General features: G+C 41.5%; 59 protein-coding genes, 2 tRNA genes and 3 rRNA genes (2 of these 64 running past the window's edge). 61 read left to right on the forward strand and 3 right to left on the reverse strand.

All coding sequences use genetic code 11. The features are described from left to right. From ACJ9PY_RS00155 to rsmI, 13 genes are all read left to right on the forward strand, one after another. A 23S ribosomal RNA gene (locus tag ACJ9PY_RS00155) occupies positions 1-335 on the forward strand; it begins 2598 nt to the left of the window's first position. 64 nt (positions 336-399) lie between these two features. Then, a 5S ribosomal RNA gene (gene rrf, locus ACJ9PY_RS00160) occupies positions 400-515 on the forward strand. A 211-nt stretch (positions 516-726) separates the two neighbouring features. Further along, on the forward strand, positions 727-945 hold the full coding sequence (locus ACJ9PY_RS00165) for a sigma factor G inhibitor Gin (RefSeq protein WP_082609258.1): 219 nt from the start codon (positions 727-729) through the stop codon (positions 943-945). Positions 946-1184: 239 nt separating this feature from the next. Further along, positions 1185-2639, forward strand: a complete 1455-nt coding sequence (locus ACJ9PY_RS00170) for an aminotransferase class I/II-fold pyridoxal phosphate-dependent enzyme (protein WP_411739330.1) — start codon at positions 1185-1187, stop codon at positions 2637-2639. Positions 2640-2678: 39 nt separating this feature from the next. After that, positions 2679-3320, forward strand: a complete 642-nt coding sequence (gene tmk, locus ACJ9PY_RS00175) for a dTMP kinase (RefSeq protein WP_034316371.1) — start codon at positions 2679-2681, stop codon at positions 3318-3320. 85 nt (positions 3321-3405) lie between these two features. Next, positions 3406-3735 carry a cyclic-di-AMP receptor gene (locus tag ACJ9PY_RS00180; RefSeq protein WP_034316369.1) on the forward strand — a complete coding sequence of 110 codons (330 nt, stop codon included), beginning with the start codon at positions 3406-3408 and terminating at the stop codon, positions 3733-3735. Between the two features lie 24 nt (positions 3736-3759). Then, positions 3760-4200, forward strand: a complete 441-nt coding sequence (locus ACJ9PY_RS00185; RefSeq protein ID WP_057276486.1) for a YaaR family protein — start codon at positions 3760-3762, stop codon at positions 4198-4200. Positions 4201-4208: 8 nt separating this feature from the next. Next, on the forward strand, positions 4209-5213 hold the full coding sequence (holB, locus tag ACJ9PY_RS00190; protein ID WP_141236117.1) for a DNA polymerase III subunit delta': 1005 nt from the start codon (positions 4209-4211) through the stop codon (positions 5211-5213). 1 nt (position 5214) lies between these two features. Then, the gene (locus ACJ9PY_RS00195) at positions 5215-6045 is read left to right on the forward strand and encodes a stage 0 sporulation family protein (RefSeq protein ID WP_048689969.1); all 831 of its coding nucleotides are present in this window, start codon (positions 5215-5217) and stop codon (positions 6043-6045) included. Positions 6046-6059: 14 nt separating this feature from the next. After that, entirely contained in the window at positions 6060-6434 is a 375-nt protein-coding gene (gene yabA, locus ACJ9PY_RS00200; RefSeq protein WP_034316364.1) for a DNA replication initiation control protein YabA, read from the forward strand. A gap of 176 nt (positions 6435-6610) precedes the next feature. Then, positions 6611-7354 (forward strand): tRNA1(Val) (adenine(37)-N6)-methyltransferase, encoded by a 744-nt coding sequence (locus ACJ9PY_RS00205; protein ID WP_034316362.1) that lies wholly within the window; start codon positions 6611-6613, stop codon positions 7352-7354. Beyond that, positions 7341-7601, forward strand: a complete 261-nt coding sequence (locus tag ACJ9PY_RS00210; RefSeq protein WP_411739331.1) for a GIY-YIG nuclease family protein — start codon at positions 7341-7343, stop codon at positions 7599-7601. The genes ACJ9PY_RS00205 and ACJ9PY_RS00210 overlap by 14 nt, the downstream gene beginning before the upstream one ends. Position 7602: 1 nt before the next feature. After that, positions 7603-8484, forward strand: a complete 882-nt coding sequence (gene rsmI, locus ACJ9PY_RS00215) for a 16S rRNA (cytidine(1402)-2'-O)-methyltransferase (RefSeq protein ID WP_057276488.1) — start codon at positions 7603-7605, stop codon at positions 8482-8484. A gap of 46 nt (positions 8485-8530) precedes the next feature. On the opposite strand, the gene ACJ9PY_RS00220 is transcribed toward rsmI, so the two are convergent. After that, positions 8531-8815: an AbrB/MazE/SpoVT family DNA-binding domain-containing protein gene (locus ACJ9PY_RS00220; RefSeq protein ID WP_034316356.1), complete on the reverse strand. Its 285-nt coding sequence runs from the start codon at positions 8813-8815 to the stop codon at positions 8531-8533. A gap of 618 nt (positions 8816-9433) precedes the next feature. Here ACJ9PY_RS00220 and metG point away from each other — a divergent pair. The 31 genes from metG (at position 9434) to ACJ9PY_RS00375 (ending at position 39208) form a co-directional block, all read left to right on the forward strand. After that, positions 9434-11395 (forward strand): methionine--tRNA ligase, encoded by a 1962-nt coding sequence (gene metG / locus ACJ9PY_RS00225; protein WP_095679967.1) that lies wholly within the window; start codon positions 9434-9436, stop codon positions 11393-11395. A 209-nt stretch (positions 11396-11604) separates the two neighbouring features. Next, positions 11605-12372 (forward strand): TatD family hydrolase, encoded by a 768-nt coding sequence (locus tag ACJ9PY_RS00230; RefSeq protein ID WP_034316352.1) that lies wholly within the window; start codon positions 11605-11607, stop codon positions 12370-12372. Between the two features lie 278 nt (positions 12373-12650). Beyond that, positions 12651-13805 carry a G5 and 3D domain-containing protein gene (locus ACJ9PY_RS00235; protein ID WP_241637883.1) on the forward strand — a complete coding sequence of 385 codons (1155 nt, stop codon included), beginning with the start codon at positions 12651-12653 and terminating at the stop codon, positions 13803-13805. A gap of 245 nt (positions 13806-14050) precedes the next feature. After that, positions 14051-14614: a ribonuclease M5 gene (gene rnmV, locus ACJ9PY_RS00240; protein WP_034316348.1), complete on the forward strand. Its 564-nt coding sequence runs from the start codon at positions 14051-14053 to the stop codon at positions 14612-14614. Then, positions 14607-15485: a 16S rRNA (adenine(1518)-N(6)/adenine(1519)-N(6))-dimethyltransferase RsmA gene (gene rsmA / locus ACJ9PY_RS00245; protein WP_403095393.1), complete on the forward strand. Its 879-nt coding sequence runs from the start codon at positions 14607-14609 to the stop codon at positions 15483-15485. Before rnmV ends, rsmA begins: the two co-directional genes overlap by 8 nt. A 201-nt stretch (positions 15486-15686) precedes the next feature. Then, positions 15687-16565: a sporulation peptidase YabG gene (gene yabG / locus ACJ9PY_RS00250; RefSeq protein ID WP_048689999.1), complete on the forward strand. Its 879-nt coding sequence runs from the start codon at positions 15687-15689 to the stop codon at positions 16563-16565. A 314-nt stretch (positions 16566-16879) separates the two neighbouring features. Next, a complete protein-coding gene (gene veg, locus ACJ9PY_RS00255; protein WP_034316343.1) occupies positions 16880-17131 on the forward strand; it encodes a biofilm formation stimulator Veg in 252 nt (83 codons plus the stop codon). 151 nt (positions 17132-17282) lie between these two features. Next, complete coding sequence (locus ACJ9PY_RS00260) at positions 17283-17459, forward strand: small, acid-soluble spore protein, alpha/beta type (RefSeq protein WP_034316340.1); 177 nt, start codon at positions 17283-17285, stop codon at positions 17457-17459. Positions 17460-17782: 323 nt separating this feature from the next. After that, the gene (gene ispE, locus ACJ9PY_RS00265) at positions 17783-18652 is read left to right on the forward strand and encodes a 4-(cytidine 5'-diphospho)-2-C-methyl-D-erythritol kinase (RefSeq protein WP_034316338.1); all 870 of its coding nucleotides are present in this window, start codon (positions 17783-17785) and stop codon (positions 18650-18652) included. Between the two features lie 61 nt (positions 18653-18713). Further along, entirely contained in the window at positions 18714-19538 is an 825-nt protein-coding gene (gene purR, locus ACJ9PY_RS00270; protein WP_057276492.1) for a pur operon repressor, read from the forward strand. A gap of 13 nt (positions 19539-19551) precedes the next feature. Next, entirely contained in the window at positions 19552-19926 is a 375-nt protein-coding gene (locus tag ACJ9PY_RS00275) for a RidA family protein (protein WP_034316334.1), read from the forward strand. 191 nt (positions 19927-20117) lie between these two features. Continuing rightward, the gene (spoVG, locus tag ACJ9PY_RS00280) at positions 20118-20414 is read left to right on the forward strand and encodes a septation regulator SpoVG (RefSeq protein ID WP_034316332.1); all 297 of its coding nucleotides are present in this window, start codon (positions 20118-20120) and stop codon (positions 20412-20414) included. 576 nt (positions 20415-20990) lie between these two features. After that, positions 20991-22364: a bifunctional UDP-N-acetylglucosamine diphosphorylase/glucosamine-1-phosphate N-acetyltransferase GlmU gene (gene glmU, locus ACJ9PY_RS00285; protein ID WP_098186206.1), complete on the forward strand. Its 1374-nt coding sequence runs from the start codon at positions 20991-20993 to the stop codon at positions 22362-22364. 15 nt (positions 22365-22379) lie between these two features. After that, the gene (locus ACJ9PY_RS00290; protein ID WP_034316329.1) at positions 22380-23333 is read left to right on the forward strand and encodes a ribose-phosphate diphosphokinase; all 954 of its coding nucleotides are present in this window, start codon (positions 22380-22382) and stop codon (positions 23331-23333) included. Between the two features lie 315 nt (positions 23334-23648). Beyond that, positions 23649-24629, forward strand: coding sequence for a sulfonate ABC transporter substrate-binding protein (locus tag ACJ9PY_RS00295; RefSeq protein WP_411739332.1), 981 nt, complete (start codon positions 23649-23651; stop codon positions 24627-24629). A gap of 12 nt (positions 24630-24641) precedes the next feature. Continuing rightward, positions 24642-25808: an FMNH2-dependent alkanesulfonate monooxygenase gene (gene ssuD, locus ACJ9PY_RS00300; RefSeq protein WP_063574555.1), complete on the forward strand. Its 1167-nt coding sequence runs from the start codon at positions 24642-24644 to the stop codon at positions 25806-25808. Further along, entirely contained in the window at positions 25783-26556 is a 774-nt protein-coding gene (gene ssuC, locus ACJ9PY_RS00305; protein WP_411740219.1) for an aliphatic sulfonate ABC transporter permease SsuC, read from the forward strand. The genes ssuD and ssuC overlap by 26 nt, the downstream gene beginning before the upstream one ends. A gap of 13 nt (positions 26557-26569) precedes the next feature. Then, positions 26570-27322, forward strand: a complete 753-nt coding sequence (locus ACJ9PY_RS00310) for an ATP-binding cassette domain-containing protein (RefSeq protein WP_063574554.1) — start codon at positions 26570-26572, stop codon at positions 27320-27322. A gap of 170 nt (positions 27323-27492) precedes the next feature. Further along, positions 27493-28131 (forward strand): 50S ribosomal protein L25/general stress protein Ctc, encoded by a 639-nt coding sequence (locus tag ACJ9PY_RS00315; protein WP_057276499.1) that lies wholly within the window; start codon positions 27493-27495, stop codon positions 28129-28131. A 262-nt stretch (positions 28132-28393) separates the two neighbouring features. Beyond that, positions 28394-28954, forward strand: a complete 561-nt coding sequence (gene pth, locus ACJ9PY_RS00320; RefSeq protein WP_034316321.1) for an aminoacyl-tRNA hydrolase — start codon at positions 28394-28396, stop codon at positions 28952-28954. Between the two features lie 105 nt (positions 28955-29059). Next, a complete protein-coding gene (locus ACJ9PY_RS00325) occupies positions 29060-29290 on the forward strand; it encodes an anti-sigma-F factor Fin family protein (protein ID WP_063574553.1) in 231 nt (76 codons plus the stop codon). Positions 29291-29302: 12 nt separating this feature from the next. Next, complete coding sequence (locus ACJ9PY_RS00330; RefSeq protein ID WP_063574552.1) at positions 29303-29482, forward strand: hypothetical protein; 180 nt, start codon at positions 29303-29305, stop codon at positions 29480-29482. Then, entirely contained in the window at positions 29445-32981 is a 3537-nt protein-coding gene (gene mfd / locus ACJ9PY_RS00335) for a transcription-repair coupling factor (RefSeq protein ID WP_096340991.1), read from the forward strand. Before ACJ9PY_RS00330 ends, mfd begins: the two co-directional genes overlap by 38 nt. 187 nt (positions 32982-33168) lie before the next feature. Beyond that, positions 33169-33705: a stage V sporulation protein T gene (gene spoVT / locus ACJ9PY_RS00340; RefSeq protein ID WP_063574550.1), complete on the forward strand. Its 537-nt coding sequence runs from the start codon at positions 33169-33171 to the stop codon at positions 33703-33705. A gap of 177 nt (positions 33706-33882) precedes the next feature. Beyond that, positions 33883-35505 carry an oligosaccharide flippase family protein gene (locus ACJ9PY_RS00345; protein ID WP_411739333.1) on the forward strand — a complete coding sequence of 541 codons (1623 nt, stop codon included), beginning with the start codon at positions 33883-33885 and terminating at the stop codon, positions 35503-35505. Then, positions 35498-36970 carry a nucleoside triphosphate pyrophosphohydrolase gene (mazG, locus tag ACJ9PY_RS00350; protein ID WP_411739334.1) on the forward strand — a complete coding sequence of 491 codons (1473 nt, stop codon included), beginning with the start codon at positions 35498-35500 and terminating at the stop codon, positions 36968-36970. Before ACJ9PY_RS00345 ends, mazG begins: the two co-directional genes overlap by 8 nt. A gap of 23 nt (positions 36971-36993) precedes the next feature. Next, on the forward strand, positions 36994-37257 hold the full coding sequence (locus tag ACJ9PY_RS00355; protein WP_034316386.1) for an RNA-binding S4 domain-containing protein: 264 nt from the start codon (positions 36994-36996) through the stop codon (positions 37255-37257). Between the two features lie 76 nt (positions 37258-37333). Further along, a complete protein-coding gene (yabP, locus tag ACJ9PY_RS00360) occupies positions 37334-37642 on the forward strand; it encodes a sporulation protein YabP (RefSeq protein ID WP_034316308.1) in 309 nt (102 codons plus the stop codon). Further along, positions 37639-38271 carry a spore cortex biosynthesis protein YabQ gene (gene yabQ / locus ACJ9PY_RS00365; RefSeq protein WP_063574547.1) on the forward strand — a complete coding sequence of 211 codons (633 nt, stop codon included), beginning with the start codon at positions 37639-37641 and terminating at the stop codon, positions 38269-38271. The genes yabP and yabQ overlap by 4 nt, the downstream gene beginning before the upstream one ends. Before the next feature lie 13 nt (positions 38272-38284). Continuing rightward, positions 38285-38671 (forward strand): FtsB family cell division protein, encoded by a 387-nt coding sequence (locus ACJ9PY_RS00370; protein WP_411739335.1) that lies wholly within the window; start codon positions 38285-38287, stop codon positions 38669-38671. Positions 38672-38752: 81 nt separating this feature from the next. Next, positions 38753-39208: a S1 domain-containing RNA-binding protein gene (locus ACJ9PY_RS00375; protein WP_034316303.1), complete on the forward strand. Its 456-nt coding sequence runs from the start codon at positions 38753-38755 to the stop codon at positions 39206-39208. A 166-nt stretch (positions 39209-39374) separates the two neighbouring features. Here the strand turns inward: ACJ9PY_RS00375 and ACJ9PY_RS00380 are convergent. Both ACJ9PY_RS00380 and ACJ9PY_RS00385 read right to left on the reverse strand, forming a co-directional pair. Then, positions 39375-39446: transfer RNA gene (locus ACJ9PY_RS00380), tRNA-Glu, on the reverse strand. Positions 39447-39466: 20 nt separating this feature from the next. Further along, positions 39467-39540, reverse strand: a tRNA-Met gene (locus ACJ9PY_RS00385). A 327-nt stretch (positions 39541-39867) separates the two neighbouring features. On the opposite strand from ACJ9PY_RS00385, the gene spoIIE reads away from it, so the two are divergent. The 17 genes from spoIIE to ACJ9PY_RS00470 form a co-directional block, all read left to right on the forward strand. Then, positions 39868-42342 (forward strand): stage II sporulation protein E, encoded by a 2475-nt coding sequence (gene spoIIE, locus ACJ9PY_RS00390; RefSeq protein ID WP_034316302.1) that lies wholly within the window; start codon positions 39868-39870, stop codon positions 42340-42342. Positions 42343-42533: 191 nt separating this feature from the next. Further along, on the forward strand, positions 42534-43271 hold the full coding sequence (locus ACJ9PY_RS00395; RefSeq protein WP_034316300.1) for a VWA domain-containing protein: 738 nt from the start codon (positions 42534-42536) through the stop codon (positions 43269-43271). Then, positions 43237-44235, forward strand: a complete 999-nt coding sequence (locus ACJ9PY_RS00400) for a protein kinase domain-containing protein (protein WP_371748477.1) — start codon at positions 43237-43239, stop codon at positions 44233-44235. Before ACJ9PY_RS00395 ends, ACJ9PY_RS00400 begins: the two co-directional genes overlap by 35 nt. Before the next feature lie 93 nt (positions 44236-44328). Then, positions 44329-45723 (forward strand): tRNA lysidine(34) synthetase TilS, encoded by a 1395-nt coding sequence (tilS, locus tag ACJ9PY_RS00405; protein WP_411739336.1) that lies wholly within the window; start codon positions 44329-44331, stop codon positions 45721-45723. A gap of 32 nt (positions 45724-45755) precedes the next feature. Continuing rightward, entirely contained in the window at positions 45756-46295 is a 540-nt protein-coding gene (gene hpt / locus ACJ9PY_RS00410; RefSeq protein ID WP_063577541.1) for a hypoxanthine phosphoribosyltransferase, read from the forward strand. 117 nt (positions 46296-46412) lie between these two features. Next, positions 46413-48473, forward strand: coding sequence for an ATP-dependent zinc metalloprotease FtsH (gene ftsH, locus ACJ9PY_RS00415; protein ID WP_082854481.1), 2061 nt, complete (start codon positions 46413-46415; stop codon positions 48471-48473). Between the two features lie 166 nt (positions 48474-48639). Further along, positions 48640-49419, forward strand: coding sequence for a type III pantothenate kinase (locus tag ACJ9PY_RS00420; RefSeq protein ID WP_034316297.1), 780 nt, complete (start codon positions 48640-48642; stop codon positions 49417-49419). Positions 49420-49445: 26 nt separating this feature from the next. Next, on the forward strand, positions 49446-50327 hold the full coding sequence (hslO, locus tag ACJ9PY_RS00425; protein ID WP_057276509.1) for an Hsp33 family molecular chaperone HslO: 882 nt from the start codon (positions 49446-49448) through the stop codon (positions 50325-50327). A gap of 18 nt (positions 50328-50345) precedes the next feature. Further along, complete coding sequence (locus ACJ9PY_RS00430; protein WP_095679959.1) at positions 50346-51242, forward strand: peptidyl-prolyl cis-trans isomerase; 897 nt, start codon at positions 50346-50348, stop codon at positions 51240-51242. Between the two features lie 130 nt (positions 51243-51372). Beyond that, the gene (gene cysK, locus ACJ9PY_RS00435) at positions 51373-52299 is read left to right on the forward strand and encodes a cysteine synthase A (RefSeq protein WP_063574543.1); all 927 of its coding nucleotides are present in this window, start codon (positions 51373-51375) and stop codon (positions 52297-52299) included. A 163-nt stretch (positions 52300-52462) separates the two neighbouring features. Then, the gene (gene folP / locus ACJ9PY_RS00440; protein ID WP_095679958.1) at positions 52463-53299 is read left to right on the forward strand and encodes a dihydropteroate synthase; all 837 of its coding nucleotides are present in this window, start codon (positions 52463-52465) and stop codon (positions 53297-53299) included. A 1-nt stretch (position 53300) separates the two neighbouring features. Beyond that, positions 53301-53660 carry a dihydroneopterin aldolase gene (gene folB / locus ACJ9PY_RS00445; protein WP_098864284.1) on the forward strand — a complete coding sequence of 120 codons (360 nt, stop codon included), beginning with the start codon at positions 53301-53303 and terminating at the stop codon, positions 53658-53660. Positions 53661-53662: 2 nt separating this feature from the next. Beyond that, positions 53663-54190, forward strand: coding sequence for a 2-amino-4-hydroxy-6-hydroxymethyldihydropteridine diphosphokinase (gene folK, locus ACJ9PY_RS00450; protein WP_034316285.1), 528 nt, complete (start codon positions 53663-53665; stop codon positions 54188-54190). After that, positions 54142-54354, forward strand: coding sequence for a helix-turn-helix domain-containing protein (locus ACJ9PY_RS00455; RefSeq protein ID WP_034316283.1), 213 nt, complete (start codon positions 54142-54144; stop codon positions 54352-54354). The genes folK and ACJ9PY_RS00455 overlap by 49 nt, the downstream gene beginning before the upstream one ends. A 24-nt stretch (positions 54355-54378) precedes the next feature. Continuing rightward, positions 54379-55377, forward strand: coding sequence for a tRNA dihydrouridine synthase DusB (dusB, locus tag ACJ9PY_RS00460; RefSeq protein WP_411739337.1), 999 nt, complete (start codon positions 54379-54381; stop codon positions 55375-55377). 188 nt (positions 55378-55565) lie between these two features. Then, positions 55566-57065 carry a lysine--tRNA ligase gene (gene lysS / locus ACJ9PY_RS00465; RefSeq protein WP_411740220.1) on the forward strand — a complete coding sequence of 500 codons (1500 nt, stop codon included), beginning with the start codon at positions 55566-55568 and terminating at the stop codon, positions 57063-57065. Positions 57066-57487: 422 nt separating this feature from the next. Then, positions 57488-57671: ribosomal RNA gene (locus tag ACJ9PY_RS00470) — 16S ribosomal RNA — on the forward strand; it runs 1367 nt beyond the window's last position.

Below are 57671 nucleotides of genomic sequence, written 5' to 3' on the forward strand. Positions count from 1 at the left end.
AAGCGGTACGCGAGCTGGGTTCAGAACGTCGTGAGACAGTTCGGTCCCTATCCGTCGCGGGCGCAGGAAATTTGAGAGGAGCTGTCCTTAGTACGAGAGGACCGGGATGGACGCACCGCTGGTGTACCAGTTGTCTTGCCAAAGGCATAGCTGGGTAGCTACGTGCGGACGGGATAAGTGCTGAAAGCATCTAAGCATGAAGCCCCCCTCAAGATGAGATTTCCCATGGCGCAAGCTAGTAAGATCCCTGAAAGATGATCAGGTTGATAGGTCAGAGGTGGAAGCATGGTGACATGTGGAGCTGACTGATACTAATAGATCGAGGACTTAACCAACGCTTTTTAAAAAATGAAATACCTTCTTATTATCTAGTTTTGAAGGAACAACGTTCCTTTTATGTTTGGTGGCGATAGCGAAGAGGTCACACCCGTTCCCATTCCGAACACGGCAGTTAAGCTCTTCAGCGCCGATGGTAGTTGGGGGTTTCCCCCTGTGAGAGTAGGACGCCGCCAAGCCATTTAAAAAGATCAGCCATCCGGCTGGTCTTTTTTTTGCTTAATGCAAAGAAAAATCATTGGATATAAAGGGATTATCAATTATGGAAACTTTTATGAAGACATACACGTATTGAAATTCTTCATCATACATTGTTAAAAGCATCCCCGGGTTCTCTTAAACTATTTAAATCAATGTATGCGAACAATGGTTTTTGGGGAGAATGCAGGTATGGAGGTGGAGATGTTGGGGACAACAACAACCAAAACAACGGCAGGGGAAACGTGCGCGGTTTGTGAACAAGTAAAAGGGATGGGTATACATCTATATACGACTTTTATTTGTGAGGAATGCGAAAGGGATATGATAGGGACGGATACGAACGATCCCAAGTACCAATATTACTTAAAGAAATTAAGAAAAGTCACTAACCCTGAAATATTATCATGAAAAAATAGTTTGTGGAAAGTTAAAGAATCAGAGATAAAAGAAATGTGTGTTTCTTGAGTCTCTGATTCTTTTTTTGGTACTTTAGAAGAATGCTTGGCAACATGCTCCCATGTTTCTGTAAGTTCCCTCCAAACAGACTGTTCAGAGATGCATAATTGCCTTTCTGTCGACGCAATATGAGATAAAATTATACTTATTTGATAAAATGAAAAAATACTATGATATGAGGGAAGAGAAAAATGAATCAATCACAGACACCATTGTTCGATGCAATGAGTGCTTTTCATAAAAAAAGCTCCATATCCCTGCATGTCCCAGGGCATAAAAATGGACGGGTGTTTAATAAAAAGGGCCAGGCCTTATACAACCCCCTGCTTGGTATTGATGCCACGGAAATAAGCGGCTTAGATGACCTGCATGCTCCAGAGGGGGCCATTCTAAAGTCCGAGCAACTACTCGCTGATCTATATGGGGTAAAGCGGAGTTATTTTCTCGTTAATGGGTCCACAGTAGGCAACATTGCCATGATTCTTGCTGCCTGCCGGGAAGGTGATAAAGTCCTTGTCCAAAGAAACTGCCATAAATCAATTTTACATGGATTGATGTTAGCGAATGTACAACCCATTTTTTTGCAACCGGAATATTATGAGAAATGGGGCATTGCCGGCGGTGTGGGATCAAATTTAATTGAAGAAGCCTTGAGTGTACATCCAGATGCAAAAGCCATCATTGTTACCTATCCTAATTATTATGGAATTAGTGAAGACTTGACGGAAATGGTAAGACTTGCACATCAAAGGGGGATCCCAGTGCTGGTGGACGAGGCACATGGCGCTCATTTTCAGTTAGGAAGTCCGTTTCCCAAGTCGGCCATTTTGGCAGGGGCAGACGCCGTTGTCCATTCAGCGCATAAAACACTGCCGGCCATGACGATGGGGTCATTTCTTCATGTGAATTCATCCTTAATTGATGTTGACCAAGCATCATTCTATTTACAAATGCTTCAGTCCAGCAGTCCATCTTACCCAATTATGGGCTCGCTCGACTTGGCCAGGGCCTATTTAGCCGCTTATACATCAGAAGATAAAAAATTCCTTATTGAAAAGATATCGGACTTCAGAGGAAAACTGGGTGCCCTGCAGACAGTAAGGGTGTTGGAGGCGCCGCCAGGCACCTTGGCAGACCCGCTAAAAGTAGTCATTCAATCAACAAATGGTTTAAGTGGATTTGAGTTACAGCAGCTATGTGAAGCCAAAGGCATTTTTACGGAGTTGGCTGATCCTGATAATTTATTAATGATTTTACCCTTATTAAAAAGGGGTACCGATTTTCCTTTTCATGAAATCATACAAACTATAAAAAGTGCCACTCAAGACAGAACTGGAAACAAGGAAGCAGATCTTCGGGTCCTCTGGCCTGATGGAAGGTCAATGGCAGGGCTTGAAATGCCCTACTCCGTCATGAAGCATAGCAAAGCAAGACCTGTCGCATTACGGAAAGCAGTCGGAGAGGTATCCGCCGAGATGGTCATTCCTTATCCGCCGGGCATCCCTTTAATTATGTCCGGGGAAATGATTACTCCTGAACATATATCCAATTTGCGGAGACTGCTGGAAATGGGATCAAGGTTTCATGGTGGTTCCTCCCTTTCAAATGGAGAATTAATCGTTTATGAAAGCGGGCAGACGGGTTAAAATGATATACTACATACAAAGAACCTTGGAGGTACATCGATGAAACGTGGTATTTTTATAACAATGGAAGGGCCAGAGGGTGCCGGGAAAACAACCATTACCCAAATGCTTGGCAAGGCTCTGCAACAAGAAGGCTATCAAGTTCTATTAACCCGTGAGCCAGGGGGAGTTCCCATTTCGGAGCAAATTAGGGAAGTGATCCTTAATAAAGATAATACAGCCATGGACTCGAGGACAGAGGCTTTATTATACGCAGCAGCAAGGCGTCAGCATTTAGTGGAAGTGGTCATGCCTGAGCTGGAACGAGGGGGAATTGTCCTCTGTGACCGGTTTATAGATAGCTCGTTAGCCTATCAGGGTCATGCAAGAGGTTTGGATATAGAAGAAGTTTACAATATCAATAAATTTGCAATTGGAGATATGATGCCAGATGCCACGCTCTTTTTTGATATCGACCCAGAAGAGGGATTGAGACGCATCCAGTCCAATGGGGAACGGGAAGTGAACCGGCTGGATCTTGAAGCCCTCGACTTTCATAAAAAAGTTTGTGAAGGGTATCAGTTCATTATAAATAGATGGAAAGAACGTTTCATTATCGTGGATGCTGGCCGGTCAATAGATGAAGTCTTTGAGGAAACGAAAGCCGGCCTATTGGATTTTTTAGCGAAGGCGGGAAACTGATTATATAGGTTTCCATATTATTCAACCAATACTATTTGATATAATGTAGTTAGTAAAAATTCAGAGTAACCGGAGGATGATGAGAATGAAAATGATCATTGCTGTCGTTCAAGACAAGGATAGTCATCGCCTGCTGAATCAATTAGTGGAAAATAATTTCGGAACGACCAAGCTAGCCAGCACTGGCGGGTTTTTAAAATCAGGTAATACGACTTTTATGATTGGAACAGAGGATGAACGTGTTGACCAAGCCATCCAGATCATCAAACAGAATTGTCAGTCACGATCCCAATTAGTTTCACCGGTTTCACCGATGGGCGGGAATGCCGAGTCATATGTACCTTACCCAGTGGAGATTCAAGTGGGCGGTGCGACCATTTTTGTTCTGCCGGTTGAAAACTTTTTACAATTTTAACGGTTAGTTTCAGGGAGGTTCATTATGAAAATCAACCATGATATCCCTATTAAGCCGGATAAATCGCGTCAGGATGCCAAACAATTTCAAACCGGAAATGGAAGGTTTCAACAAATGGTCCAGACACAGGATCAAAAGATGCAAATCCAAACATTAAACCGTTTGATAGGCGATATTGAAGGGGCGGGTCAGCGTTTAGTAAGGTCACGTACTTTTAGGGAATTGGCAAAATATAAAGCATTGGTGAAACGATTTGTTAAAGAAGCGGTTGAATATGGACTGGAACTGAAGCAATCAACGAGCTGGAATGAATATGGACAGAGCCGGCCATTGAAAACCGTGGAAACGATAGATGCAAAATTAGTTGAGTTAAGCGAGGAAATTCTTAATAAAGAGAAAAGTTCGCTTGAAATATTGGAAATGATTGGTGAGATTAAAGGTCTTCTGATTAATTTATATACCTAAGTGAGTTGATGGTTTTGGATAAAACATGGCAGGACATGAGTGAAATTCAGCCGCAGGTAATGACGATGCTGCAAAATAGCATAACGAAGAACAGGGTGGCTCATGCGTATTTATTTGAAGGAGAAAAAGGGACAGGCAAGCAAGAGATAAGCTATGCCTTTGCCAAAAGCTTACTATGTGAAGCCCCGACAGCAGGTTATGAGCCATGCGAACTTTGTCGGAATTGCAAACGGATTTCAAGTGGGAATCATCCAGATGTCCATTTGATAGAAAAAGACGGTCTCTCAATAAAGAAAGAGCAAATCAAGGGGCTTCAGGAAGAATTTTCGAAAAAGAGCGTAGAGGCAGATCGGAAGGTTTATATGATTGCCGATGCTGACAAAATGTCGGTGGGGGCAGCCAACAGTCTATTGAAATTTTTAGAAGAACCTTCGGCTGATACTGTAGCAATATTGATGACCGAACAGCTTCAGAGGATTCTGCCGACTATATTATCAAGGTGCCAAGTGATTTCGTTCAAGCCATTATCTCCGGAGAATGTGAAACGGAAGTTGATAGAACAGGAGTTAGAACCACAGCTGGCCTCAGTTATTGCCCACATCACACAGAATGTGGAAGCTGGAATCGAGCTTAGCCATGATGAATGGTTTGTACAAGCTCAAAAAATAGTGGTAAAATTATATGAAGTGTTAAAACTTAATTCCTTGAAGGCAATGCTGTACCTTCAGACGGATTGGTTCACACACTTTAAAGAAAGAGAACAGGTTGACAGAGGTCTTGATTTGTTACTTCTTATATATAAGGATTTATTATACATTCAGTTGGACAAAAAGGACTTCGTTGTGTTCCAAAATAAACTGAAGGAATTTGAAACTCACGCTCTTCATCTTTCCCCAAGACGCCTTGCTGAACATATGGGTTGCATTTTGGAAGCAAAAAGGAAGCTGATGTCCAACACGAATCCACAGCTGTTGATGGAACAGCTTGTGCTGAATTTGCAGGAGGGATCATGATTTGTATGATGTTGTAGGTGTCCGTTTTAAAAAGGCGGGCAAAATATACTACTTCGATCCGGGTGAATTCGCAATTCCTAAGGACGATTTTGTAATAGTGGAGACTGTCCGCGGTGTTGAATTCGGTAAAGTCGTTACAGCCCGTAAACAAGTAGATGAAAACGATGTTGTCCTGCCATTGAAAAAAGTACTTCGGGTCGCTGATGCAAAAGATAAGCTGATTGTAGACGAGAATAAGGCGGCTGCAGAAGAGGCTTACACTATATGTTGTCAAAAGGTTGTGGAACATAAGCTGGATATGAAGCTGGTTGATGTGTCATATACTTTCGACAGAAATAAAGTCGTGTTTTATTTTACAGCGGATGGTCGCGTGGATTTCCGTGATTTAGTCAAAGATTTAGCTGCCATATTCAGAACTCGCATAGAACTGCGCCAAATCGGGGTAAGGGATGAGGCAAAGATGCTTGGTGGCATCGGACCTTGTGGCAGAATGCTTTGTTGCTCCACATTTCTTGGAGATTTTGAACCGGTTTCCATCAAAATGGCGAAGGATCAGAATTTATCATTAAACCCTACAAAAATCTCAGGTTTATGCGGTCGATTGATGTGCTGTCTGAAATATGAAAATGATGAGTATGAAAGTGCGAAGGAAATGCTTCCTGATTTAGGTGAAATGATTAATACGCCTGGTGGCAAAGGCAAGGTAGTGGGGCTTAATATTCTAGAACGCGTACTTCAGATTGAACTAATCGGGCAAGAAAGAGTATTAGAGTATACTCTAGATGAGATTCTAAAAGAGGGAGCCGTTTCTATTCAAGCCACAGATTATTAAGGTGGTGGGAGAGCGTGGATAAGAAAAATATTTTTGATTCGGTGACCAATATGGAAACCCAGATAGGCCAATTATATAAGCAGCTTGGAGAATTGAAGCAGAACTTAGCTGAAATCCTTGAGGAAAATCAGTCGGTCAAGCTGGAAAACGAGCATTTGCGCCATCGGTTGGGCCTTGTGGAAGTCGAAAGTGCGCCTGCTGCAGTTAAGGTCAAACAAAAAGTGAAAAACCGTACTCCAAGTGCGGAAAAGGTTATGGATATCGGGGAAGGCTATGATAACTTAGCCCGTATCTATCAAGAAGGCTTTCATATTTGCAATCTGCATTTTGGCAGTTTACGAAAAGAAGGGGATTGCCTGTTCTGTTTATCTTTTTTAAACAAGAAGTGATAATGGATAATATAAAAGATGTTCCATCTCTTTTACGTGATAGATAGACCGTTTACAATATATAGTGATTCGGGGTCTGACGCATACTATGAGTCAGGCCCCTTTTTGTACGACAGTAACTTAGAAGCATGGTCCCTAAACATGCTTTTTCATACATGATTAGGAGGGTAACAGCAATGGTAGAACTTAATGGAGATGAGCGCCTGGATTATCTTTTGGCGGAGAATTTAAGGATCATCCAGAGCCCATCGGTGTTCTCTTTTTCATTAGATGCCGTTTTATTATCAAGGTTCGTGAATGTACCGATTCAAAAAGGGAAAATCGTCGATCTTTGCTCAGGCAATGGGGTCATACCTTTGCTGCTGAGTACAAGAACAAAAGGGACAATTACCGGTGTTGAAATTCAAGAGCGGTTATATGACATGGCCCAGAGGAGCATGGACTATAATGGCGTGACCTCCCAAATCGAGATGATTCATGGAGATATAAAAGAAATTCCAAAGCAGATAGGGTATAGCAAATATGATGTCGTTACTTGCAATCCACCCTATTTCCCGACGCCATCCATCGAGGAAATTAACAAAAATGAGCACTTTGCAATTGCCCGACATGAAATCATGTGTAATCTTGAGGACGTCATGCGGGTTTCAAGCCAATTGCTGCGTCAAGGTGGGAAAGCTGCATTCGTTCATAGACCGGGCCGTCTTATGGATATCCTGCATTTCATGAGGATGTACAGAATTGAACCGAAGCGACTGCAATTCGTTTATCCTAAGAGTTCAAAAGAAGCGAATACGATTCTTATTGAAGGGATAAAGGACGGCAACCCTGATTTAAAGATTCTTCCCCCGCTTGTTGTATATAATGATCAAAATGAGTATAATCCCGAAATTAGAAGGATTCTATATGGAGAGGAATAAGCACTATTTTTATGTTTTAAAGTGCAGGGACAGCAGTTATTATGCTGGGTATACCAATGATTTGCACCGCAGGATTGATGTTCATAATCAAGGCAGGGGCGCTAAGTATACACGTGGCCGGACACCGGTTGAACTGATTTATCATGAAATATTCGAAACACGGACATTGGCCATGCAGGCTGAATATAAATTTAAGCAATTAACAAGAAAACAAAAGGAAAAGTGGATGGCAAAGGAGGATACATGATATGTGGCAGCAAAAGAGTTTTGAAAAAGAAGGATTGGAGCCGGCTCTATATCTGGTTCCTACACCGATAGGAAACCTTGAGGATATGAGTTTCCGGGCTTTAAGAATCTTAAAGGAAGCGGATGTCATTGCTGCTGAGGACACGCGAAATACGAAGAAATTATGTAACTACTTTGAAATTTCGACACCTATCGTCAGCTATCATGAACATAATAAGGAATATAGCGGGAAGCAAATGCTTGAGAGGCTTCGATCTGGAGAGGTCATCGCATTAGTAAGTGATGCTGGCTTGCCGACGATATCCGACCCGGGATATGAACTGGTCAAAGATGCCATTGCCGAACAGTTTAAAGTCATTCCGTTGCCGGGGGCAAATGCTGCATTAACTGCATTGATCGCATCTGGACTGGTTCCCCAGCCTTTTTACTTCTATGGTTTTTTACAAAGGGGAGCAAAAGAAAAAAAGCAGGAACTGGAAAAGTTAAAAAAAATGGAATCAACTTGGATCGTTTATGAATCGCCACATCGATTGAAAGAAACATTGAAACATATGCATGAAATTTTAGGTGACCGTCGTATAGTATTATGCCGGGAGTTAACCAAGAAATTTGAAGAGTTCATTCGAGGGACTGTGAGTGAGGCCTTGACATGGGCGGTGGAGTCCGAAATTCGCGGTGAGTTCTGTTTAATAATTGAAGGCGGGCAATGGTCGGAGGATGAATCGGAAGAAGCTTGGTGGATGGCCCTAGATATCGTCGGTCATGTTAATCATTATATAGAAACCAAGGAGTTCACTTCAAAGGACGCAATCAAGCAGGTCGCAAAAGATCGCAATATGCAAAAACGCGATGTATATCAAGCTTTTCACATTGATATACAATAATAATAAGCATAAAAAAACTTCCGAAGAACGGAAGTTTTTTTATCATTTATTTAGAAGCAGTGAAGCTTTGTTGAATTTCTTGAATAAGTAATTCTGCACCTTCACGACTAAGAATCAATTTACCATTAGCAAGTGTAAGGTTGTTATCGGAAACTTCACCTGTAACTTGGCAAGTCATGTTTGGTTTGTATTTTTTCAAGATGATGCGCTCATCATCCACATAGATTTCAAGAGCGTCCTTCTCAGCGATACCCAATGTACGACGAAGTTCGATTGGAATAACCACCCGGCCTAACTCATCAACTTTACGAACAATACCTGTAGATTTCATTTAAAAAATTCTCCTCTCAGTTACAATCTAGTACCCTATTTCTATTTTTTTCGCCATTATTCGACAAATTTTTTTATAAATTTATAATACCAGCCATTCCCAAATTCGTCAATGATTTATTTTCATTTTTTTGTAAGAAATAGCAGGGCCCATTTCGTGTGACAAAATGGCTTTTAAAGAGAAAAAATCGGTTATGCCTTTAAAAGTAAAGAAATGCAGGATACAAAGAACTGCTCCCTTCACCACATTTCGACAAAGTATGCATAAGAAAACATACTTCCCTATTATATGATTAAATATATTTTAGTTTCAAAACAAAAGTTCTGAATTAAGGATAATTTTCTGAAAAAGTTTACGAATATGTGAGTTGTTGCACAAAAAAAGAAATTTAGGTATATTTTGTTAAGGTAAGAGGTAATGCTGACAGAAGGGAAGTACCCTTATTTTTAAGTTGAGTCTATTTATTATTTTTTTATTCTATTAACATGATGATTAGATTAGTGATTATTGTCGCACAGAATTGTATATAGCGTTAAAATAGAGATAATAGCTTAAATATATTCTTATGGCTTGGGCCAGTCCCATAGCCGGTTTTTCAAATGATGAGGAGGGAACGAAGTGCAAGATAAATTAAAAACATTCTATATCACGACACCCATATATTATCCGAGTGGCAATTTACATATAGGGCACGCGTATACGACAGTGGCAGGGGATGCCATGGCTCGTTATAAAAGGATGCGTGGCTTCGATGTCATGTATTTAACAGGAACTGATGAACATGGTCAAAAAATCCAGCGTAAAGCGGCTGAGGAAGGAATCACTCCACAGCAATATGTAGATAATATCGTATCAGGGATTAAAGAACTCTGGGAAAAGCTTGATATTTCATATGATGATTTCATCAGGACGACGGAAGATCGCCATAAAGAGGTCGTAGCCAAGATTTTCAAAAGGTTATTGGACCAGGGTGATATATATTTAGACCAATATGAAGGATTATATTGTACACCTTGCGAATCTTTCTTCACGGAACGTCAAGTCGAAGAGAGCAATGGAAACTGTCCTGATTGCGGCAGGCCTGTTGAAAAGGTGAAAGAGGAATCTTATTTCTTTAAGATGAGTAAATATGCGGATCGGTTACTTAAGTTTTATGAGGAAAACCCGGATTTCATTCAGCCGGAATCCCGCAAAAACGAAATGATCAATAACTTCATCAAGCCTGGATTGGAAGATCTGGCCGTTTCACGTACTACTTTCGATTGGGGCATCAAGGTGCCGGGAGATCCAAAGCATGTCATTTATGTATGGATAGATGCTTTGACCAATTATATAACGGCATTAGGGTATGGAACGGACAATGATTCTAAATACTTGAATTATTGGCCGGCAGATGTACATCTGGTCGGAAAGGAAATCGTTCGTTTCCATACAATTTATTGGCCGATCATGTTAATGGCTCTTGACGTGCCGCTTCCAAAGAAAGTCTTCGCCCACGGATGGCTTCTCATGAAAGATGGTAAAATGTCCAAATCAAAAGGAAATGTAGTGGATCCCGTTACATTGATCGATCGTTACGGTTTGGATTCTTTACGCTACTATTTATTGCGTGAAGTACCATTTGGTTCCGATGGGGTATTTACACCGGAAGGGTTTGTGGAACGGATCAATTTTGACCTGGCCAATGATTTAGGGAATTTATTAAATCGAACAGTTGCAATGGTCAATAAATATTTTGATGGTGTGATTCCAAATTACGAAGGATCCAATGGCGAATTCGAAAAAGCTTTGCTTGAAATGAACCAAGAAACGGTTGGCAAGTATGAGGAAGCAATGGAAAACATGGAATTTTCAGTTGCACTGACATCCATTTGGCAACTCGTGAGCAGAACAAATAAATTCATTGATGAGACCCAGCCATGGACTCTTGCTAAAGATGAATCAAAGAAACAAGACCTTGCCAGTGTCATGGTTCATTTGGCGGAATCATTACGCAGGACGGCAATCCTTTTGAAACCATTCTTGACGCAAACACCGGAAAAGATCTTTGCTCAGCTTAGCATCAAAGATGATGTGTTGAAATCCTGGGACAGTTTAGCAGAGTTCGGTCAAATTCCTGCTGAAACAAAAGTCTTGAAGGGAGACCCGATCTTCCCTCGTTTGGATATGGAAGAGGAAGTTTTATATATTAAAGAACAAATGCAGGGAGATGCCCCTAAGGCCGAGGAAAAAGTGGAAGAGACGATTCCCGAGGTTGATGAAATCACTATTGATGACTTTACAAAAGTGGAGCTGCGTGTTGCTGAGGTAATGGCAGTTGAGCCTGTAAAGAAGGCGGATAAGCTTCTTAAACTTCAGCTTGATTTGGGTTATGAGAAACGGCAAGTCGTATCAGGCATTGCACAGCACTATAAACCAGAAGATTTAGTAGGCAAAAAAGTGATATGTGTCACGAATTTGAAACCTGTTAAACTTCGTGGCGAGCTCTCTCAAGGAATGATTTTGGCGGGAAGCCAGGATGATGTGCTCTCAGTCGCTACAATAGATTCATCGATTCCAAATGGTTCAAAGGTGAAATAAACGGATGAAAACATAAAGGTGTTTCATATGAAACATTTTTATGTTTTTTTCTTTATGCTTTTGGAAAAAGTAACGTAATATAGGTTTAGTTTTTGGTTCTACATTTATTAATTGGGCATACTGCCTCTTTTGTAATCTGTTTGTTACCTAAATGTGAAACATAAAACTTTCATTTTTTTATAAAATAGTGCTAGAAAGGAAGAAAAATAATGTTATTTGACACACATGTACATGTTAATGCGGAACAATTCAACGAGGATCTCGAAGACGTAATAGAAAGAGCTAAGGAAGCAGGGGTCGATAATATGGTAGTCGTTGGTTTTGACCGGCCTACCATTATAAGGGCAATGGAATTGATAGAAACTTATGATTTCATGTATGCCGCAGTCGGATGGCATCCTGTGGATGCTATAGATATGACAGAAGACGACTTACAATGGATCGAGGAATTATCCAATCATCCAAAGGTTGTGGCCATTGGAGAGATGGGCCTGGATTATCATTGGGATAAATCTCCGAAAGATGTTCAAATGGAGGTGTTCAGGAAGCAGATTCGATTGGCCAAAAAGGTGGGGCTGCCCATTATCATCCATAATCGGGAAGCGACCGCGGATATCGTGAACATACTGAAGGAAGAAGAGGCATCAAGGGTTGGGGGCATCATGCATTGCTTTAGCGGAAGTGCAGAAACGGCTTTGGAGTGCATCAATATGAATTTTTATATTTCATTGGGAGGCCCAGTGACCTTCAAGAATGCAAAAAAACCTAAGGAAGTGGCAGCAGCAGTACCTTTAGACCGTTTACTGATTGAGACCGATTGTCCATACTTGGCTCCACATCCATATAGAGGGAAGCGTAATGAACCATCATATGTGAAACTTGTCGCTGAACAAATTGCAGAAATCAAACAACTTACAATAGAGGAAGTTTCCCAGGCAACAACGGAAAATGCCAAGAAATTATTCGGCATTAACTGACATTTTTTTTTACAATATCTCCCGGGGTTTGCTAGCTAAAATCGATTTTTTTAAGGTTTCAACAAATTTCACTCCAACTATAGGCTTATTATGTCGAGAAGTCGCCCTTTCCTTTTCAATATGGAATATGCATAATAGGTAGTAATTTCCTGAATGAGAAGTGAATGGGTTGACAGCTTGATAACTAAGTCTATATAATCACCGGGAGGAAGGAGGAGTTTTTCATTCTATTAAAAACTATGAAAAACCTTATTCCCAAACCTTTTGGGAAGAAGAGAATGGCAATGGCCATTTGCAGTGCTATTCTTGTTTCTACAGCATTGGGAATACTTATATATCAAGGAACAAAGGATACAGTAACAATCATGCTAGATGGAAAAAAAGAGGTAGTGCGTACACACGCGGCTACTGTAAATGATATGTTGGAAGATTTAGAGATTAAGGTTCAAGCCGCAGATTATGTCCACCCATCAAGAGCCACAAAGGTTGATGATGATTTGGAGGTGGTTTGGAAGCCTGCACAAAAAATCGTCATGGTACAGGATGGTAAGAAGAAGGAAGTCTGGTCCACCGCAGATACGGTAGATGAACTTTTAAAAGACCAAAATCTAAGTGTGAAGGAACAGGATAAGATCACCCCTTCAAAAAGTACGAAGCTGAAAGCGAATATGGAAGTTGCCATAGACAAAGCCTTTTCACTGAAATTAGTGGTGGGTGGAGACGAAAAGCAGGTATGGTCAACTTCGACTACTGTCGCTGACTTTTTAAAGCAACAAGGAGTAAAACTCAATGATTTGGATCGAGTTGAGCCAGAATTAACCGAAAAAGTTAAAGCTGAGAATACGGTAAACGTAGTTCGAATTGAAAAAGTCACCGATGTAGTGGAAGAACCAGTTGACTTTGCTGTCATAACTAAAAAAGATGACTCTTTATCAAAAGGGAAAGAGAAAATTGTCAAAGAAGGAAAAGATGGACTCGTTTCCAAGAAATATGAAGTTGTTAAAGAAAATGGCAAAGAGGTCAAAAGAGAATTACTTTCAGAAAAAGTAGTTAATAAAAAGCAGGATAAAGTTGTAACGGTCGGAACTCGAACGACGGTTGCGCAGGCATCACGGGGAGTAACTAACGTTAGTTCTTCAAGTGGAAAAGAAATATACGTATCTTCAACAGCTTATACTGCCAGTTGTAAGGGCTGTTCCGGAGTCACGTCCACAGGAGTAGATCTAAAGAGTAATCCGGGTGCGAAAATCATTGCTGTCGATCCAAGCGTAATTCCCATGGGGTCGAAAGTATATGTAGAGGGATATGGCTATGCTGTAGCAGCTGATAAAGGCGGAGCAATAAAGGGAAATAGGATTGACGTCTTCTTTTCTTCAAAAAATGATGCCTATCGCTGGGGTGTTAAGAGAGTAAAGATTCGCGTATTGGACTAATAAGGTTTCTCTCGCAGGAGATGAATTCGTCTCCTGTTTTTTGCGTTTTATTTTCCATTTGTTGAAAAACCCCATGTAAAACTGTTTTAATAAGATAGACGTCTCACCATTCCATAAGATTTCAATATATGCGTGTAAACTTTCATAAATGATCTTCTCTACCCAAAAAAGTTTTTTACGGGGGACCGGTTACGTTTATCCAAGAGCTAATCAAAGCGCTTGCGCTTTTCTGTATGGAGGAAACCATGAAAAAGATTAAAGAAATTATTATTGTAGAAGGAAAAGACGATACGGTGGCGATAAAAAGGGCTGTTAATGCTGATACAATAGAAACCAACGGATCAGCGGTTAATGAGTCCTGTATTGAACAGGTGAGGCTTGCACAAAAGACACGTGGAGCCATCATTTTCACTGACCCTGATTTTCCTGGTCAAAAAATCAGGAATATCATTTCAGAACAAGTAAAAGGGTGTAAACACGCCTTTTTAACGAAGAAGGAAGCCCTTCCTAAGTCAGGTAGAGGAATTGGTGTGGAACATGCTTCTCCTGAGGCAATTCGTAATGCTTTAAAGGATGCCCAAATAATGGATGAAGAGGCTTCAGAAGAGATTTCACAGCAGGATTTAATAGATGCAGGTTTAATCGGGGGATCCGGTGCCAAGGAACGAAGGGAAAAACTTGGATCTATATTAAAAATCGGGTTTACCAATGGTAAACAGTTATATAAGAGACTAAAAATGTTCCAAATATCAACTGAGGCTTTTGAAAAAGCGATGGTACAGATAATTCAGGAGGAAAAAAATGAATAAGGATATTGCAACCCCTGTCAGAACGAAAGAAATATTAAAGAAGTACGGATTCTCCTTTAAAAAAAGCTTAGGCCAAAACTTTTTAATCGATACGAATATCTTGAAACGTATTGTCGAACATGCCAATTTGACAGAGGAAAGCGGCGCCATCGAAATTGGGCCGGGAATCGGGGCATTGACGGAACAACTGGCGAAAAGCAGCAAAAAGGTTGCGGCCTTTGAGATTGATCAGCGTCTACTGCCCATTTTATCGGATACACTGTCTCCCTATAACAATGTAAACATCATTCACGGGGATGTTCTTAAGGCTGATGTCAAGAAGGTCATCGAGGATGAATTTGCTGGATTCTCGGACTTGATGGTTGTTGCAAACCTGCCATACTATGTCACGACACCGATCATTTTAAAGCTATTGTCCGAGGACTTGCCCATTAGAGGCATCGTGTGCATGCTGCAAAAAGAAGTGGCTGACCGAATTGCCGCAAAACCTGGGACAAAGGAATATGGTTCTTTATCCATTGCCATTCAATATTATACAGAAGCCGAAACAGTGATGATCGTACCAAAAACGGTATTCATGCCTCAGCCTAATGTTGATTCAGCTGTAATCCGCCTTACTAGGCGTGTGAAGCCAATCGTCGAGGTCCTGGATGAGGATTTCTTATTCACTGTGACCCGGGCGTGCTTTGCACAGCGTCGGAAAACGATTTTAAATAACTTAACCAGTCAGATGCCAGATGGTAAATCAAAAAAGGAACACATACTTGCCGCTCTCGAAACCGCGGAAGTGGATCCTTCCAGACGGGGCGAAACATTGAGCATCAAAGAATTTGGCCGCTTAAGTGATGCGTTATTGCCGAACTTCAAATAAAGAAAATGTGAAAGATTCAAGTCGGAATGGGGTCACTCCCAGCTTCCGGCTTTTTTTGTTTTGAAATTGCTCTATCATCATGGAACATACCCGAAAATGTAGCCAATCTCCACCTTTCACCATTCAAGATTGATTCGCATAACTTAAGAATGAAAATAAACTAGGGCGGGCTGAAAATAAGTCTTCTCATGGGGTGGGGCCATGAATATTCAAATAAACGATATTGTTGGTCGGGTTTCTTATAAATGCGACGTGTTGTTCCGGGTAATTGATATCCGCGATATTGACGGAAGGCGTGAAGCTATTCTTTATGGGGAAGATATCCGACTGATTGCAGATGCACCTTTTCAAGATTTAATGATTATTAATGATAATGAAAGAAATGATCGACAAAGGTCGAATGAGGTACTACAAGAACAATCTGACCGCTTATTAACGCAAGATCTAGAGCTGCAACAACAAAAAAACGGCTATCAATCCAGTAATGGCTATCGGTATAGCGGTGAATATTTCCAAATACCAGGGAGGGTGCTCCATGTTGATGGGGATGCATCTTACTTAAGGAAATGCATGGATCTATATCAGAAATTCGGTATTCCGGTCAATGGCATCTATTGCAATGAAAAGGAAATGCCCCAAAGGATCGGGGGGTTGCTGGATCATTATCGGCCGGACATTCTTGTTGTCACCGGTCATGATGCCTATTCAAAATCAAAAGGACCGATGTCCGATATTAATGCCTACCGTCACTCAAAGGATTTTGTACAGACAGTTAGAGAAGCGAGAAGGAGGGTTTCTCATTTAGACCAACTGATTATATTTGCCGGGGCTTGTCAGTCGCATTTTGAATCGCTGATTCAAGCGGGTGCAAATTTCGCAAGTTCTCCTTCCCGAGTTAATATACATGCTCTTGATCCGGTATATATCGTCGGAAAGATAAGCTTTACGCCTTTTTCCGATCATATTCATGTATGGGATGTCCTTCGGAATACATTAACGGGAGAGAAGGGGCTGGGGGGAATTGAGACAAAAGGGGTGTTACGGACCGGGTTGCCTTTCAAGCCATTTCAGGAAGAATGAACGAGCTGCATTTTGAAAGAATGCAGCTTGCTTTTGGCAGGGGGAGAATTCGGGTATCCTCACAAAAAAATGGGTTATTTGTGGAGCGATGTTCGTAGGCAATGATTTAATTACGAAAATTCGGCTTAATAAATAATGGAATAGTTCGTTTACATAATTTTTCATTTCCCAGGATATAATAAAATTGTTCGCGATTTTGCCGAATTTCAGATAAAAATATATTGACTACATTTTTAAGTGCTGATATAATTTATTATTTTGTTTGCGTATATTTCTAAATTGTGATATACTTAACTTAGTGAGGTGGACCGAAAATGCCAAAAACTCTAGCTGATATTAAAACTGCACTTGATTCAAACCTGGGTAAAAGATTGCTCTTAAAAGCAAACGGTGGAAGAAGAAAGACTGTAGAACGATTTGGAACTTTGGCGGAAACTTATCCGGCTGTTTTTGTAATTGAGCTCGACCAAGATGAAAATGCGTTTGAAAGAGTATCTTACAGCTATGCGGATGTTTTAACGGAAACCGTAGAACTAACATTTTTAAACAAACAACAAGAGATGTAACTTAGACGAAGCAGCTAACAATTTTGTTTGCTGCTTTTTGTTTTGTATAAAATATCCTGTGAGTCCCAATAAAGGCTTAAAAAGGATGTAATGAAATAGAGTATGTTGCAAACACTAGGCATGTGACGGCATGTGAAAGGGGTTGCTTCGCTTGAGCAGGAAAAAAGGGATTATGTCAAATGATCTTAAAGAGGAATTGGCTAAGGAACTTGGATTTTACGATGTTGTCCAGAAAGAAGGCTGGGGAGGAATCCGGGCCAGGGATGCAGGAAACATGGTAAAACTTGCGATCGAAAAAGCACAACGTCAATTGGTGAACAAAGAGTAATATAAAACACTTAATTGTATCATGCCGTCATGTTGATGGAGGCCGGACTCTTTATACAATGTATAGCTCTATTCATTTTTGCTTACATTGTAGTTAAGGAGTCTGGTTTTTTTATGTATCGGTGAATGCTATATGGATATGTAGCAAGTCTTTTGGGATGCAGGAAGTGGCTGCTCCCCAATGTGCCTACATGTGTCTATTCTCCTCTAAGGGACAATCTTAGTTTCATTACATTGAAATTACAATGAAAAAACCTTTAGAATATAAACAAATATGATAGAATAGGACAAGAACTTTTAAGAACGTTAAAGTAGGTGGACATATTGAAGCTTATGGAAAAAGCCCCGGCTAAAATTAATTTGGCTTTGGATGTGCTTTTCAAACGGCCTGATGGGTATCATGAGGTGGAAATGATCATGACGACAGTCGACCTTGCCGATAGAATTGAACTAAAGGAAATAACGGGAAATCATATTCAAATTCTATCCCATAATCGATTTGTTCCGGATGATCATCGGAATTTGGCTTATCAAGCTGCATTTATTCTAAAGGAACGTTTTGGGATCAATAAAGGTGTTTCCATAACTATAGAGAAAAATATACCTGTAGCCGCAGGACTTGCTGGTGGCAGCAGTGATGCCGCAGCAACCTTAAGAGGCTTAAATAGACTGTGGAAGCTTGGTCTTTCCATGGATGAACTTGCGGAAATCGGAGCTGAAATTGGCTCTGATGTTTCATTTTGTGTATATGGAGGTACGGCATTGGCCAGAGGGCGCGGGGAAAAAATCACGCATCTTCCTGCACCGCCAAAGTGCTGGGTCATCTTGGCAAAACCGACGATCGGCGTTTCGACTGCCGATATATACAAAAGGCTCCAAACTTCAAAAATGGAGCATCCGGATGTACCTGGAATGATTTCGGCTATTATGGAAAACAATTATCACGATGTATGTGAAGGGTTGGGGAATGTTCTTGAACAAGTGACATTGCAGTTATACCCGGAGGTTGCGAACATTAAAGATCAAATGAAGACATTTGGAGCAGATTCGGTCTTGATGAGCGGAAGCGGTCCGACCGTTTTTGGTTTGGTGGAACATGATTCGCGAATGCAGAGGATTTACAATGGTCTTCGTGGATTTTGTGATCAAGTCTATGCGGTCCGTTTGTTAGGTGATCGAAACAATCTTGAATAGAAACGTACATTAATGGTATAGTTGCTATATAATATTCGGAATTCACAAAGGGGGTGTCTCAATGAAATTTCGTCGCAGCGAGAGGCTAGTCGATATGACCAATTATTTATTAGAACATCCAGGGGAACTTGTTTCGCTGACTTATTTTGCGGAAAGATATAGTTCGGCAAAGTCCTCGATCAGTGAAGATTTGACAATCATCAAAGATACCTTTGAACAACGCGGGATAGGTTCTTTGACAACCGTTCCAGGTGCGGCCGGTGGAGTGAAATATATTGTCTCCATCAAGGAAGAAGAAGTCAATGCCTTCATTGACGGATTATGCGATACGATCGCTAGCCCCGAAAGGCTACTTCCTGGCGGTTATCTATATATGACAGACATCTTAGGACATCCGCAAACCGTGAATAAGGTTGGAAGGATAATCGCCTCAATGTATGCCAAGAAAAATGTCTCAGTCATCATGACAATGGCAACCAAAGGGATATCATTGGCATACGCCGTGGCAAATTATTTGAATGTTCCAGTTGTCATTGTAAGCAGGAATAATAAAGTAACGGAAGGTTCTACAGTGAGCATCAATTATGTTTCAGGCTCTTCAAAGAGGATCCAGACTATGGTACTCTCTAAGAGAAGCTTGGTTGAGGGTTCGAATGTATTGATTGTAGACGATTTCATGAAGGCTGGGGGTACCATTAACGGTATGGTCAGTCTATTGGATGAATTCAAGGCAACAGTTGCCGGAATTGCGGTGCTGGTCGAATCCGAACATACGGAGGAGTGCCTTGTCGAGGACTATGTTTCTTTAATCAAGTTGACACAGGTGGTCGAAAGAGACAAGGAAATCAAGGTCAGCCGTGGGAATTATTTTACGAAAAAGGAATAGGGGGAATCATTTCATGAAAACGATACATACGGATGAAGCACCGGCAGCGATCGGACCATATTCACAAGGCGTGATCGTGGATACGTTATTTTTCAGTTCGGGACAGATCCCGCTTACTGCTTCTGGTGAGATGGTGACAGGGGATGTCAAGGAACAAACACACCAGGTCTTTAAGAATCTCCAAGCTGTATTGAAAGAAGCCGGGGCTTCATTGGAAACTGTCATTAAGGCTACAGTATTCATTAAAAGTATGGACGATTTCGGTTCGATTAATGAAATATACGGAGAATACTTTTCTGCTCACAAACCTGCCCGCTCTTGTGTCGAGGTTGCTCGCCTTCCTAAAGATGCACTAGTGGAAATAGAAGTGGTAGCGCTCGTTAAATAAACGGGCGTTTTTTTTATGTTTCAGGGCATTCGTAATGGGTAATTTTCCTGCAATATATGGGTAATTTTTAATATTTTTAAAAACTAGGCTGAATTTTCTAAAAAAATTACAGATAATAGAAGGAGTTCACGTTTTTTTGTTGAATATGTACTTTAAGTTTTAACAACAACAAAAAGGGATGGTGAGCTTAAATGGAAGTAACTGACGTAAGATTACGCCGTGTGAATACGGATGGTCGTATGAGAGCTATCGCATCAATTACACTGGATAATGAATTTGTGGTTCATGATATTCGTGTGATCGACGGAAACAATGGTTTATTTGTAGCAATGCCAAGTAAACGAACTCCAGATGGAGAATTCCGGGATATCGCTCATCCAATCAATTCCTCGACACGCGGGAAAATTCAAGAAGCTGTCTTGACAGAATATCATCGATTGGGAGAACTTGAAACTGAATTAGAGGAAGCTGGAGCAGGTGCTTCTTAAAATAACCTTACTTTTAAACTTTAAATTTATAAGTCATGCATCTAGAGCCTACTTCATAAGTAGTGCTCTTTTTTATTTATTCAAAAACAGGTAAGTTTAGAACTTATCCGCTCATTATACAGACATTTGCTTAAATGAATTGTAAAACTTACGTGTTATCTAAAGTTTAAGTACCCATCCTTTTTATTTTTAAAACCTTTTTGCTCAACGGAAATTGAAATTTCTGTAAGGGGATCTCTCTAATGACCTGAATCGGTAACCTGATCTCGGAATGGGAGTAAACAACGGGTGCAGTGCTGCCAGATGGCTTGTACATAGGCATGGCACGGTCGTGGCGGTATTTTGGGATAAAGGGGAGGAAACATGTTTCTGTACATTGACCGGGCATATATCATTCATTTCATGATGCCAAATAATGCTCCAAGGTCCAATGCTGGCATTTGTAAGCTGTCGGATAACGGAAATTTTTCACCCGATTGGTTGACAATTATATGTACTTTTAATTGTTACCTTGAAAAGAATCACTATTTGAGATAATATTTTTAGTGGATAAAAAGGTGAAAATGGAGGCCTGTTATGAGTAATCGCTATGCAATAATATTGGCCGCTGGGCAAGGTACTAGGATGAAATCTAAGCTTTATAAGGTTTTGCACCCTGTTTGCGGGAAACCAATGGTACAACATGTTATCGATCAAGTCAATCAACTTCAAATAGAAGATATTGTAACAGTCATCGGCCATGGTGCTGAAAAGGTTCAAGAGCAACTTGGTGATTCATGCAAGTATGCCTTACAAGAACAGCAATTAGGTACGGCACATGCTGTAATGCAAGCGGAAAGCGTTTTATCCGCAAGAAGTGGCACGACCCTTGTTATTTGCGGTGATACGCCTCTGATTAAAGCGGAAACAATGAAAGAGCTAATAGCCTTGCATGAGCAAAGTCAGGCGAAAGCAACAATCTTAACAGCATATGCAGATAACCCTGCTGGCTATGGAAGGGTCCTTCGCGGTGAAGGCGGACTTGTAGAAAAGATCGTCGAGCATAAGGATGCTTCGGAAGAAGAAAGATATGTTAAGGAAATAAATACCGGTACATATTGCTTCGACAACCAAGCATTATTCAGCGCGCTGAAAAAGGTTTCGAATGAAAATGTCCAGGGAGAATATTACTTACCGGATGTTATTGAAATCTTAAAAGAAGAAGGCGAAGTGGTTACGGCTTTCCAATCCAGTGAATTCGAGGAGACATTGGGTGTGAATGACCGCGTGGCTTTATCGCAGGCTGAGCAAATTTTACGGAAACGCATCAATGAAAAGCATATGAGGAACGGTGTGACGATCATCGACCCGCTTACAACTTTCATTGAAGCGGATGTGCAAATCGGACAGGATACAGTCATTAACCCTGGGTCATTCATTAAAGGAAAAAGTATCATCGGGCAGGACTGCTTGATTGGCCCGAATACGGAAATCAGTAATTGTGAAATTGGTGATGGAACGGAAGTCCTCCAATCGGTTGTGCACGAAAGCAGTATTGGAAGTTTTGTTAAAATCGGTCCATTCGCACATGTTAGACCTCAATCAGATATTAAGGATTCCGTTAAGATCGGTAATTTTGTCGAAATCAAAAAAACCGTTTTTGGCAAAGGAAGCAAGGCCTCACATTTGAGTTATATTGGTGATGCAGAGGTTGGGGAGAATGTTAATATAGGCTGTGGATCTATTACCGTGAATTACGACGGGAAAAATAAATATTTGACGAAGATTGAAGACAATGTCTTCATAGGCTGCAATTCTAATCTGGTTGCACCTGTGACAGTAGGAGAAGGGGCATATGTAGCTGCTGGTTCAACCATCACGCAAGATGTACCGCAGCAAGCCCTATCCGTTGCCCGGGCTCGTCAAGTTAACAAAGAAGATTATGTCAAGAATTTGAAATTTAATAAATAACCGACGGAGGTCATCATGTCAAATCAGTATTTAGATCCTAATTTAAAAGTATTCTCTTTAAATTCAAACTTCGATTTAGCTCAGGAAATTGCTGCAGCAATCGGTGTTGAACTTGGAAAATGTAGTGTAACAAGTTTCAGTGACGGTGAAGTTCAAATTAATATTGAAGAAAGTATCCGTGGCTGTGATGTATTCGTAATCCAATCAACAAGCCAACCAGTCAATGAAAATTTAATGGAACTTTTAATTATGATCGATGCTCTTAAACGTGCTTCAGCTAAAACGATCAATATTGTAATGCCATATTACGGTTATGCCCGCCAAGATCGTAAAGCGCGTGCGCGTGAACCAATTACAGCTAAACTTGTCGCAAATCTTTTAGAAACGGCTGGTGCCCACCGTGTAATCACATTAGATCTTCACGCACCTCAAATTCAAGGTTTCTTCGATATTCTGATCGATCACCTTGTTGCCGTTCCGATTTTAGCTGATTTCTTCAAGGAAAAAGATTTAAGTGATATCGTCATCGTTTCCCCGGATCATGGTGGTGTAACGCGTGCCCGTAAAATGGCCGATCGCCTAAAAGCACCGATTGCCATTATCGATAAGCGCCGCCCAAGACCGAACGTGGCTGAAGTCATGAACATCATTGGTAATATTGAAGGGAAGACAGCAATACTGATTGATGACATCATCGATACTGCAGGAACGATTACATTAGCGGCCAATGCCCTTGTGGAGAATGGTGCTAAAGCAGTGTACGCTTGTTGTACACACCCAGTCCTTTCAGGTCCTGCCATCGAAAGGATTCAAAATTCAACGATCAAGGAATTGGTCGTGACTAACTCGATTGCCCTATCCGAAGATAAGAAAATCGATAAAATTGTCGGTCTTTCTGTAGCACCTTTGATTGCAGAGGCAATCATTCGTGTGCATGAGGAACAATCAGTCAGTACATTATTCGATTGATAACCAAATAAAAAAACGAAACACGGCGGGCCTTTCGGGCTCGCCGTGTTTTCGTTTAAAAGTTTCAGAAAATATTTAATTCTTAGTTGACAGATGAGAATAGTAATAATAAAATAACCATACAAAATACAATTCATCTTCATGGAATGAAAAACTGTACTATGCAAGTGCATAGTGGTTAATGCCGATCGGACTACCGAAGGCTCCTTTTCACTTACCATTGAACATTAGGCATCATTTTGCCCTATTGTCCAATTGGTGAAGGAAAGGAGCCTTTTATTTTTATATAAAAAGTTTAAGAAGGGTGTGCAAAATATGAAGAAAAAACGAAAGATATGGCTGCTGTCCATTTTCAGCATCTTCATGCTGATAGTGAGTGCATGTGGGCAGGAAAAGAACAGCTCCACAAGTGCTGATGCAAAAGAATCGGATAAGACCATCCAAATCGGTTATCAAAAATTCGGGACATTAAATATTTTAAAATCAAAAGGGGATCTGGAAACACGTTTAAAAGAAGTGGGATATACCGTCGATTGGACTGAATTCCCTGCAGGACCTCAGCTGCTTGAAGCCTTGAATGTCGGCAGCATTGATTTTGGGCATACAGGGGAGGCACCGCCGATATTTGCACAAGCAGCCAAGGCACCACTTGTCTATATTGCAAATCAACCGGCAAACCCATCAGGAGAGGCTATAGTCGTACAAAAGGATTCACCCATTAAAAATGTGAAAGAGTTAAAGGGAAAGAAGGTTGGCTTGAATAAAGGTTCAAATGTTCATTACCTATTGGTCAAAGCGTTAGAGGAAGCAGGTCTTACTCTTGATGACATTCAGCCCGTCTACTTGCCACCGGCTGATGCGAGGGCTGCTTTTGAAGGAAACCAAATCGATGCCTGGGTAATATGGGATCCATTTTTATCAGCGGCGGAATTGGAGCTTGAAACGAAAACGATCCGGGATGGAGAAGGACTGGTTGCGAATCGGGAATTCTTCTTGGCAACTGATTCATTTGCCGGGAATGAAGAGGCGTTGAAGATCATCAAAGAAGAACTGATAAAAGTTGATAAATGGATTGAAGAAAACCCAAGCGATGTCGCTGAGTTTTTATCTCCGGAAATTGGAATGAGTGTGGAGGCATTGGAAAAAACATTAAATAGAAAAGAATACGGACTTGAGGAGATTTCCAGTACGGTTTTGGATGATCAACAAAATATTGCCGATACATTTTACAATCTTAAATTAATTCCAAGCAAAATTAATGTTCTAGATGCATCTGCAGATGTTAATAAAAATTAAGGGGGAAATAAAATGAAAGTATTTTGGTTTTTGCCATCACATGGGGAAAGTCGCTATTTAGGATCGACAAAGGGAGGGAGAGCGATTACACTTCCTTATTTAAAACAAATTGCACAGGCGGTTGATCATTTGGGATTTGAAGGGGCTTTGCTTCCAACGGGACGATCCTGTGAGGATGCTTGGGTAGTTGGTTCTTCATTGATTTCTGCAACGGAAAGAATGAAATTTTTAGTTGCTATCCGTCCAGGTTTAATGTCGCCAACCTTGGCTGCGCGTATGGCTTCAAGCTTCGACAGGTTGTCGAATGGCCGTCTTTTGATCAATGTTGTAACTGGGGGGGACCCGGTCGAATTGGCAGGTGATGGCGTATTTCTGAATCATAAGGAACGGTATGGGCAAACAGATGAATTCCTTGATATCTGGAGAAAGGAAATGTCCGGGGATAAAGTGGACTTTGAAGGGAAGCACCTAAAGGTTGAGGGCGGGAATATCCTGTTGCCGCCTGTACAAAAACCGTATCCACCACTCTATTTCGGAGGTTCTTCCGACCCGGCCATCGATATATCAGGAAAGCATATAGATGTGTACTTGACTTGGGGTGAGCCCGTGGTGCAAGTGGCTGAGAAAATTGAAAAGGTGCGTAAAAAGGCAGCAGAATATGGACGTGAGGTCAGATTTGGCATACGAATGCATGTCATTGTAAGAGAAACGGAAGAAGAAGCTTGGCAGGCAGCGGACGAACTCATTAAATATGTGGATGATGAAATGATTGAAAATTCACAAAAGATTTTTGAACGATTTGATTCAGTGGGTCAGAAGAGGATGTCGCAACTTCATAAAGGAAGCAGGGATTCACTCGAAATCAGTCCAAACTTATGGGCGGGTGTTGGTCTAGTGCGCGGGGGCGCCGGTACGGCACTAGTAGGGAGTGCAGAAAATGTTGCTGCCAGAATGAAGGAATATGAAGAAATCGGTATAGAATCCTTTGTTTTATCTGGATACCCTCATCTTGAAGAAGCGTATAGAGTTGCGGAATTATTATTCCCCTTACTCCCTGTTGAAAGGCTGCAAGGACCCGTTTCAAAAGCTACGAGCCCATTCGGGGAAATATTGGCTAATGACCACTACCCTACAAAAGGAAGTGAAATTGAAGATGAAGTTAAACAAAAAGTTCAATAGTTTGTACCTCATATCATGGATTGTGCCCATTCTCCTTTTGGTAACTTGGCAGCTGCTGTCCTTGTGGGGAATTTTATCGGATCGGATATTGCCTGCCCCGACTGAAGTGTTTCAAGCAGGTGTTGCTTTATTGGGGACGGGTGAACTTATTGATTATATCGGTATCAGTGCTCAGCGAGCCTTCATCGGCTTTTTAATAGGCGGAATCATTGGTTTTGTACTAGGTTTATTAAATGGATTATCATCCATTGCTGAAACCTTATTCGATACCTCGCTTCAGATGTTGCGTAATATTCCGCATTTAGCTTTAATACCGCTCGTGATTCTATGGTTTGGTATAGAAGAAGAAGCGAAAATCTTCCTTGTCGCTTTAGGGGTTCTATTTCCTATCTATTTAAATACATTTCATGGTGTGAAATCGGTGGATAAGGGATTAATCGAAACGGCGAGGGTTTATGGGTTAAGTGGTTTTTCTTTATTCTGGAATGTGATTCTCCCTGCGGCCTTTCCATCCATTTTGGTGGGTATCCGCTTCTCCCTTGGAATCATGTGGGTCACATTAATCGTCGCAGAAACAATATCCGCTAATTCCGGAATTGGATATATGGCTATGAATGCCCGTGAATTCATGAGGATGGATATTGTTGTTCTTAGTATTCTCTTATATGCCTTATTAGGCAAAATATCGGACGTTGCGGCCAAATTAATTGAAAAAAGATGCTTAAAATGGCATCCGTCATACCAATGAGGAGGTCATTAACATGAAAAATGGAAATTCGTTGGAGTTGCAGGGTGTAAGAAAGGATTTTGGGGAGTTTGAAGTATTAAAGGGGCTGGACCTGACATTTAAAAAGGGAGAATTCATAGCCATTGTCGGTAAGAGTGGATGTGGAAAGAGCACCTTGCTTCGTCTTGTGGCAGGACTGGAAAGGCCGACGGGCGGGCAGATACTGGTGAATGGAAAACCATTGAATGGGCTAAATAAATCATCACGTACGATGTTTCAGGATGGCAGGCTTTTTCCTTGGAAAAAAATCCTTCAAAATATTGGCGTAGGCTTGAAAGGGGATTGGAAATCAAACGCTATGGAATTACTCGAGCAAGTGGGCCTTGCAGATCGAGCAAATGATTGGCCGTCCGTTTTATCTGGGGGGCAAAAACAAAGGGTTGCATTAGCGAGGGCATTGGTGAACCAACCTGACATTCTCCTCTTGGATGAGCCGCTAGGGGCATTGGATGCTTTAACGAGGATTGGCATGCAAAGGCTGATTGAAGAACTATGGAGAAAAAGGGACTTTACTGCCTTACTCGTTACACATGATGTTGAAGAAGCTGTAATGCTTGCCGACCGTGTCATATTAATCGAAGAAGGTAAAGTCGTCATGAATAAGGAAATCAATCTGCCGAGACCACGGAAAAAGGATAGTATTCAATACTCATCACTAGCAGCCCAAATCCTTGACCGAGTGATGCAAGTTGAGGGGGAAATGGAAAAAAAAGCGATTCACGCTTGAATTAGAGAAAAAGAATGAAAAAAGATTTTGCAGGGAATTCCTAAGTTTACCATATGTTTATCGCCTTCTTGCTCCCGTCGGATTTTACCTTTCATGTTTAATGATTCACCATTTAGGGAAATGTTAAATATAGAGAAACTTGTAATTCATATTAGGAAGGCGGAGGATGTATGAGTAATATATTAGCTGCAAAAGAACGTACGGATTCAAAACACTCTAATTTAAGGAATTTGAGGGAAAGCGGCGAAATCCCAGCGATAGTATATGGCAATAAAAATGACAGTACGGCCATTTCCGTCAATAATATCGAGCTTCAAAAGACAATCAAGGAAATAGGCCGTAATGGGATCATTTCTCTGGACTTGGAAGGTAAGAGTTATGAAGTCATGCTCTCCGATTATCAAAAGGATCCACTAAAAAACTCCATTTATCATGCAGACTTTTTAATTGTGGATATGTCCGCTCAATTACAGGCACAAGTTCGCATCAATCTTGTCGGTGTGTGTAAAGGCGTGAAAGACGGTGGGGTCCTCCAGCAGTCTCTTCATGAAGTGACGGTCACGGCTAAACCTAATGACATTCCTGACTCCATCGATGTTGACGTTACCGAACTTCAGGTAGGGGATACAATCTACATATCGGATATCCAAACGAATAAGCAAGTTACAATCGGCCACGATGGTGAAGAAGTTGTTGCATCTGTTTTGGCTCCTCGCCAGGAAGAGGAAATAAGTACAGGTGAACAGCAGGATGGCGGTATCCCTGAAAATGAAGAAGGCAGGGAAACCAAGGCATCACCAGAGTCATGATGCCGGGATTAAACAAGTGAATCGTGTTATAATAGGCGTAGCTCTTAACGAGTTACGTCTTTTCAATCTCTGGATGCATCCATTTAAATCGGACAGATTTTTTCGTAATGGAATCCTTTAATTTGGATTTTACCTAATTAGTTCTCCGGTCGCTTGCAGTCCAGCTTGAAATTAGGGTACTATTTTTCTAAGGTCGATGGATCTTGGAAAAACTTCGTCCCAGTGTAACTCCCTAAATAACCGTAATGACGGAGTGTGAATCATGAAAATTATTGTAGGGTTAGGGAACCCCGGTAAACAATATGAAAAAACCCGGCATAACGTCGGTTTTGAAGTAATAGATGAGTTATCCAGGAGATGGTCGATCCCTCTTGATCAAGCAAAACATAAGGGGATATATGGTTCAGGAATGGTAAAGGGAGAAAAAGTTTTATTGCTTAAACCTTTAACCTATATGAATTTGTCAGGAGAATCCATTTCGGCTGTCATGCATTTCTTTAAGGTGGATATCGCGGATGTGGTCATAATATATGATGACCTTGATTTGCCTCCAGGAAAGCTTCGCCTTCGTCAAAAAGGAAGTGCAGGCGGTCATAACGGGATAAAATCTTCAATTGCCCATTTGGGTACACAGGAATTCAATCGAATCAGAATAGGCATTGGCCGCCCGATTGGCCGCATTCCGGTATCTGACTATGTATTAGGGCGTTTTTCGCCTGAAGAATGGGATCATGTCGGAGCAACGATCGAAAAAAGCGCAGCATCATGTGAAGCCTGGTTGGAAAAACCATTTATACAGGTCATGAACGAATATAACCAATAAGCAGAGAGTAGATATAAGTAAAGAATAATATCTTCCTGTTTCGCTGAATAAAAACCCTCTACTTTTGTACATACTAACACTATTACAAAAATAGGGGGTTACCAAATGGCTCTCCATTATCGATGCCGACATTGCGGAACTAAGCTGGGCTCAATCGAGGCACACTCACTGAGTACGGAGCAGTTAGGTTTTAATCAACTTACCGATGAAGAGCGACAAGAGATGATCGTTTATGATTCTGAAGGGGATATGCATGTAAGGGCGATATGTGAAGATTGCCATGAAACGCTGCAAAGAAACCCTGATTTATATGAAAACGATTATATTATTCATTAGCGGGAGAGGGCTTTGGACAAAATCCAAAGCATTTTTCCGTTTGTCTGGAATACCAGGGCAATAAAAGTTGCCGTTAATAAAGAGGATCTTGGTGATGGCCAAGTTCAAATACAGCAAATGGTTTTTCGCACGTTAAAGAGAGGGGGGAAAGAAAATGAATGGATTGCAGAACTTGTTCTCCAAACAAGATGATGTTCATTCGTTAATAGCCGGCATCGATGAAGGGCTTAAGGAGCAAATCGTCTCTGGTCTCACAGGTTCCTCGAGATCGCTATTGCTTGCTTCCGTATATGAAAAGACGAATAGGCCTATTTTATTGGTTACCCATAATTTATTGCAAGCACAAAAATTCCATGAGGACTTATCAAGTTTCATTCCTGAGGAAGAATTATATATATATCCAGCCAATGAATTGATTGCGGCTGATTTGAGTGTTGCAAGCCCGGAATTAAGGGCCCAACGTGTTGAGGCATTGAATTTTTGGGCAGAGGGAAAGAAAGGGATTGTCATTGCCCCGATTCCTGGGGTGCGTCGTGTGCTTCCTCCAAAGGATATTTGGAAGAGGCATCAGCTAGCGTTTAATCTAGGGGAAGACATCGAGCTTGAACCAACGCTTAATAAATTCATTGCCATGGGTTATAACCGGTCTGAAATGGTTGCTTCTCCAGGTGAATTCAGTATCAGGGGCGGTATCATCGATATTTACCCGATTACCGAACCTAATCCAATACGAATTGAATTATTCGATACCGAAATAGATTCAATAAGGACTTTTTCAAGTGAAGATCAGCGATCCATCGAAAAACTCAAGAAAGTGACGATCGGTCCCGTCAGTGAGGCTTTGCTAGAGACGGAGCATATCGAAAGAATCATAACTAGGCTCGAGAGCGGATTAAGTAAAAGCTTGAAGAAACTTAAGGACGAGAAAACCAAGGAACAGCTGGTCCAAACGATCAGTTATGAACTTGAACAGCTGAAAATGGGGGATATACCCGACAAAATCTTTAAATACTTAAGTTTAGCGTATGAAGATCCAGCTAGTTTAATAGATTATTTACCGGTAAATGGTTTAGTTTTCTTAGATGAAATCAGTAGAATCCAGGAAATCAATGATTCTTTGGAAAAGGAAGAGGCTGGTTGGTACACGGACCTTTTAAGTCAGGGACAAATTATCCATGACATTAAATTGGCTCATCCCATGCAAGAATTAATAATGAAATCCAGCAGGCCGTTTGTATACCTTTCATTGTTTTTACGGCATGTACCGCATACGAATCCTCAGAATATCCTGAATTTTGCCAGTAAACAAATGCAAAATTTCCATGGACAGATGAATGTGTTCAAAGCTGAACTGGAACGTTGGAAAAAAGGAAAATATACAGTCGTCATACTTGGACAGGATGAAGAACGGGTAAAAAAGCTGCATTCGGTTTTAGCCGACTATGATATAGAGGCAGCAGAACTGTTTAATGCTGACAGCATCCTTCCAGGTAAAGTACAGATTTTACGCGGCAGCCTGAACAGCGGCTTTGAATTGCCTATGCAAAAATTCAGTATCATCACGGAAACGGAATTGTTTAATAAGAAGTCAAAGAAATCGGTACGGAGACAGAAACTATCGAATGCAGAACGAATCAAGAGTTATTCCGAACTGAAGATCGGTGACTATGTCGTTCATGTTAACCACGGTATCGGTAAATACTTGGGTATTGAAACCCTTACAATAAATGGGGTCCATAAAGATTACCTGAATATTCGTTATCAAGCGGATGACAAATTGTATGTTCCTGTCGACCAAATTGATCTTGTCCAAAAATATGTCGGTTCTGAAGGAAAAGAGCCGAAGCTTTATAAGCTAGGCGGTACGGAATGGAAACGTGTCAAAAGCAAGGTTCAATCATCCGTTGAGAACATTGCCGATGATTTAATCAAGTTATACGCAGAAAGAGAAGCGGCAAAGGGCTATGCCTTTTCACCTGATGGTGATATGCAGAGGGAATTCGAAACATCATTCGCTTATAACGAAACGGAAGATCAATTACGTTCCATAGTCGAAATCAAAAAGGATATGGAACGGGAACGGCCGATGGATCGTTTATTATGCGGCGATGTTGGTTATGGGAAGACAGAGGTGGCGATCCGGGCCGCTTTTAAAGCCATAATGGATGGGAAGCAGGTTGCGTTTCTAGTTCCGACCACAATCCTTGCCCAGCAGCATTATGAAACATTAAGGGAGCGTTTTCAGGATTATCCGATTTCGATTGGCCATATGAGCCGCTTCCGGACTAAAAAGCAGCAAACGGAGACGATAAAAGGATTGAAGGCCGGCACGGTGGATATTGTGGTTGGCACGCATAGGATTTTATCCAAAGATATCGTGTACCGCGATTTGGGATTGCTTATCATTGATGAAGAACAGCGCTTTGGCGTTACACATAAGGAAAAGATCAAACGGTTAAAAACTAATGTGGATGTACTGACTTTGACTGCGACACCGATTCCGAGGACCCTTCATATGTCGATGTTGGGCGTGAGGGATCTGTCCGTCATCGAAACTCCGCCTGAGAACCGGTTTCCGATCCAAACTTATGTCATGGAGTATAATGGCTCATTGGTAACGGAAGCGATAGAACGGGAATTGGCCAGGGGCGGTCAGGTTTATTTCCTTTACAATCGGGTAGAGGATATAGCAAGAAAAGCAGAAGAAATTTCCATGCTTGTGCCCGATGCCCGTGTTACCTATGCTCATGGGCAAATGACAGAGCAAGAACTGGAAGCCGTCATGTTCGGCTTTTTGGAAGGCGAATATGATGTTTTGGTAAGTACAACCATTATAGAAACGGGTGTTGATATCCCGAATGTAAATACGCTTATCGTGAATGAAGCGGATAGAATGGGACTTTCACAGCTCTATCAGCTGCGTGGCCGTGTAGGTCGATCCAATCGGGTGGCATATGCATTCTTCACTTATAGGAAAGATAAAGTGTTGACGGAAGTGGCAGAAAAGCGTCTTCAATCCATTAAGGAATTTACAGAATTGGGTTCAGGGTTCAAAATCGCGATGCGTGATTTATCCATCAGGGGAGCTGGAAACATTCTAGGGGCTCAACAACATGGCTTCATCGATTCGGTTGGTTTTGATCTGTATTCACAAATGCTGAAAGAAGCGGTGGATGCGAAACGCAATGACCAACCAGCTGAAGAGAAGAACACACTGGAAATTGACGTTGAAGTGGATGCTTATATCCCTGATGCCTACATAATGGATGGACATCAGAAAATAGAAATGTATAAAAGGTTCAGAGGTATCGCTTCACTTGAAGAAGTGGAAGAATTACAGGATGAAATGATCGATCGTTTCGGAGAGTATCCAGAAGAGGTTTCCTATTTATTCATGATTGCCGAAATGAAGGTATATGCTGAAAAGGCCGGAATTGAAAGCATTAAACAATTAAAGCAGGAAATCAGCATTCTCCTTAGGGAAAAGGTCAGCAGCGATGTGGATGGACAAAAAGTGTTCGAGCTGGGATCGAAGTATGGCCGTATGGTGGGCTTCGGCATGGACGGCAATCGAATGAAGCTGGTCCTGCACATAAAAGGCGTGGAACAAAGCAAATGGCTCAATATCTTATTTGAGATGGCCAAGGGTTTACAGTATGTAAAAAAAGAGACGCAAGCCACTAAAAACTAGAATTGATGATTGTCCTCTTGAAGAAATTTTTTTAGGTACCATGGTAAAAAAATGCAACAAAAAGAAAAATTTTTTCAAAGTGCATAGAACTTACCATTAGAAAAATACTAAGTACAATAGCTGGTGATGATTTTGCTACAAAATGAGGATTTATCAAATCAATTAGATGAAAGTGAGGCAACATTAGATGAAAGCAACTGGTATCGTTCGCCGAATTGATGATTTAGGAAGAGTCGTCATCCCGAAGGAAATTCGCAGGACACTCCGTATTCGTGAAGGAGATCCACTGGAAATATTCGTGGATAGAGATGGTGAAGTCATCCTAAAGAAATACTCTCCAATTAGTGAATTAGGCGATTTTGCAAGGGAATATGCAGAAGCACTATATGATAGCCTTGGAAACCCAGTTATGATTTGTGACAGGGATACTTACATTGCGGTGGCTGGCGGCTCCAAAAAAGAATACTTAAACAAAAGCGTTAGTGAACTAGTGGAAAAAATCATGGAAGAAAGAAATCCTGTTTTGGAGTCTCCGAACGGACAAGTCTCATTCGTTGATTCCAATGATGAAGAGGTCCAATCTTATACTGCAGCTCCGATCATTGCGAGTGGCGACCCGATTGGTGCCGTCTTGATTTTCTCTAAAGACAGCACCATTGGTGAAGTGGAACAGAAATCGGTTGAAACAGCAGCAAGCTTCCTAGCTAGACAAATGGAACAGTAACCTTGGACATGCATTTATATCTTAAAAGATGGAAAGGGCAGCATTCGCGCTGTCCTTTTTGCACTTTCTAAAAAGAAACGGATATGGAAAATAATTAACAGTATGGATGGGATTGAAAAATAACCAATAGAATTATGCTATAATAACTACCACATATGAGTGAAAAGGGGAAAAAGAATGGCTGAAAAGCCTAATAAAACATCAAATGAACTTTTTCGAGGTGCGCTGATTTTGAGCGCTGCAGCGATTATCGTAAAAGTTTTGAGCGCGGCCTATCGCATACCATATCAGAACATTGCGGGTGACATCGGGTTTTATATCTATCAACAGGTTTATCCCTTCTACGGTGTTGCTTTTACATTATCGACAATCGGCTTTCCGGTAGTCATATCCAAACTTATTGCAGAACGGGAGTCTTCCAAAAATAACTTTGCGGTCAAGGATATATTGGTGACATCATTCGTCGTCTTAAGTTCGATAAGTGTCATGATGTTTGCTGCACTATTCCTTGGCGCCGATTGGATTGCAGGATGGATGAAGGATCCGCATTTAGCCGGTCTGCTGAGAATCGTTGCCTATTCCTATTTATTAATGCCCATTTCTTCTCTATTAAGAGGCTATTTTCAAGGAATAAACGACATGTTACCGACGGCAAGTTCGCAGGTCGCTGAACAATGCATCCGGGTATTGACGATACTGGTCCTTTCCACAATATTTGTGCATCAGGGCTACTCTGATTACGTTGTCGGCAAGGGGGCGGTCCTCGGTTCGATAACAGGCGGCATTACTGGCCTGGTACTGCTTATTGCTTTCGTTATTTTAAGAGAAGAATGGAAGCTTTTTTTACGAATGAGAATCAAACCGGTGAATTTCATCAAAATTTCCAAAGCCTTGGTTTTCCAAGGGTTGGCCTTTTGCATTACTGGTTTGATCCTTATCTTGTTTCAGTTTGTCGATTCACTGCACCTGTACTCCCTGCTAAGGGAAACGGGGATGGGGGAAAGGGAAGCCAAAGAATGGAAAGGGGTATATGATCGAGGACAGCCTTTGCTTCAGCTGGGTACAGTCGTGGCTAATTCTTTTGCATTGGCGCTAGTACCTGTCATATCCGGATTCGTTCAGAGTAAAAGTCAATTTGAATTATTGAATAAGATCAAATTGGCGCTTCGTGTAAGTGCGACGATCGGGGTCGCTGCTGCGATCGGGCTGGTGGTGACGATGAAGCCTGTCAATCATATGCTGTTCACTGATGTTAAAGGGACGATTACTTTAGCAATTTTCTCTTTATCGATTTTATTCACATCCCTCATAATGGCGGAAGCGGCAGTGATTCAAAGTTTAGGCCATTCGTTCGTGCCGGTGATCATCACGATTGTGGGGGTGGGCAGCAAGTGGGCTTTGAACCTTGTCCTGGTGCCGCATTACAAAATCGCGGGGGCAGCCTCGGCAACAGTACTTGCGTATATGATCATGACGGTATTATTTTATGTGGTATTGAAAGTACATATCAAAAAGACATTAATTGAAAAGCGACATGTGCTAATAATCTTGAAGAGTACGGTGTACATGGGTACGGCGGTTGTTTTATTCAATTGTTTATTCGAATGGATGACCTCAGGCGAGAGCCGGTTGTTAGCTACGGTCCAAGCTTTGACCGGTGTAGGGATCGGTGCAGCCGTGTTTGTGATGACCGCCATTCGTGCAGGCTTATTTGGTGAAGAAGAACTTTCACTTATACCTGCAGGTTCAAAGCTTAAACGATTAATAATAACGAATAGGAGTATACGAAATCATGAATGAGATTACGATAATAGGCCTTGGTGCTGGGGATTTAGAGCAGCTTCCACTAGGGATTTATAAAAAATTGATTCAAACGGGACAATGCTATGTCAGAACGGCTGATCATCCGGTAATCGGGGATTTGAAAAGGGAAGGAATAAATTTCACGGCGTTTGACGGGATATATGAAAAGCACGACCAATTTGAAGACGTATATGAAGAAATTGCCGAAACATTATTAGACGAGGCCTCGAACCGTTCCGTTTTATACGCAGTTCCGGGGCATCCGATGGTTGCGGAAAAAACGGTACAGCTTTTGCTTGAAAAGGGTCCGGCTCTTGGAATAGCCATTAAGCTCGAAGGCGGCCAAAGTTTCCTTGACCCCCTGTTTCAGGCTGTTAGAATCGATCCGATTGAAGGGTTCCAGTTGTTGGATGGTACAGATCTTTCACCGGATGATTTACACATTACCCAGCATATGATAATCGGACAGGTTTATGACGCATTCAGCGCATCCGATGTGAAGTTGACTTTAATGGAAAAGCTTCCGGATGACTACGAGGTATATATCGTAACTGCGGCAGGCAGCAGTCAGGAAAAAGTGACAAAATGCGCCCTCTTCGAACTCGACCGTCAGATGGAGTTAAGTAATTTGACGAGTGTTTATGTTCCGCCCGTTAAAGATGAAGCTTTACGGTATAGGGAGTTTTCTAAGCTGCGGCGGGTCATCGCAGAACTTAGAGGTCCTGACGGATGTCCGTGGGATAAGAAACAAACTCATGAAAGCTTGAAGAAATATCTAATAGAAGAAGCATATGAGCTGATTGATTCCATCGATGAAGGTGACGATGAGGGTATGGTTGGTGAACTTGGGGATGTCCTGCTTCAGGTGATGCTTCATTCACAAATCGGTGAAGATGAGGGCATGTTCACGATAGATGATGTGATTGAAGGCATTACGGCAAAAATGATTCGGCGCCACCCTCATGTATTTGGAGATGTTGAAGTGAACGGTGAGGAAGATGTATTGGTGAACTGGCAAAAAATCAAAGAAGGTGAAAAGGGGGGAGAATCAAAAGCTCTGAAATCCATACTGGATGGTATTGAGAAATCGCTGCCAAACTTACTTCGGGCCGAAGAGTATCAAAAAAGGGCTGCGAAGGTTGGATTTGATTGGGATGAGGTTTCCGAAGCCTGGCAGAAGGTCAGGGAAGAAGTGCAGGAATTGGAAGAGGAAATATTAAGTCCGAACAGGGATACCGAAAGAATAAAATCAGAGCTGGGCGACCTCTTTTTTGCGCTTGTCAACATTTCACGTTATTATGACATACAAGCGGAAGAAGCCGTCTACAAAGCAAACCAGAAATTCCACCAGCGTTTTACATATATAGAAGAGTGCATTCAAAGGGCAGACAAAAAATTTGAGGATTATACATTGGAAGAATTGGATTCATATTGGGATGAAGCAAAAGCAAAAGGACTTTAATTAAGGGAGAGATTTGAATGTCGATGAGATTGGATAAATTCCTAAAGGTTTCAAGGTTGATCAAGCGCCGCACACTTGCGAAAGAAGTTGCGGATAAAGGGAGAATCACGATTAACGGACAACAGGCCAAAGCAAGTTCGAATGTAAAAGATGGCGATGAGCTGACAGTAAGATTCGGTCAAAAGCTTGTTACGGTACGTGTCGATAAAATTCAAGAAACGACGAAAAAAGAAGCGGCTGCAGATATGTATACCATCGTAAAGGAAGAAAAGCTAGCGGAGGAGTAAGGACAGGCTTGGTTCTAATTCCACTCTTACGGACATACACTTGTACAAAATCAGTGGTACTGTGAGGGATGATAAAATGAGCCAATATATTGATCCGAATGCTGGTTACACAAAGGGAACGACCCAAGAGCATGATGTAACGATGAAAGGCCGCCGTTTACTTGATATTACTGGTGTCAAACAAGTCGAAAGCTTTGATAATGAAGAGTTTCTGCTCGAAACGTCAATGGGATTCTTATCTATCCGGGGCCAAAACTTGCAAATGAAGAATTTGGATGTTGATAAAGGCATCGTTTCCATTAAGGGAAAGATTTTCGACCTTGTTTATTTAGATGAGCAATCAGGGGAGAAAGCTAAAGGATTCTTTGGCAAGTTGTTCAAATGACCTTAACGATCCAATTTTATACGTTGCTTGCGATGATAGGCATGGGCAGTGGCTTTGGGGCTGCCCTGGATACGTATAGCCGGTTCCTGAATCGTTCAGAAAGGAAAAGGTGGATTGTATTCATCCATGACTTCCTTTTCTGGATCATTCAGGGTCTCCTTATTTTTTATGTTTTGTTTTTAGTGAATGAGGGAGAGTTTCGCTTCTATTTATTTTTGGCCTTATTATGCGGTTTTTCAGCTTATCAAGCACTTTTCAAAGGATTCTATCAACGTTTTTTGGAGTTTTTGATAATACTTGTGATAAAGTTGGCGAGATTTATAGCGAATTCGGTTCACATGCTGATATTTCTACCGATAAAATGGGTAATAGTATCCATATTGGCCATCATCATCGGGATAGGTAAGTTCGTTTTGGCCTTATTAAAATGGGCGGGGAAAATACTTCTCTTTATTTTGAATATATTCTGGAGACCATTAAAATGGATTCTGACTTATATATGGAATTTATTGCCGGTTTTTGTTACGAAAAACGTCGGGAAGTTTTATAATAAAGGAAAAGGTATTTTATTGAAAATAAAGAATTCTATATTTAGAACGCTAAATGGATGGAGAAATAAAAAGAAATGAGGAGCGATAAAAAATGAGTAGCCTGCGTAAAAGGAAAGTGGCAAAAATAGAAAATCCCTACGTCGCTCAACAAGAGAAAAAAGTACAAACCGTAGAAAAAAAGAAGCGTGGTCTAATGCGTAGATTAACCCTTTACTCAGTTTTCGCCGCTGTCTTTTTGATTTTTGCCATTTCCACCCTCATAACGCAAAATGTTGCACTGGATGAGAAAGTTCAGCAAAAGCAAGAATTGAAGGGAAAGTTAGCTGAATTGAAAAAAGACGAGACCCTTCTTAAAGAAGAAATCGTAAAGCTTAATGATGACGACTATATAGCAAAAATAGCAAGACGGGATTATTTCTTGTCTGAAAAAGGTGAAATCATTTTTACCCTTCCAAAAGGGAAGGAAGATAGTGACTAATATTGACACTGTTTTTTTACTTTCGTTATAATATAGGGTGAAGAGATTTTTTTAACATTTCTAAGGAGGAACATTTTTTTTATGTCAATCGAAGTAGGCAGCAAGTTACAAGGTAAAGTAACAGGCATAACTAATTTTGGTGCATTTGTAGAGCTACCTCAAGGTTCAACCGGTCTTGTCCATATCAGTGAAGTGGCTGATAACTATGTCAAGGATATCAATGATCATTTAAAAGTGGGCGATACAGTTGAGGTGAAAGTCATCAACGTTAAAGATGGCAAGATTGGCTTGTCCATAAAAAAAGCGATAGACCGTCCTGAAGTTGAGCAAAAACCTGCATACACACCACGTCCGCGCCAAGGTAGAGGGAATGACAGCCGTTCCAAAGACTTCCGCTCGAAAGGCAATGGTTTCCAACCGAAAGAAAACTTTGAGCAAAAAATGGCTAAATTCTTAAAAGATAGCGAAGACCGCTTAACGACCCTAAAACGTAGCACCGAAACGAAACGGGGAGGTCGAGGAGGAAGACGCGGATAAAACTGCTGCTGAAAAATAATAGTTTAGCAACTTTTCCTGTGAAATTATTCATAGTGTAGATAAAGGCAAGCTTGCCGGCTTGTCTTCTTTTATTATAGTATGACATGAAAAAAGCGCCTCTGTACACTTACTGATATAAGTGTGCAGAGGCGCTTTTTGTATTTGATGACCCGTACGGGATTCGAACCCGTGTTACCGCCGTGAAAGGGCGGTGTCTTAACCGCTTGACCAACGGGCCAAAAGTTTCATGATAAAAGATAGCGGCAGAGGGGATCGAACCCCCGACCTCACGGGTATGAACCGTACGCTCTAGCCAGCTGAGCTACGCCGCCATAATGGTAAGTGCTACTGAAGCACAAGTTATATCTTACATTCGTGAAGAAAAAATGTCAACAAAAATATTAAAGTTTGTCGGTTTCCATTTCCTGATTATTTATTCGGGTTATTTTCCGCAAAAATAACCTAAAAACTTTGCTTTTCTTCAAAAAAAAAAGAACACCCGTTTCTGTATTGGAAAAAATGGCACAAAAACCTGTATACAAATGATTATTCAAGAAGAATTTCGTCGAACGTTTTTCTTATCCGCTTATAAAATTCTGACAAAAAAATAGACAAGCCCTCTTTATAATAAAAATCACTAATACGAATGGGGTGTTGAAATGGAAAAAGTGGAAAGACCTATGATGGAACCTCTTGGAGATGTTCAGTTAAAAGAAGCGAAGGCAGGGGCCATCAATTGGATCCAACAACTGCAAATGAAGAGTGAAGACATATTCATAAAAAAAGGTATCTCTTTAGCAATCATCGGTTTTTTATTAGGAAGGGCTCTAATTCTTTCGCAGCTGGCACCATTTGGACTTCCGTTTTTCGCAGCCGTTTTTCTCATGAGACGTGATAGGGCTCCACTGGCTTTATTCGGATTGATTGCAGGTGGGCTGACCGTTCACTATTCGAATAGTTTAGTCATCTTTGCATCGGCGTTCCTGCTCCTGTTATTTCATAAGATCAAGAAGCCCGCCGTGGAAGGACAATTCAAGACGATGTCGATGTACGTCTTCGCTTCACTATTCCTGGTCAACCTGGCCGAGCAATATCTGGTATTTCGAACGATTCAGCTGTACGACTTGATGATGATAGGGGTAGAGGCGGGACTCGCGATGATTTTAACTTTAATCTTCATACAGTCCATCCCGATGCTGACCGTTAGGACAAAGTCCCAGTCATTAAAGACGGAGGAAATTGTCAGCATCATCATCTTGCTGGCTTCGGTGATGACCGGAACGATCGGCTGGATGATATACGATTTATCACTCGACCATATATTCTCACGATACCTGGTCCTCCTCTTCGGGCTGGCGGGAGGGGCCGCCATAGGCTCCACTGTAGGCGTTGTTACTGGATTGATATTCAGCTTGGCGAGTATTGCCAGTCTATATCAAATGAGCCTTCTCGCATTTTCAGGGCTTCTGGGCGGACTGTTGAAGGAGGGAAGGAAGATAGGGGTTGCTAGCGGCCTCTTGATTGCTACATTACTGATAGGTTTATATGGTGAGGGCACCAATAATATTATGGTGACCCTTTATGAATCACTTATAGCTGTGGCCCTATTTATATTGACACCGTCATCCATCATCAACAAAATAGCGAAACATATACCGGGAACAGTCGAGAATTCTGATGAACAGCAGCAGTATGCCCGAAAAGTGAGGGATGTCACCGCTCAAAGGGTGGAGCAATTCTCACATGTATTTGAGGCGCTCTCTAATAGCTTTTCCCAAGTGGATGAAAGGGGAAGATTGGAGGAAGATGAGAAAGAATTCGACTACTTCTTAAGTAATGTAACGGAAAAGACGTGTCAGCTTTGTTTTAAAAAGGAACAATGCTGGTCCAAGAACTTTAATACAACCTATGACGGCATGCAGGAAATTATGCTTCAATTAAGTGAAAATAATGGTCAGCTCCCCCAAAAAACTTCGAAAGAATGGGGGAAATATTGCAGTCGCGGGCCTCAGGTGATTGGGGCGATATCACAGGAGCTCACTTATTTTGAAGCTAACCAAAAATTAAAAAGGCAGGTGAAGGAAAGTCGGAAGCTAGTGGCGGATCAACTGCGGGGCGTTTCGGCAGTAATGGATGATTTTGCAAAAGAAATTCAAAGGGAAAGGAAGAATCACCATGTACATGAAGAATCCATTTTGGAAGCCATCCAGGATTTTGGCCTGCACATAGGCCATGTGGAAATATACAGTCTAGAACAAGGAAATGTTGATATAGAGATGAGTGTCCCATACTGCCAGGGCAGAGGGGAATGTGAAAAGTTGATTGCACCTATGCTTTCAGACATTTTAGGGGAAACGATAGTCGTACATTCAGAAGAGTGTGCAACGTATCCAAGCGGGCAATGTGAGGTGATATTTAGGTCAGCAAAAAAATTCACGGTCGAAACGGGTGTGGCTCATGCTGCCAAGGGGGGAGGGCTTGTATCAGGAGATAGTTTTACGACCATGGAAATTGGCTGCGGCAAATTCGCAATAGCCATTAGTGATGGAATGGGAAATGGGGAAAGGGCCCATTTTGAAAGTACAGAAACATTGAAGCTGCTACAAAAATTTTTACAATCGGGAATAGAAGAAAAAATAGCCATTAAATCCGTAAACTCCGTATTATCTCTACGCACTACCGATGAAATATTTTCGACTCTTGATTTGGCAATGATTGATCTTCAGGACGCAAGGGCTAAGTTTTTAAAAATCTGTTCGATACCGAGTTTCATTAAAAGGGGGGATAGGATAATAAAAATTGAATCAAGTAACCTCCCTATGGGAATCATCCAGGATTTCGATGTTGATGTAGTATCAGAAGAGCTGAAGGCAGGGGATATATTAATCATGATGAGCGATGGAGTGTTCGATGGCCCCTCACATGTCGAAAATATCGAGTTCTGGCTAAAACGAAAAATCAAGGAAATGGAAACTGACGATCCGCAGGAAATCTCTGATTTAATATTGGAAGAGGTCATCCGAACGAAAGGCATCATAGATGATGACATGACAGTGGTAACATCGAAAATTAAGCATAACACACCGAAATGGGCATCCATTCCCGTTTCCCCAAAACGCAAAAAGGCCCAGTAGGGGCCGTTTATATATAAAATAAATAAAACCCAAAATGAGGTGGTGTAAATGGAAGAAGGATAAAAGGTAAAGGGATGAACTCTTTTCAATCATTACGCTCCATGATATGGCTTGATGTAATGTCTTTTGCGTATAATTTCCCTTTTTTTAGTCAATTATGGTAACAAATTGATAGGAAGGGAGAGCAAAACATGAAAGCAGGAACATTAAGACAGATTTTGCTTATAACCGACGGATGTTCAAATCATGGTGAGGAGCCGTCTGCCATGGCTGAATTAGCAAGGGAGCAAGGCATAACCATCAATGTCATAGGTGTAATGGAAAATGATGTGATAGATGAAAAGGGACTTAAGGAAATCGAGAAGATTGCTGGTTCAGGAGGTGGCGTAAGTCAAGTAGTCTATTCGCAACAGTTGTCCCAAACCGTCCAGATGGTGACACAAAAGGCGATGACTCAAACGATACAGGGAGTTATCAATCGCGAACTTCAACAAATACTAGGAGATTCAAAAACGATGGAGGATCTTCCGCCGGATAAACGGGGAGAGGTGATGGAGGTGGTCGATGAGCTTGGGGAAACAAGCAAGCTCGAAGTACTGATTCTTGTTGATACCAGTGCAAGCATGAAACATAAACTGCCTACAGTAAAAGATTCCTTATTAGATCTTTCCCTTAGTATGAATGCAAGGATGGGTGACAGCCGTTTTTCCGTATTCGTATTTCCTGGGAAAAGAAATGACGTTGAAAAGTTGCTGGATTGGACCCCGAACCTCGAAGCCTTGACGGCAACTTTTCCTAAGCTCAGTACAGGGGGACTCACTCCGACAGGTCCAGCCATTCGTGAAGCTTTAACTCATTTCAATAAAAAACGTTCATTGAGGGGATTGTTATCACATGATGATGAACAATACTTTGAGGAATCAATGTAAACTTCTGCCTGGCAGTTTGGTCACTGGAAAATGGAATAAAAACCAGTACAAAATAATTAAGGAATTGGGGTGTGGAGCGAACGGGATCGTTTATTTGGTTGAAAGCGGAAATCGTCATTATGCTTTAAAGCTCAGTGATAATGGGACGTCCATTATTTCGGAGATGAATATCCTAAAATCCTTTTCAAAGGTCCAGGGGTCTACCCTTGGACCTTCCTTTTTGGAAGCGGATGATTTCATGAAAACAGGAAAGCAGCTCCCTTTTTATGTCATGGAATATATCCATGGACACGATTTTTTGCGTTTCATTGATAAGAAAGGGTCGTCATGGATTGGAGTCTTGATGCTTCAGCTCTTAACAAGCTTGTCTGCCTTGCATTCCAATGGCTGGGTGTTCGGTGATTTGAAACCCGAGAATTTGATCGTGACATCACCAGCCTATAAGGTACGGTGCGTGGATGTTGGCGGAACCACCTTGATCGGGCGGTCTGTTAAAGAATTCACCGAGTTTTTTGACAGGGGGTACTGGGGACTTGGATCAAGAAAGGCCGATCCGCAATATGACTTGTTCGCTGTAGCAATGATTATAATCAATTCTGCCTATCCCGGACGTTTCCAGAAGAAAGGGGAGGGGTATAAACAGCTTAACGACTTAATTAAGCAGAAAAAGGAATTGCATCCATACAGGAAGATGTTGGATAAGGCGCTCCGCGGACAGTATGACTCAGCCATCCAAATGCGGGAGGATCTGGTAACGGTGCTGAGTAAGCAAAATCATTCGAAGAAAAAGGGCCCGAACCAGACAGCGACGGGTCAGCAGCAAACCGTGCAGCCTTCAACAAGGCAAGCAAGAAGGTCCCAAAACCAATCAAAAAAGAAAAGCGGCGGTTTTTTTGAAACGTTTTTGCTGGTTGCCATCATATCGATGCTCTATGTTCTTTACATATATGAACAGTTGTTATGATATAGTTAATAGGTGAATGCCATGAAATGGTTGAAACCATTTCATGATTCAATCGTATAAAACTAATGCCTGTCCATAAAGAAGGAAGATTGTATGTTAAAGGAAAAAGTTCTGAGCACCATTTATAGAAACGAATTGATTAAGGAAAACTCGAAGTTGCTAATAGGCGTTTCCGGAGGACCGGACTCGCTGGTGCTTCTCCATATCCTTAAGGAAATTCAACCTCTTTTTCATTACGAGATGATCGTAGCTAGTGTTGACCATATGTTTCGTGGTGAAGAATCCTATGGGGATTATAAATATGTCGAGCATATTTGTGAACGGTGGGGCATTACATTTGAGGGAAAAAGGATCGATGTTCCTGCCCGGATGGAACAGACGGGGGAAAGTTCACAAATAACGTCAAGAAAGCTGCGTTTTGCTTTCTATGAGGAAGTGATGGATAAGCATCAAGCCTCCACGCTTGTCCTGGGGCATCATGGAGATGATCAAATAGAAACGATGCTCATGCGTTTAACAAGAGGGGCGACAGGCAAGGCAAGAGCGGGTATTCCTATAAAGAGACGTTTTCATACAGGGGATCTGATCAGGCCTTTTCTTGAAATCACGAAAAGTCAAATAATCGAATATGCGGGCCTTCATGATATTGAACCAAGGTTTGATCCGAGCAATGAAACGGGTGTCTATGCAAGAAATCGTTTTAGACATGAAGTTCTTCCGTTTTTAAAGAAAGAAAATAGAAAGGTTCATGAGCATTTTCAACGATTCAGTGAAGAGCTATATGAAGATGAAGAGTTTTTTTTGAACCTGGTTTCAAGTAAAATGTCCGAGGTTTGGATCCAGCAGGATAAAGATCAAGCGGTTATTCAGATTGGTAAGGTTCTCGCGATGCCTAAACCTTTACAAAGAAGGGCGATTCAACTAATATTAAACTATCTTTATTTGGAGAGACCTTCATCGCTTTCGGCATTACATATTGACCAACTTTTAGTTTTGTTTTTGAATCCTCAACCATCTGCAGAATTGCATCTTCCGGAGGGCCTTATTGTGGAAAAATCATATCAAACTTGCACGTTTAGATTTTTTCGGCAAAAAAGCCGTGAATATTCCCTAAAATTACAAATTCCCGGTGAGACTATTCTTCCGAATGGATATAAGATTAAAGCGCACTATATAAAAGAAGAAATTCCGGTACTTAGGGGAAATCATTCTTTTATTCTTCCCGAATCAGCTGTTCAGTTTCCGCTTACAGTCCGAACCAGGAATGAAGGCGAACGGATGGCCGTCAAGGGATTAGGTGGAACTAAAAAGTTAAAGGATATTTTTATTAATGAAAAGATCCCGATGCTAGAAAGAAATGTGTGGCCGGTCATCATCGATCAAACGGGAACGGCGATTTGGCTGCCCGGTTTAAAGAAGTCGAATGTTGAGCCGGATATAATTTCTGATGAAAAATCTTTAATTTACTTAGAATATAAAAAAGCTTAATTCTTCATGGGGGGCAATTAATTACAATGACCATGCAAAACGACATTGAAAAAGTTTTAATATCAGAGGAAGAACTTCAATTGAAAATAAGGGAATTGGGTGCGCAGCTAGAAGCTGATTACCAAGGTAAGTTCCCGTTGGCCATCGGAGTGCTGAAAGGCGCCATGCCATTTATGTCAGATTTACTGAAACGTGTGGATACACATCTTGAAATGGACTTTATGGATGTTTCGAGCTATGGTAACTCCACTGTATCGTCCGGTGAAGTGAAAATCATCAAGGACCTTGATACATCGGTTGAAGGCCGGGATATTTTAATCATTGAGGATATTATCGACAGCGGTTTGACTCTTAGCTATCTTGCGGAACTTTTCCGTTATCGAAAAGCAAAATCAATTAAAATCGTTACCTTATTGGATAAACCAACAGGCAGGAAAGTGGATATCGCTCCGGACTATGCCGGGTTCATCGTTCCGGATGCATTTGTTGTCGGATATGGTCTTGATTTTGCGGAAAAGTATCGTAATCTCCCGTATATTGGCATATTGAAGCCTGAAATTTACTCGAATTAATCGTACAAGTTTGAAAGGGAAGACCAGATAAAAACAGCGGTGTTAAATTATTGTAATTCATTAATTTTATATGATAGTATTTACTATAGTTTGTTTACCCGTGGGAGGAGGTAAGGGATGAATCGGATCTTCCGTAATACCATATTTTATTTACTGATCTTTTTGGTCATCATTGGGATTGTAAGCATTTTTAATAATAACAATGAACCAACGGAGAAAATGACCCAAGATGAATTCTATAAGCATTTGGAGAATGGGGACGTTACTGCACTGACGATGCAGCCCGAAAGCAGTGTATTTGAAATCACAGGAAAGCTCAAAGGTTATGAGGAAAACAAATTCTTTGTGACGTACGTGCCTTTCAGTGAATATTCGCAAAGTCGGATAAATGATGCCGTAACCAAGTTGGGTAAGGACATCATCACTGTGGAACCTCCAGAAAAAACAAGTGGCTGGGTGACATTTTTCACTTCCATCATTCCATTTGTAATCATTTTTATCCTCTTCTTCTTTTTACTTAACCAAGCTCAGGGCGGCGGCGGTGGCCGCGTCATGAACTTCGGGAAAAGTAAGGCGAAATTGTATAATGATGATAAGAAAAAAGTTCGCTTCAATGATGTTGCCGGGGCGGACGAAGAAAAGCAGGAACTTGTTGAGGTCGTTGAATTTTTGAAAGATCCTCGCAAATATGCCGAGCTTGGAGCCCGTATTCCTAAAGGGGTACTTTTAGTTGGGCCTCCTGGTACAGGTAAAACTTTACTTGCACGAGCAGTAGCTGGTGAAGCCGGAACTCCTTTCTTCTCAATCAGTGGTTCTGATTTTGTTGAAATGTTTGTGGGTGTCGGTGCATCCCGTGTTCGTGATTTGTTTGAAAATGCTAAGAAGAATGCACCATGTATCATCTTCATCGATGAAATTGATGCAGTCGGTCGTCAACGTGGCGCAGGTCTAGGTGGCGGTCACGATGAACGTGAACAGACATTGAACCAATTACTGGTGGAAATGGACGGTTTCGGTGGTAATGAAGGAATCATCATCATCGCTGCGACTAACCGTGCTGATGTATTGGATCCGGCACTATTGCGTCCGGGACGTTTTGACCGTCAAATAACGGTAGGCCGCCCTGATGTTAAAGGCCGTGAAGAAGTGCTGAAAGTGCATGCACGCAATAAACCATTAGCGGAAACAGTCGATTTGAAAGCGATCGCTCAGCGTACTCCAGGATTTTCTGGTGCAGATCTTGAAAACTTACTGAATGAAGCGGCGCTTGTTGCTGCCCGTCAAGATAAGAAGAAGATCGACATGTCCGATTTGGATGAAGCTTCGGATCGCGTTATCGCCGGACCTGCCAAGAAAAACCGTGTCATTTCCAAAAAGGAAAGAAATATCGTAGCGTGGCATGAAGCAGGCCATACCATTATTGGGCTGGTTCTGGATGATGCCGAGATCGTTCATAAAGTTACGATTGTCCCTCGTGGTCAAGCCGGCGGTTATGCAGTTATGCTGCCGAAAGAAGATCGTTTCTTCATGACGGAACCTGAGCTAAAAGATAAAATCGTAGGACTATTGGGTGGCCGTGTTGCCGAAGAAGTTACATTCGGAGAAGTGAGTACCGGTGCGCATAACGACTTCCAGCGTGCAACGGGCATAGCTCGTAGCATGGTTATGGAATATGGAATGAGCAAGCTCGGACCGCTTCAATTCGGTAATTCTCAAGGTCAGGTCTTCCTAGGCCGCGATTTCAACAATGATCAAAACTATTCAGATGCAATAGCATATGAAATCGATCTTGAAATTCAACGTATCATCAAGGAAGCTTACGAAAGATGTAAGAAAATCCTTACTGAAAATCGTGAAAAACTTGATTTGGTTGCAAAAACCCTGCTTGAAGTGGAAACACTTGATGCGGAACAAATCAAAGGTTTATTCCATAATGGTAAATTGCCAGATCGCGATTATACGGCCCTGAATGGGAATCTAACCACTGATGAGAATGTCAAGGTGAACATCAATAAGAAGAAGGAAGAAAAAGAGGCCCTATTAGATCCATTGGATAAAAGAGGACCTGAGGACCTTGAAATAACGGAGGAAGGATTGAATACTCCTCCAATCAAAGAAGGTGCACCTCAAGATCAGCCGCTTTCCTTCCCGAACGAAGACGACAATAAAAAGTCTTAATCGACTAAATTCAAAAGGGTATTTCCGCCTCGGAAATACCCTTTTCTTAACTCTTAAATTAATTATGATAAAGTTCCTGGGATACCTTCCGAAAAGTGCGACTAATAGCGTGGGAAATAACAGTGTGGTATGATGTTGGAGAATAATTTACCGGAGTGATGAAACGATGATTTTTGTATTGGATGTTGGGAATACGAATACCGTATTAGGCGTATACGATGAAGATATTTTAAAATATCATTGGCGAATTGAGACTAACCGTCACAAGACAGAAGATGAGTATGGAATGATCATAAAGTCTTTGCTTCAGCATGAAAGTCTTGCGTTTGATCAATTTGATGGAATCATTATTTCTTCGGTAGTTCCGCCAATTATGTTTGCGCTTGAACGCATGTGCAAAAAATACTTTGGAATTAAACCGCTTATAGTTGGACCTGGAATAAAAACTGGATTGAATATTAAATACGAAAATCCCCGTGAGGTGGGAGCGGACCGAATCGTTAATGCTGTTGCTGGCATTCAGGAATATGGAAGCCCTCTCATTATCGTGGATTTTGGTACGGCAACTACATATTGCTACATAAATGAGGATAAACAATACATGGGCGGAGCCATTGCCCCGGGTATAAATATTTCTACCGAGGCACTTTATTCAAAGGCAGCCAAACTTCCGAGAATAGAAATCAGCCGTCCGGAAGGGATTATTGGGAAAAATACGGTGTCCGCCATGCAGGCTGGCATTTTGTATGGGTATGTTGGGCAGGTAGAAGGAATCGTTAATCGAATTAAAGCGCAAAGTAATCTAGAACCAACGGTAATAGCGACAGGCGGACTGGCTACCTTAATTGCAAATGAGTCTACTGTTATTGACGTTGTGGAGCCATTTTTGACCTTGAAGGGTTTGCAGCTGATTTATAAACGTAATCGTGAGCAAGTGAAGAAGTAACACAAAGCATGAAAGGAGCAATATAAATGAAGGATTATCTAATAAAGGCGTTAGGTTATGAAGGACAGGTTCGTGCATATGCTGTTTCAACAACAGACACCGTAGGAGAAGCTCAGCGACGCCATTATACATGGCCCACTGCTTCGGCTGCCCTTGGACGGGCTATGACGGCAGGCGTTATGATGGGTGGAATGTTAAAAGGTGAAGAAAAGCTGACGATTAAAATCGAGGGCGGTGGTCCGATTGGATCCATCCTGGTCGACAGCAATGCAAAGGGGGAAGTCCGCGGATATGTCACACATCCGCAAACCCACTTTGATTTGAATGAGCAAGGTAAGCTGGATGTCAGGAAAGCGGTGGGTACCGATGGTTTGTTGACTGTTGTGAAAGATATTGGTCTTCGTGATTACTTTTCAGGGCAAGTACCGCTTGTATCTGGAGAACTGGGTGAAGATTTCACTTATTACTTTGTTACTTCCGAACAGGTGCCTTCATCAGTGGGGGTTGGGGTCCTGGTGAATCCGGATAATTCAATCCTTGCAGCGGGCGGATTTATCATTCAGTTGATGCCGGGTACATCCGAAGATACGATTTCGAAAATCGAAAAAAGACTAAGCACGATTACTCCTGTTTCCAAGATGATTCAAAACGGCATGACTCCTGAAGAAATCCTAACCGAAATTTTAGGTGAGGGCAATGTGAATATATTAGAAAAAATGGATGTCCAATTCTCCTGTCAATGTTCAAGGGAAAGAATTGCGACTGCATTGATCAGCCTGGGGCAGGCAGAGATTCGGGATATTATTGATACAGACGGACAAGCGGAGGCGCATTGTCATTTTTGTAATCAGACCTACCAATTCTCTAAGGAAGAACTTGAGGAACTGGAAGCGGAAACCAAAAAATAATGTACGGGGGATAAGGGTTTGCCAAAACACAAGCTTCGGGCGATTATTGCTGGCCTTGCCTTGTTGAACCTATTGACTATCATTATCTTTGTCATAAAACCACTAATCATTTCAAAAACCGTCATTGGGGAAGAAACGGCCGCGAAGGTCGGGTCGAAGGATATTTCCCGGGACGCATGGATGAATGAGCTCGAAAAAAGATATGGGGAAGATGTACTTGAGGAAATGGTCGATAAAGAGGTAGTGAAACAGGCAGCTGAAAAATACAAAGTGAAAATTTCGGATGAAGAGCTAGATCGTGAACTTAAAATGATGAAAACGATGTATGGGACTGCCGGTCAGAACCTTAATAAAAGTAACGATCAATTGAGGCAGGAAATTCAGTCGAGTCTCCTCCTCGAGAAGCTCCTCACCAAGGACGTTTCGGTTTCCAAAACGGCAATGCGGAATTATTATGATAATAATAAGGATATCTATAGAATCCCTACTGCTTTCCATATTTCCCATATTACCACGTCTACAAAAAAGCAGGCAGACCAAGTCATACGTGAACTGGAGAAAGGTGTCTCCTTTGAAGTCTTGGCGATGGAAAAGTCCCTTGATGAATTTACTGCCAATCAAGGGGGCGACATGGGTTATATATCACAGGATAACGAGCAAGTATCCAAGGAATACATTACCGCTGCCGAGAAATTGAAGGTTAAAAAGTGGAGTGATGCAATCCAAACGGAGGATGGCTGGGCCGTTCTCTACCTGCATGAAAGAATAGAGGGCAAGCAATATGAATATGACGAAGTTAAAGACAAGATTCGCCGCCAAATAGCTCTTGAACAGATTCAGGCACCGGTCTCAGGGAAAATTTTCTGGGACGAATTTGATGTAGAATGGTTTTATGGATTGAAGGAAGAAAAGTAGGTCAATGGTTGTGTGAGAAAATTTAGAATATAGTATATAATCATTGACAATGAACTATTAAAACTGGTAACTTTAAAATTATAAAACCAATAAACATACTCGGTATTGAAATGATAAGGGAGTGGAGAAAATGGCACGTATAGCTAATTCTGTAATCGATTTAATTGGACAAACACCTATTGTTAAGTTAAACAAGCTTCAAAATGAAAACAGTGCAGATATTTATTTGAAACTTGAGTATTTTAACCCAGGCAGCAGTGTAAAAGACCGTATCGCCCTTGCGATGATCGAAGCGGCAGAAAAAAATGGTACCCTTAAACCAGGTGATACGATCATTGAACCTACAAGCGGAAATACTGGAATAGGCCTGGCGATGGTAGCTGCGGCAAAGGGCTATAAATCAATTCTGGTTATGCCGGAGACGATGAGCTTGGAACGCCGTAACTTGCTTCGCGCTTATGGCGCAGAATTAGTTCTTACTCCTGGGCCAGAAGGAATGAAGGGTGCAATCGCAAAGGCGACTGAGCTTTCTAAAGAAAAAGGTTACTTCATTCCACAGCAATTCGAAAACGAAGCCAACCCTGAAGTACATCGGAACACTACAGGCCCTGAAATCGTTGAAGCCTTTGGAGATGAAGGCCTGGATGCATTCGTTGCCGGAATCGGTACTGGCGGAACCATTACAGGTGCCGGTGAAGTCCTGCGTGAGAAATTCCCTGACATTAAAATTTACGCTGTTGAACCTGCGGATTCCCCAGTATTATCAGGAGGGACTCCAGGACCTCATAAAATCCAAGGAATCGGAGCAGGCTTCATTCCAACTATATTGAATACAGATCTCTATGACGAAATCATTCAAGTCAATACAGAGGAATCTTTTGATTATGCACGCCGCGCAGCAAAAGAAGAAGGAATCCTTGGCGGAATTTCTTCTGGAGGTGCAATCGCAGCTGCCGTTAAAGTGGCTGACAAACTGGGAAAAGGCAAAAAGGTACTTGCCATCATACCAAGTAATGGTGAACGCTACTTAAGTACGCCATTATATAACTTTGAGTAAGACAAGACACTAAAAATGAGAAGCGAAGTTCCTTAGGGGCTTTGCTTTTCTTTTTGCAGTAATGTTTGCAGAAGTGTTCCGAATCTTCATGGAGCTTGCACTATGCCTGTGTAAATGGGTAAACTCGTATATATAGATTTCTTTAAGTGAAGGAGAACGTTGGATGTCATTAGCTGGAGCGTCAAAAATAAAGTGCGGTTCATTTGATTTGGATTACAGCAATAAAACCTTAATTATGGGGATTTTGAATGTTACGCCGGACTCCTTTTCGGATGGCGGGAAATATAATCGGATAGATGCTGCTTTGAAGCATGCCGAACGGATGGTCAACGATGGAGCGGATATATTGGATGTAGGCGGAGAGTCCACCCGACCTAATTATGAGAGGATATCGGAGGAAGAGGAAATAGAGAGAGTCGCCCCGATTATAGAGGCCATATCCCGTAATATTGAGGTTCCAATATCGGTCGATACGTATAAATCAAGAGTGGCGGAAGCGGCGGTAAAAGCAGGAGCCCATATATTAAATGACATTTGGGGAGGTAAAGCCGATTCATTGATGCCGAAGGTTGCTGCGGAATATAAGGTGCCGATCATCTTGATGCATAACAGGGGTAATATGGAATATGGACATTTTGTTCGGGATGTACTTCAAGATTTATTCGAAAGCATCATGTTGGTGAAGGATGCAGGTGTCAAGGATGAAAACATCATACTCGATCCAGGAATTGGCTTTGCGAAAGATTTAAAGTTAAATTTAGAAATGATGAGGAATCTTGATAAGCTGGTATCGTTAGGTTATCCAGTTCTGTTAGCCACATCAAGAAAGTCCATGATTGGACATGTTCTGGACCTGCCGCCTAGTGAGCGAATGGAAGGAACGGCCGCCACAATCTGTCATGGCATTCAACAAGGCTGTCAAATGGTTCGCGTACATGATGTGAAGGAAATGGCACGGACTGCAAAGATGATGGATGCTCTATTAGGAAAAGGTGAATGATATGGATAAGATATATGTGAATAAAATGGAGTTTTACGGTTATCATGGAGTTTTTCCGGAAGAAACGAAGCTTGGTCAGCGATTTAAAGTGGATTTAATCGTCCAGACTGATTTAGCCAAGGCAGGAAAGAGTGACAACCTTGAAGACTCAATCAACTATGGCGAGTTATATGAAGTGTGTAAAAATATTGTTGAGGGAAAACCTTTTAAGTTAGTGGAAGCTGTCGCTGAAAAAATCGCCTCTGAACTGCTTAATAAATATTCTTCCATCGAGACATGCACCGTCAAGGTTTATAAACCAGATCCTCCAATAGCAGGTCACTATGATTCGGTTGCTATAGAGATTGTAAGGGGACGCTGATTGTGAGAAATATTGCTTACCTTTCAATAGGGTCGAACTTAGGTGATCGCCTTGAAACATTCCGAAAGGCTTTCCAATTATTGTCTGAAAGCCCGCATATCAAATTGGTGTCATGCTCCTCTTTATATGAAACGGATCCGATAGGATATGAAGACCAGGACTGTTTTTTAAATGCTGTCCTTAAAGTGAAAACCGATTTAGAACCCGAACAATTACTTCACGCTTGTATGAAAATTGAACAGGATTTAGGGAGAAAAAGGGAAATCAGGTGGGGTCCTCGTACTTTAGACCTTGACATTTTGTTATATAATCATGAAAATATTGAGACAGAGATTCTTTCAGTCCCGCACCCTCGTATGCGCGAGAGGGCTTTTGTTATCGTGCCTTTAATGGAAGTGGACCCAGATATATCACTTCCGCAAATGCGTGCACCTTTGAGCGACCTGCTTGAACAGATTTCGGATAAAGAAGGAGTTCGATTATGGAAGGTGAAAAATGGGGAAGGCGTATTCGCGCTTTTCGAAAGTTAAAGGGTTATACCCAGGAAGGGTTTGCGAGGGAGATAGGTGTTTCCGTTTCCTTGCTGGGAGAAGTTGAACGAGGGAACCGTAACCCTTCAGAAGCATTTTTACTGGAAGTGGCGGAAATTCTTCATATTTCCATTGAGGAGCTTCAGCCACCTGAGGATAAATGAAAGAATGTTATAGGGGGTCACAACGTGTTAAGAATAGGCGATATAGAAATGAAGAACCAGGTAGTGCTGGCCCCGATGGCGGGAGTCTGTAACTCGGCATTCCGCTTGACTGTCAAGGAATTTGGTGCTGGTCTTGTTTGTGCGGAGATGGTCAGTGACAAGGGAATCGTTCTTAAAAATGCTAGAACGATGAATATGCTTTATATAGATGAAAGAGAAAAGCCGTTAAGTTTGCAAATCTTTGGCGGTGAGAAGAAATCCTTGGTTGAAGCTGCGCAATTTGTAGATAAAAATACAACAGCTGACATCATTGATATCAACATGGGCTGCCCTGTCCCTAAAATCACTAAATGTGATGCGGGTGCGAAGTGGCTTCTCGATCCAAACAAAATTTATGAGATGGTTTCAGCGGTGGTTGATGCTGTTGAAAAGCCGGTAACGGTAAAAATGCGCATAGGCTGGGATGATGAACACGTTTTTGCGATTCAAAATGCTCAGGCTGTTGAACGCGCAGGTGGTAAAGCTGTTTCCATGCATGGCAGAACACGTGTTCAAATGTATGAAGGAAAAGCTAACTGGGACATCATCCATGAAGTGAAGAAATCAATTAATATTCCCCTTATCGGTAACGGTGATGTGGAAACTCCACAGGATGCGGAAAGAATGCTGAAGGAAACGGGTGTTGATGGAGTCATGATCGGCCGTGCAGCTCTAGGTAACCCGTGGATGATTTACCGGACTGTAAAATATCTTGAAACCGGTCAACTGATGGATGAGCCTTCAGTTCGTGAAAAGATGGATGTTTGCGTGCTTCATATGGATCGTCTGATTGCGTTGAAAAATGAAAATGTCGCCGTTCGTGAAATGCGTAAGCATGCTTCTTGGTATTTAAAGGGTGTTAAAGGGAATGCTACGGCACGCAAAGGAATTAATGATTGTGAAACAAGGGAAGATGTTGTGAAGCTTCTCTATGGACTTGTTGATGATATTGAAGCGAAGCAACAAAATATCCAAATGGTCTGATGTTTGACATTACCTTCCTATTTTCCTATAATACGCTTATCTTAAACTGCCAGTAATCCTGGCAGTTTTTATATGTACATAAACAATGTTTTATGATAAAAAGCTGTTGAATTCCTTTACTTTATGTAAGAATAAATATGTATGCAAAAGAATTTCTGATTAATTATATAAGGCATTTATTAATAAAGATGGAGATGATTTTCGTGAGTCATGAAGAATTGAATGACCAACTGCAGGTAAGACGCGATAAAATGCAAGCGATGATGGATAATGGACTAGACCCTTTCGGGAGCAGATTCGAGCGCACACATAACACGCAAGAGTTAATCAGTGCTTATGGTGAATTAGAAAAAGAAGATCTTGAAGAAAAAGAAATTGAAGTTACGATCGCTGGCCGTGTCATGACGAAGCGCGGAAAAGGAAAAGCGGGATTTGCCCATATCCAGGATATTAGCGGCCAAATCCAAATCTACGTCCGTTTGGATAACATAGGGGAAGATTCTTACCAAATTTTCAACCAAACGGATCTTGGTGATCTTGTAGGGGTAACTGGCGTTATCTTCAAAACGAAAGTCGGGGAACTTTCCATTAAAGCTAAAGAATATGTGTTCCTTGCTAAAGCGCTTCGCCCGTTGCCTGATAAATTTCATGGCTTGAAGGATGTTGAAGAGCGTTACAGGAAACGTTATGTTGATTTAATTACAAATGAAGAAAGCAAAAATACGTTGATCATGCGCAGTCGCATTGTACAAGCCATGAGAAGGTATTTGGATGATCATGGATACCTTGAAGTGGAGACGCCGCTATTGCACTCTGTTGCTGGTGGAGCAGCTGCACGACCTTTCCTTACTCACCATAATGCTTTGGATATGCCTTTGAATTTAAGGATTGCCATTGAACTTCATCTAAAACGCTTGATCGTTGGCGGATTGGAGAAAGTTTATGAAATTGGCCGGGTTTTCAGAAATGAAGGGGTGTCCACAAGGCATAATCCTGAATTCACATTGATCGAATTGTACGAAGCTTATGCGGATTACCAAGATATCATGAGCTTAACGGAAAACTTGATTGCCCATATAGCTCAAGAAGTTCTTGGGACGACTACCATCCAGTATGGGGAGTATGAGATAGAGTTAAAACCGGAATGGAAACGACTTCACATGGTTGACGCTGTAAAAGAATATACCGGTGTGGACTTCTGGACTGAAATGAGTAAAGAAGAAGCCCAGCAGCTTGCTAAAGAAAATGGGATTGAAGTTAAGGATTCCATGGAGTTCGGCCATATCGTAAATGAATTCTTTGAACAAAAGGTCGAAGATAAGTTAATTCAACCTACATTCATCTATGGGCATCCAGTGGAAATCTCTCCTTTAGCAAAGAAAAATCCGGAAGATTCCCGTTTCACAGATCGTTTTGAGTTATTCATAGTAGGTAGGGAGCACGCAAATGCCTTCACTGAACTTAATGATCCTATTGATCAACGTCAACGCTTTGAAGCTCAATTGAAAGAACGAGAGCAAGGTAATGATGAAGCTCATGAAATGGATGAAGATTTCTTGGAGGCATTAGAATACGGAATGCCGCCGACTGGCGGACTTGGAATTGGTGTTGACCGTTTGGTTATGCTATTGACCAATTCTCCTTCCATACGTGACGTCCTGTTATTCCCTTTAATGAGACATCGCTAAATATAAGCAAAATGGTTTTGATTGCAGGGCCGAATTCGGATGGCTGGGATCATGGGCGTAGCTCCTGATCCTGGTAAGTCCAATTCGGTTTTTGTTTTTTAATTATAATTTCATGCCTTTCAATAGAGTGGATTCTAGGGTTTAAAAGAAAAACAACATTATCTCAAAAAAACTTTATAAAAGGTATTGCACAGTTAACGTAATGGTGTTATATTTATATCTGTCGTTACGAACGAGTTGCAAACAGATTACAAACTTTAAAAAGTTTTAAAAAAGTTGTTGACTTGCAGTAATGAAAATGTTATTATAAATAAGCTGTTCCGAAAGACATTGTTCTTTGAAAACTGAACAAAACAAAGCGCCAACGTTAAATTTTAAGTGAGCACACACTATCAAAAAAGCAAATGAGCAAGTCAAACATTTCTTCGGAGAGTTTGATCCTGGCTCAGGACGAACGCTGGCGGCGTGCCTAATACATGCAAGTCGAGCGAATCGATGGGAGCTTGCTCCCTGAGATTAGCGGCGGACGGGTGAGTAACACGTGGGCAACCTGCCTATAAGACTGGGATAACTTCGGGAAACCGGAGCTAATACCGGATACGTTCT

This window comes from Peribacillus sp. S4 (assembly GCF_046715815.1).
Lineage (GTDB): Bacteria > Bacillota > Bacilli > Bacillales > DSM-1321 > Peribacillus > Peribacillus frigoritolerans.

Excerpts from the sequence above, each read along its gene's own strand:
- ACJ9PY_RS00165 (WP_082609258.1), top strand. The coding sequence starts at position 727 with ATGGAGGTGGAGATGTTGGGGACAACAACAACCAAAACAACGGCAGGG.
- ACJ9PY_RS00170 (WP_411739330.1), top strand. The coding sequence starts at position 1,185 with ATGAATCAATCACAGACACCATTGTTCGATGCAATGAGTGCTTTTCAT.
- tmk (WP_034316371.1), top strand. The coding sequence starts at position 2,679 with ATGAAACGTGGTATTTTTATAACAATGGAAGGGCCAGAGGGTGCCGGG.
- ACJ9PY_RS00180 (WP_034316369.1), top strand. The coding sequence starts at position 3,406 with ATGAAAATGATCATTGCTGTCGTTCAAGACAAGGATAGTCATCGCCTG.
- ACJ9PY_RS00185 (WP_057276486.1), top strand. The coding sequence starts at position 3,760 with ATGAAAATCAACCATGATATCCCTATTAAGCCGGATAAATCGCGTCAG.
- holB (WP_141236117.1), top strand. The coding sequence starts at position 4,209 with ATGGTTTTGGATAAAACATGGCAGGACATGAGTGAAATTCAGCCGCAG.
- ACJ9PY_RS00205 (WP_034316362.1), top strand. The coding sequence starts at position 6,611 with ATGGTAGAACTTAATGGAGATGAGCGCCTGGATTATCTTTTGGCGGAG.
- ACJ9PY_RS00210 (WP_411739331.1), top strand. The coding sequence starts at position 7,341 with ATGGAGAGGAATAAGCACTATTTTTATGTTTTAAAGTGCAGGGACAGC.
- rsmI (WP_057276488.1), top strand. The coding sequence starts at position 7,603 with ATGTGGCAGCAAAAGAGTTTTGAAAAAGAAGGATTGGAGCCGGCTCTA.
- ACJ9PY_RS00220 (WP_034316356.1), bottom strand. The coding sequence starts at position 8,815 with ATGAAATCTACAGGTATTGTTCGTAAAGTTGATGAGTTAGGCCGGGTG.
- ACJ9PY_RS00230 (WP_034316352.1), top strand. The coding sequence starts at position 11,605 with ATGTTATTTGACACACATGTACATGTTAATGCGGAACAATTCAACGAG.
- ACJ9PY_RS00235 (WP_241637883.1), top strand. The coding sequence starts at position 12,651 with ATGGCAATGGCCATTTGCAGTGCTATTCTTGTTTCTACAGCATTGGGA.
- rnmV (WP_034316348.1), top strand. The coding sequence starts at position 14,051 with ATGAAAAAGATTAAAGAAATTATTATTGTAGAAGGAAAAGACGATACG.
- rsmA (WP_403095393.1), top strand. The coding sequence starts at position 14,607 with ATGAATAAGGATATTGCAACCCCTGTCAGAACGAAAGAAATATTAAAG.
- yabG (WP_048689999.1), top strand. The coding sequence starts at position 15,687 with ATGAATATTCAAATAAACGATATTGTTGGTCGGGTTTCTTATAAATGC.
- veg (WP_034316343.1), top strand. The coding sequence starts at position 16,880 with ATGCCAAAAACTCTAGCTGATATTAAAACTGCACTTGATTCAAACCTG.
- purR (WP_057276492.1), top strand. The coding sequence starts at position 18,714 with ATGAAATTTCGTCGCAGCGAGAGGCTAGTCGATATGACCAATTATTTA.
- ACJ9PY_RS00275 (WP_034316334.1), top strand. The coding sequence starts at position 19,552 with ATGAAAACGATACATACGGATGAAGCACCGGCAGCGATCGGACCATAT.
- spoVG (WP_034316332.1), top strand. The coding sequence starts at position 20,118 with ATGGAAGTAACTGACGTAAGATTACGCCGTGTGAATACGGATGGTCGT.
- glmU (WP_098186206.1), top strand. The coding sequence starts at position 20,991 with ATGAGTAATCGCTATGCAATAATATTGGCCGCTGGGCAAGGTACTAGG.
- ACJ9PY_RS00290 (WP_034316329.1), top strand. The coding sequence starts at position 22,380 with ATGTCAAATCAGTATTTAGATCCTAATTTAAAAGTATTCTCTTTAAAT.
- ACJ9PY_RS00295 (WP_411739332.1), top strand. The coding sequence starts at position 23,649 with ATGAAGAAAAAACGAAAGATATGGCTGCTGTCCATTTTCAGCATCTTC.
- ssuD (WP_063574555.1), top strand. The coding sequence starts at position 24,642 with ATGAAAGTATTTTGGTTTTTGCCATCACATGGGGAAAGTCGCTATTTA.
- ssuC (WP_411740219.1), top strand. The coding sequence starts at position 25,783 with ATGAAGTTAAACAAAAAGTTCAATAGTTTGTACCTCATATCATGGATT.
- ACJ9PY_RS00310 (WP_063574554.1), top strand. The coding sequence starts at position 26,570 with ATGAAAAATGGAAATTCGTTGGAGTTGCAGGGTGTAAGAAAGGATTTT.
- ACJ9PY_RS00315 (WP_057276499.1), top strand. The coding sequence starts at position 27,493 with ATGAGTAATATATTAGCTGCAAAAGAACGTACGGATTCAAAACACTCT.
- pth (WP_034316321.1), top strand. The coding sequence starts at position 28,394 with ATGAAAATTATTGTAGGGTTAGGGAACCCCGGTAAACAATATGAAAAA.
- ACJ9PY_RS00325 (WP_063574553.1), top strand. The coding sequence starts at position 29,060 with ATGGCTCTCCATTATCGATGCCGACATTGCGGAACTAAGCTGGGCTCA.
- mfd (WP_096340991.1), top strand. The coding sequence starts at position 29,445 with ATGAATGGATTGCAGAACTTGTTCTCCAAACAAGATGATGTTCATTCG.
- spoVT (WP_063574550.1), top strand. The coding sequence starts at position 33,169 with ATGAAAGCAACTGGTATCGTTCGCCGAATTGATGATTTAGGAAGAGTC.
- ACJ9PY_RS00345 (WP_411739333.1), top strand. The coding sequence starts at position 33,883 with ATGGCTGAAAAGCCTAATAAAACATCAAATGAACTTTTTCGAGGTGCG.
- mazG (WP_411739334.1), top strand. The coding sequence starts at position 35,498 with ATGAATGAGATTACGATAATAGGCCTTGGTGCTGGGGATTTAGAGCAG.
- ACJ9PY_RS00355 (WP_034316386.1), top strand. The coding sequence starts at position 36,994 with ATGAGATTGGATAAATTCCTAAAGGTTTCAAGGTTGATCAAGCGCCGC.
- yabP (WP_034316308.1), top strand. The coding sequence starts at position 37,334 with ATGAGCCAATATATTGATCCGAATGCTGGTTACACAAAGGGAACGACC.
- yabQ (WP_063574547.1), top strand. The coding sequence starts at position 37,639 with ATGACCTTAACGATCCAATTTTATACGTTGCTTGCGATGATAGGCATG.
- ACJ9PY_RS00370 (WP_411739335.1), top strand. The coding sequence starts at position 38,285 with ATGAGTAGCCTGCGTAAAAGGAAAGTGGCAAAAATAGAAAATCCCTAC.
- ACJ9PY_RS00375 (WP_034316303.1), top strand. The coding sequence starts at position 38,753 with ATGTCAATCGAAGTAGGCAGCAAGTTACAAGGTAAAGTAACAGGCATA.
- spoIIE (WP_034316302.1), top strand. The coding sequence starts at position 39,868 with ATGGAAAAAGTGGAAAGACCTATGATGGAACCTCTTGGAGATGTTCAG.
- ACJ9PY_RS00395 (WP_034316300.1), top strand. The coding sequence starts at position 42,534 with ATGAAAGCAGGAACATTAAGACAGATTTTGCTTATAACCGACGGATGT.
- ACJ9PY_RS00400 (WP_371748477.1), top strand. The coding sequence starts at position 43,237 with ATGATGATGAACAATACTTTGAGGAATCAATGTAAACTTCTGCCTGGC.
- tilS (WP_411739336.1), top strand. The coding sequence starts at position 44,329 with ATGTTAAAGGAAAAAGTTCTGAGCACCATTTATAGAAACGAATTGATT.
- hpt (WP_063577541.1), top strand. The coding sequence starts at position 45,756 with ATGCAAAACGACATTGAAAAAGTTTTAATATCAGAGGAAGAACTTCAA.
- ftsH (WP_082854481.1), top strand. The coding sequence starts at position 46,413 with ATGAATCGGATCTTCCGTAATACCATATTTTATTTACTGATCTTTTTG.
- ACJ9PY_RS00420 (WP_034316297.1), top strand. The coding sequence starts at position 48,640 with ATGATTTTTGTATTGGATGTTGGGAATACGAATACCGTATTAGGCGTA.
- hslO (WP_057276509.1), top strand. The coding sequence starts at position 49,446 with ATGAAGGATTATCTAATAAAGGCGTTAGGTTATGAAGGACAGGTTCGT.
- cysK (WP_063574543.1), top strand. The coding sequence starts at position 51,373 with ATGGCACGTATAGCTAATTCTGTAATCGATTTAATTGGACAAACACCT.
- folP (WP_095679958.1), top strand. The coding sequence starts at position 52,463 with ATGTCATTAGCTGGAGCGTCAAAAATAAAGTGCGGTTCATTTGATTTG.
- folB (WP_098864284.1), top strand. The coding sequence starts at position 53,301 with ATGGATAAGATATATGTGAATAAAATGGAGTTTTACGGTTATCATGGA.
- ACJ9PY_RS00455 (WP_034316283.1), top strand. The coding sequence starts at position 54,142 with ATGGAAGGTGAAAAATGGGGAAGGCGTATTCGCGCTTTTCGAAAGTTA.
- lysS (WP_411740220.1), top strand. The coding sequence starts at position 55,566 with ATGGAGATGATTTTCGTGAGTCATGAAGAATTGAATGACCAACTGCAG.